This window comes from Actinomyces sp. oral taxon 448 str. F0400 (assembly GCF_000220835.1).
Classification (GTDB): Bacteria; Actinomycetota; Actinomycetes; order Actinomycetales; family Actinomycetaceae; genus Actinomyces.
In genome coordinates this window covers 662,296-713,834 of sequence record NZ_GL985606.1, presented here as the reverse complement: position 1 = coordinate 713,834, position 51,539 = coordinate 662,296, and the positions used below count along the sequence as shown (strand labels likewise).

51 protein-coding genes and 1 pseudogene (1 of these 52 running past the window's edge) are annotated in these 51,539 nt (G+C 69.8%); 18 read left to right on the top strand and 34 right to left on the bottom strand.

What is annotated here, in order from left to right; genetic code table 11:
* Positions 1 to 219 (top strand): phosphoglycerate mutase (locus HMPREF9062_RS03055; protein WP_009748563.1); only part of this gene is annotated, 219 nt, incomplete at its 5' end.
* A gap of 120 nt (positions 220 to 339) precedes the next feature.
* Here HMPREF9062_RS03055 and HMPREF9062_RS13875 read toward each other — a convergent pair.
* Positions 340 to 1,939, bottom strand: a pseudogene (locus tag HMPREF9062_RS13875) (IS1634 family transposase).
* A 273-nt stretch (positions 1,940 to 2,212) separates the two neighbouring features.
* Here HMPREF9062_RS13875 and HMPREF9062_RS03035 point away from each other — a divergent pair.
* Positions 2,213 to 3,592 carry a DUF4032 domain-containing protein gene (locus HMPREF9062_RS03035; RefSeq protein WP_034253618.1) on the top strand — a complete coding sequence of 460 codons (1,380 nt, stop codon included), beginning with the start codon at positions 2,213 to 2,215 and terminating at the stop codon, positions 3,590 to 3,592.
* A gap of 60 nt (positions 3,593 to 3,652) precedes the next feature.
* On the opposite strand, the gene HMPREF9062_RS03030 is transcribed toward HMPREF9062_RS03035, so the two are convergent.
* The 5 genes from HMPREF9062_RS03030 to ispF all read right to left on the bottom strand — a co-directional run bounded on the left by HMPREF9062_RS03030 (position 3,653) and on the right by ispF (position 8,865).
* Entirely contained in the window at positions 3,653 to 4,090 is a 438-nt protein-coding gene (locus HMPREF9062_RS03030; protein WP_009748558.1) for a MarR family winged helix-turn-helix transcriptional regulator, read from the bottom strand.
* Between the two features lie 201 nt (positions 4,091 to 4,291).
* Positions 4,292 to 5,533, bottom strand: a complete 1,242-nt coding sequence (locus tag HMPREF9062_RS03025) for a hypothetical protein (RefSeq protein WP_009748557.1) — start codon at positions 5,531 to 5,533, stop codon at positions 4,292 to 4,294.
* 173 nt (positions 5,534 to 5,706) lie between these two features.
* Positions 5,707 to 6,741 (bottom strand): 23S rRNA (guanosine(2251)-2'-O)-methyltransferase RlmB, encoded by a 1,035-nt coding sequence (rlmB, locus tag HMPREF9062_RS03020; protein ID WP_009748556.1) that lies wholly within the window; start codon positions 6,739 to 6,741, stop codon positions 5,707 to 5,709.
* Between the two features lie 30 nt (positions 6,742 to 6,771).
* Positions 6,772 to 8,289 carry a cysteine--tRNA ligase gene (cysS, locus tag HMPREF9062_RS03015; RefSeq protein WP_009748555.1) on the bottom strand — a complete coding sequence of 506 codons (1,518 nt, stop codon included), beginning with the start codon at positions 8,287 to 8,289 and terminating at the stop codon, positions 6,772 to 6,774.
* 42 nt (positions 8,290 to 8,331) lie between these two features.
* Positions 8,332 to 8,865 (bottom strand): 2-C-methyl-D-erythritol 2,4-cyclodiphosphate synthase, encoded by a 534-nt coding sequence (gene ispF / locus HMPREF9062_RS03010; protein WP_050795247.1) that lies wholly within the window; start codon positions 8,863 to 8,865, stop codon positions 8,332 to 8,334.
* Positions 8,866 to 9,031: 166 nt separating this feature from the next.
* On the opposite strand from ispF, the gene HMPREF9062_RS03005 reads away from it, so the two are divergent.
* Positions 9,032 to 10,294 (top strand): methyltransferase domain-containing protein, encoded by a 1,263-nt coding sequence (locus tag HMPREF9062_RS03005; protein ID WP_009748553.1) that lies wholly within the window; start codon positions 9,032 to 9,034, stop codon positions 10,292 to 10,294.
* A 128-nt stretch (positions 10,295 to 10,422) separates the two neighbouring features.
* Positions 10,423 to 11,133: a glutamine amidotransferase-related protein gene (locus HMPREF9062_RS03000; protein ID WP_009748552.1), complete on the top strand. Its 711-nt coding sequence runs from the start codon at positions 10,423 to 10,425 to the stop codon at positions 11,131 to 11,133.
* Between the two features lie 10 nt (positions 11,134 to 11,143).
* Here the strand turns inward: HMPREF9062_RS03000 and HMPREF9062_RS02995 are convergent, their stop codons facing one another.
* The 12 genes from HMPREF9062_RS02995 to HMPREF9062_RS02940 all read right to left on the bottom strand — a co-directional run bounded on the left by HMPREF9062_RS02995 (position 11,144) and on the right by HMPREF9062_RS02940 (position 24,012).
* Positions 11,144 to 11,821: an HAD family hydrolase gene (locus HMPREF9062_RS02995; protein ID WP_009748551.1), complete on the bottom strand. Its 678-nt coding sequence runs from the start codon at positions 11,819 to 11,821 to the stop codon at positions 11,144 to 11,146.
* On the bottom strand, positions 11,818 to 12,387 hold the full coding sequence (locus tag HMPREF9062_RS02990) for a hypothetical protein (RefSeq protein ID WP_009748550.1): 570 nt from the start codon (positions 12,385 to 12,387) through the stop codon (positions 11,818 to 11,820). Before HMPREF9062_RS02990 ends, HMPREF9062_RS02995 begins: the two co-directional genes overlap by 4 nt.
* Positions 12,384 to 13,223: an HAD-IIB family hydrolase gene (locus HMPREF9062_RS02985; RefSeq protein ID WP_009748549.1), complete on the bottom strand. Its 840-nt coding sequence runs from the start codon at positions 13,221 to 13,223 to the stop codon at positions 12,384 to 12,386. The genes HMPREF9062_RS02990 and HMPREF9062_RS02985 overlap by 4 nt, the downstream gene beginning before the upstream one ends.
* A gap of 165 nt (positions 13,224 to 13,388) precedes the next feature.
* Positions 13,389 to 14,255, bottom strand: a complete 867-nt coding sequence (locus tag HMPREF9062_RS02980; RefSeq protein WP_009748548.1) for a PTS system mannose/fructose/sorbose family transporter subunit IID — start codon at positions 14,253 to 14,255, stop codon at positions 13,389 to 13,391.
* 20 nt (positions 14,256 to 14,275) lie between these two features.
* On the bottom strand, positions 14,276 to 15,124 hold the full coding sequence (locus tag HMPREF9062_RS02975) for a PTS mannose/fructose/sorbose transporter subunit IIC (protein WP_009748547.1): 849 nt from the start codon (positions 15,122 to 15,124) through the stop codon (positions 14,276 to 14,278).
* Between the two features lie 150 nt (positions 15,125 to 15,274).
* Positions 15,275 to 15,769 (bottom strand): PTS system mannose/fructose/N-acetylgalactosamine-transporter subunit IIB, encoded by a 495-nt coding sequence (locus HMPREF9062_RS02970; RefSeq protein ID WP_009748546.1) that lies wholly within the window; start codon positions 15,767 to 15,769, stop codon positions 15,275 to 15,277.
* Complete coding sequence (locus tag HMPREF9062_RS02965; RefSeq protein WP_009748545.1) at positions 15,769 to 16,206, bottom strand: PTS sugar transporter subunit IIA; 438 nt, start codon at positions 16,204 to 16,206, stop codon at positions 15,769 to 15,771. Before HMPREF9062_RS02965 ends, HMPREF9062_RS02970 begins: the two co-directional genes overlap by 1 nt.
* A 166-nt stretch (positions 16,207 to 16,372) precedes the next feature.
* Entirely contained in the window at positions 16,373 to 16,822 is a 450-nt protein-coding gene (locus HMPREF9062_RS02960) for a GNAT family N-acetyltransferase (RefSeq protein WP_009748544.1), read from the bottom strand.
* A gap of 129 nt (positions 16,823 to 16,951) precedes the next feature.
* Complete coding sequence (locus HMPREF9062_RS02955; protein WP_009748543.1) at positions 16,952 to 17,758, bottom strand: HAD family hydrolase; 807 nt, start codon at positions 17,756 to 17,758, stop codon at positions 16,952 to 16,954.
* Positions 17,759 to 17,819: 61 nt separating this feature from the next.
* Positions 17,820 to 19,982, bottom strand: coding sequence for an NAD(+) synthase (locus HMPREF9062_RS02950; protein ID WP_009748542.1), 2,163 nt, complete (start codon positions 19,980 to 19,982; stop codon positions 17,820 to 17,822).
* A gap of 466 nt (positions 19,983 to 20,448) precedes the next feature.
* Entirely contained in the window at positions 20,449 to 21,165 is a 717-nt protein-coding gene (locus tag HMPREF9062_RS02945) for a TetR/AcrR family transcriptional regulator (RefSeq protein ID WP_156789947.1), read from the bottom strand.
* Between the two features lie 129 nt (positions 21,166 to 21,294).
* Positions 21,295 to 24,012 carry an ATP-dependent Clp protease ATP-binding subunit gene (locus HMPREF9062_RS02940; protein ID WP_009748540.1) on the bottom strand — a complete coding sequence of 906 codons (2,718 nt, stop codon included), beginning with the start codon at positions 24,010 to 24,012 and terminating at the stop codon, positions 21,295 to 21,297.
* 624 nt (positions 24,013 to 24,636) lie between these two features.
* Here HMPREF9062_RS02940 and HMPREF9062_RS02935 point away from each other — a divergent pair.
* The 3 genes from HMPREF9062_RS02935 to HMPREF9062_RS02925 all read left to right on the top strand — a co-directional run bounded on the left by HMPREF9062_RS02935 (position 24,637) and on the right by HMPREF9062_RS02925 (position 28,222).
* A complete protein-coding gene (locus HMPREF9062_RS02935) occupies positions 24,637 to 25,323 on the top strand; it encodes a hypothetical protein (protein ID WP_034253613.1) in 687 nt (228 codons plus the stop codon).
* Between the two features lie 48 nt (positions 25,324 to 25,371).
* Entirely contained in the window at positions 25,372 to 27,624 is a 2,253-nt protein-coding gene (locus HMPREF9062_RS02930) for a prolyl oligopeptidase family serine peptidase (RefSeq protein WP_253270642.1), read from the top strand.
* 163 nt (positions 27,625 to 27,787) lie between these two features.
* Positions 27,788 to 28,222 (top strand): DUF2992 family protein, encoded by a 435-nt coding sequence (locus HMPREF9062_RS02925; protein ID WP_009748537.1) that lies wholly within the window; start codon positions 27,788 to 27,790, stop codon positions 28,220 to 28,222.
* Between the two features lie 88 nt (positions 28,223 to 28,310).
* Here HMPREF9062_RS02925 and HMPREF9062_RS02920 read toward each other — a convergent pair whose 3' ends face one another.
* From HMPREF9062_RS02920 to HMPREF9062_RS02905, 4 genes are read right to left on the bottom strand one after another with little or no spacing between them, the layout of a single operon-like run.
* Entirely contained in the window at positions 28,311 to 29,513 is a 1,203-nt protein-coding gene (locus HMPREF9062_RS02920; RefSeq protein ID WP_009748536.1) for an ABC transporter permease, read from the bottom strand.
* Complete coding sequence (locus HMPREF9062_RS02915; protein WP_009748535.1) at positions 29,510 to 30,247, bottom strand: ABC transporter ATP-binding protein; 738 nt, start codon at positions 30,245 to 30,247, stop codon at positions 29,510 to 29,512. Before HMPREF9062_RS02915 ends, HMPREF9062_RS02920 begins: the two co-directional genes overlap by 4 nt.
* Entirely contained in the window at positions 30,244 to 31,449 is a 1,206-nt protein-coding gene (locus HMPREF9062_RS02910; protein ID WP_009748534.1) for an efflux RND transporter periplasmic adaptor subunit, read from the bottom strand. Before HMPREF9062_RS02910 ends, HMPREF9062_RS02915 begins: the two co-directional genes overlap by 4 nt.
* Complete coding sequence (locus tag HMPREF9062_RS02905) at positions 31,446 to 31,916, bottom strand: hypothetical protein (RefSeq protein ID WP_009748533.1); 471 nt, start codon at positions 31,914 to 31,916, stop codon at positions 31,446 to 31,448. Before HMPREF9062_RS02905 ends, HMPREF9062_RS02910 begins: the two co-directional genes overlap by 4 nt.
* A gap of 219 nt (positions 31,917 to 32,135) precedes the next feature.
* On the opposite strand from HMPREF9062_RS02905, the gene HMPREF9062_RS02900 reads away from it, so the two are divergent.
* Both HMPREF9062_RS02900 and HMPREF9062_RS02895 read left to right on the top strand, forming a co-directional pair.
* Positions 32,136 to 32,795, top strand: a complete 660-nt coding sequence (locus tag HMPREF9062_RS02900) for a response regulator transcription factor (RefSeq protein ID WP_009748532.1) — start codon at positions 32,136 to 32,138, stop codon at positions 32,793 to 32,795.
* Position 32,796: 1 nt separating this feature from the next.
* Entirely contained in the window at positions 32,797 to 33,987 is a 1,191-nt protein-coding gene (locus HMPREF9062_RS02895; protein ID WP_009748531.1) for a sensor histidine kinase, read from the top strand.
* Between the two features lie 21 nt (positions 33,988 to 34,008).
* On the opposite strand, the gene HMPREF9062_RS02890 is transcribed toward HMPREF9062_RS02895, so the two are convergent.
* The 6 genes from HMPREF9062_RS02890 to dnaK all read right to left on the bottom strand — a co-directional run bounded on the left by HMPREF9062_RS02890 (position 34,009) and on the right by dnaK (position 39,608).
* Complete coding sequence (locus HMPREF9062_RS02890) at positions 34,009 to 34,833, bottom strand: hypothetical protein (RefSeq protein ID WP_009748530.1); 825 nt, start codon at positions 34,831 to 34,833, stop codon at positions 34,009 to 34,011.
* Positions 34,834 to 34,841: 8 nt separating this feature from the next.
* A complete protein-coding gene (locus tag HMPREF9062_RS02885) occupies positions 34,842 to 35,318 on the bottom strand; it encodes a hypothetical protein (protein WP_009748529.1) in 477 nt (158 codons plus the stop codon).
* 91 nt (positions 35,319 to 35,409) lie between these two features.
* Positions 35,410 to 35,910 carry a heat shock protein transcriptional repressor HspR gene (locus tag HMPREF9062_RS02880; protein WP_009748528.1) on the bottom strand — a complete coding sequence of 167 codons (501 nt, stop codon included), beginning with the start codon at positions 35,908 to 35,910 and terminating at the stop codon, positions 35,410 to 35,412.
* Positions 35,907 to 36,968: a DnaJ C-terminal domain-containing protein gene (locus HMPREF9062_RS02875; RefSeq protein ID WP_009748527.1), complete on the bottom strand. Its 1,062-nt coding sequence runs from the start codon at positions 36,966 to 36,968 to the stop codon at positions 35,907 to 35,909. The genes HMPREF9062_RS02880 and HMPREF9062_RS02875 overlap by 4 nt, the downstream gene beginning before the upstream one ends.
* A gap of 94 nt (positions 36,969 to 37,062) precedes the next feature.
* Positions 37,063 to 37,755 (bottom strand): nucleotide exchange factor GrpE, encoded by a 693-nt coding sequence (grpE, locus tag HMPREF9062_RS02870; RefSeq protein ID WP_009748526.1) that lies wholly within the window; start codon positions 37,753 to 37,755, stop codon positions 37,063 to 37,065.
* Positions 37,752 to 39,608, bottom strand: a complete 1,857-nt coding sequence (gene dnaK / locus HMPREF9062_RS02865) for a molecular chaperone DnaK (RefSeq protein WP_009748525.1) — start codon at positions 39,606 to 39,608, stop codon at positions 37,752 to 37,754. The genes grpE and dnaK overlap by 4 nt, the downstream gene beginning before the upstream one ends.
* 318 nt (positions 39,609 to 39,926) lie before the next feature.
* Between dnaK and HMPREF9062_RS13080 the strand changes: the two genes are divergently transcribed.
* From HMPREF9062_RS13080 to HMPREF9062_RS02850, 3 genes are read left to right on the top strand one after another with little or no spacing between them, the layout of a single operon-like run.
* Entirely contained in the window at positions 39,927 to 40,283 is a 357-nt protein-coding gene (locus HMPREF9062_RS13080; protein ID WP_034253608.1) for a helix-turn-helix domain-containing protein, read from the top strand.
* On the top strand, positions 40,280 to 40,492 hold the full coding sequence (locus tag HMPREF9062_RS02855) for a hypothetical protein (RefSeq protein ID WP_009748523.1): 213 nt from the start codon (positions 40,280 to 40,282) through the stop codon (positions 40,490 to 40,492). Before HMPREF9062_RS13080 ends, HMPREF9062_RS02855 begins: the two co-directional genes overlap by 4 nt.
* Positions 40,479 to 40,847 carry a hypothetical protein gene (locus tag HMPREF9062_RS02850; RefSeq protein WP_009748522.1) on the top strand — a complete coding sequence of 123 codons (369 nt, stop codon included), beginning with the start codon at positions 40,479 to 40,481 and terminating at the stop codon, positions 40,845 to 40,847. Before HMPREF9062_RS02855 ends, HMPREF9062_RS02850 begins: the two co-directional genes overlap by 14 nt.
* Positions 40,848 to 40,966: 119 nt before the next feature.
* Here HMPREF9062_RS02850 and HMPREF9062_RS13765 read toward each other — a convergent pair whose 3' ends face one another.
* Positions 40,967 to 41,089 (bottom strand): hypothetical protein, encoded by a 123-nt coding sequence (locus HMPREF9062_RS13765; protein ID WP_291455763.1) that lies wholly within the window; start codon positions 41,087 to 41,089, stop codon positions 40,967 to 40,969.
* Positions 41,090 to 41,716: 627 nt separating this feature from the next.
* On the opposite strand from HMPREF9062_RS13765, the gene HMPREF9062_RS02845 reads away from it, so the two are divergent.
* Positions 41,717 to 42,169 carry a DUF523 domain-containing protein gene (locus tag HMPREF9062_RS02845; protein ID WP_009748520.1) on the top strand — a complete coding sequence of 151 codons (453 nt, stop codon included), beginning with the start codon at positions 41,717 to 41,719 and terminating at the stop codon, positions 42,167 to 42,169.
* 476 nt (positions 42,170 to 42,645) lie between these two features.
* On the opposite strand, the gene HMPREF9062_RS02840 is transcribed toward HMPREF9062_RS02845, so the two are convergent.
* The 3 genes from HMPREF9062_RS02840 to HMPREF9062_RS02830 form a co-directional block, all read right to left on the bottom strand.
* Positions 42,646 to 43,161: a helix-turn-helix domain-containing protein gene (locus HMPREF9062_RS02840; protein WP_009748519.1), complete on the bottom strand. Its 516-nt coding sequence runs from the start codon at positions 43,159 to 43,161 to the stop codon at positions 42,646 to 42,648.
* A gap of 5 nt (positions 43,162 to 43,166) precedes the next feature.
* On the bottom strand, positions 43,167 to 43,715 hold the full coding sequence (locus HMPREF9062_RS02835; RefSeq protein ID WP_034254604.1) for an isochorismatase family protein: 549 nt from the start codon (positions 43,713 to 43,715) through the stop codon (positions 43,167 to 43,169).
* A 377-nt stretch (positions 43,716 to 44,092) separates the two neighbouring features.
* Entirely contained in the window at positions 44,093 to 45,097 is a 1,005-nt protein-coding gene (locus tag HMPREF9062_RS02830) for a zinc-binding alcohol dehydrogenase family protein (RefSeq protein ID WP_009748516.1), read from the bottom strand.
* A gap of 71 nt (positions 45,098 to 45,168) precedes the next feature.
* On the opposite strand from HMPREF9062_RS02830, the gene HMPREF9062_RS02825 reads away from it, so the two are divergent.
* From HMPREF9062_RS02825 to HMPREF9062_RS02810, 4 genes are all read left to right on the top strand, one after another.
* The gene (locus HMPREF9062_RS02825; RefSeq protein ID WP_034253604.1) at positions 45,169 to 45,513 is read left to right on the top strand and encodes a winged helix-turn-helix transcriptional regulator; all 345 of its coding nucleotides are present in this window, start codon (positions 45,169 to 45,171) and stop codon (positions 45,511 to 45,513) included.
* Positions 45,514 to 45,516: 3 nt separating this feature from the next.
* A complete protein-coding gene (locus HMPREF9062_RS02820) occupies positions 45,517 to 45,789 on the top strand; it encodes a hypothetical protein (protein WP_009748514.1) in 273 nt (90 codons plus the stop codon).
* A 520-nt stretch (positions 45,790 to 46,309) separates the two neighbouring features.
* Positions 46,310 to 46,549, top strand: coding sequence for a hypothetical protein (locus HMPREF9062_RS02815; RefSeq protein ID WP_034253601.1), 240 nt, complete (start codon positions 46,310 to 46,312; stop codon positions 46,547 to 46,549).
* Positions 46,550 to 47,331: 782 nt separating this feature from the next.
* On the top strand, positions 47,332 to 48,480 hold the full coding sequence (locus HMPREF9062_RS02810) for a tetratricopeptide repeat protein (protein ID WP_034253599.1): 1,149 nt from the start codon (positions 47,332 to 47,334) through the stop codon (positions 48,478 to 48,480).
* A 31-nt stretch (positions 48,481 to 48,511) separates the two neighbouring features.
* On the opposite strand, the gene HMPREF9062_RS02805 is transcribed toward HMPREF9062_RS02810, so the two are convergent.
* Positions 48,512 to 49,912, bottom strand: coding sequence for a multidrug effflux MFS transporter (locus HMPREF9062_RS02805; protein WP_009748511.1), 1,401 nt, complete (start codon positions 49,910 to 49,912; stop codon positions 48,512 to 48,514).
* Positions 49,913 to 50,077: 165 nt separating this feature from the next.
* Here HMPREF9062_RS02805 and HMPREF9062_RS02800 point away from each other — a divergent pair, with 165 nt between their 5' ends.
* Positions 50,078 to 51,466 (top strand): ATP-binding protein, encoded by a 1,389-nt coding sequence (locus tag HMPREF9062_RS02800; RefSeq protein ID WP_009748510.1) that lies wholly within the window; start codon positions 50,078 to 50,080, stop codon positions 51,464 to 51,466.
* A gap of 60 nt (positions 51,467 to 51,526) precedes the next feature.
* On the opposite strand, the gene HMPREF9062_RS02795 is transcribed toward HMPREF9062_RS02800, so the two are convergent.
* On the bottom strand, positions 51,527 to 51,539 hold the end of the coding sequence (locus tag HMPREF9062_RS02795) for an ABC transporter ATP-binding protein (RefSeq protein ID WP_009748509.1). It continues 749 nt past the right edge of the window; the window shows 13 of its 762 coding nt (coding positions 750–762); its start codon lies off the right edge, out of view; it ends in the stop codon at positions 51,527 to 51,529.

The following is a 51,539-nucleotide window of genomic DNA, read 5'->3' as shown; positions in this document are numbered from 1 at the left end:
CTGGGTCCGGTGGGTGAGGGGCAGGTGTACGGGTTCACGCCGGCCTATTGCTTCACCGGGCGTATGGAGGCCCGTCTGCTGGGTGTGGAGGACGCTATCGCTCATCTGGTGTTCCTGGCCCAAGCCCAGGACCACCAGCTAGTCGAAGACTTCTCCGCGGCGACCGCTCAGATCGCCGCCCAAATCGCCACCGACGACGGCGAGAACGATGCCCAATGAGTCCACGCACCTGACCGGCTGAACCACACCCACCGGATGAAGCCGTGGCGCGGCGCGACACGCACGACATCCGGCACGGCTCCACTCCGACACGCCGACATCGCACCTGACTCATGACGCTTAGTGTGCCGGGGGTGGGGTGCTCAGGGCGGTGAGGATGTCGTTGGCGGTGTCGGTCAGACGCGGTGCGGCTGCGAGGTGGTGGCCGTTGAGGTTGATGGTAACTTCCTGCAGGCTGCGTAGCTCGCGCACGATCCTGGCGATGCTGATACCGGTGGCCTCCTGGAGGTGCCGGGCGACGGCCAGGGCGGCCATGACCACGGTCAGGTGAGCCTCGATCGCGTCTCGGGTGTGGTGGAAGACCGGCCGGGCTCTCAGGTCGTGCTTGCTCATCCGGAAGGACTGCTCGACGTGCCACAGCTCGTGGTAGGAGGAGACGACCTCACCGGCGCCCATCAGGCGTGCGGGGACGAAAGGTGACGTAGCCCTTGAGACCCACCAGGGACCGGGCTCTGGCGATGGAGGCCTCATCAAGGACCTGATCGCCTTGATGGACGGTGACAAAACGCGTGCCCTTAGGGCGCTTCTCGCCGGCGATGACAGCCCGGGCGCGGTTGGCCTGAGCTGTGAGAGTCTGGTTGTCCCGGGCCGCTCGCTTCTTGGAGTAGACCCATACCGCTCTCCATGAGCCTGGATGGGTGTGCGGGTCCCACACCGGCTCATGACGCCTGCTGACGTCGCGCTGGCTCCTGGAGCCTCTTCTGGGGGTGATGGTGTCGATGACCTGGCCGTCGGTGAAGGCGTCCCCGTGCCAGTGGAAGTGGGCCTCCAGGTCGCCTGGGGCCCGGGTGGTGCGGGCCCCGACAATGAAACGTAGGTGCGCCTCGTCCAGGGCCGTGAGGTTGGCGGCTGAGAGCATGCCTGCGTCAGCGACGATGACGAGCTCCTCGATGCCGTGGGCGGCCTGGAAGGCCTCCGCGATGGGGATGATCGTGGTGGTCTCAGCCTTGTTTCCCTCCCAGCAGCCGACCTGGAGAGGAAAACCATGACGGTCGACCAGCAGGCCCACGATGACCTGAGGGTCAACCCTCCTCTCCTTGGAGTAACCCACCCGCCGCAGGTCGTCCTCACGCTCGGCCTCGAAGTACAGGGTGGTCACGTCATACAGGCACAGGGCCAGACCCCCACTGGCGGTGACGTGCTCGAACAGAGCCCCAGACAGGCTCTCGCGGTAGCCCCGCTCCTGGGCCCGGGCCAGGCAGGCTTGCAGGGTGTTGCGGTGGGCCGGGGCTGGCCAGCCGATCTCGGACAGGACTCTGGGGGTGTCGGCCTTGGATGTCGGCTCGATCAGACGCGCCAGAACCATCTGCTCAAAGGCCCGATCACCCCCAGTGGCGTCCCTCAGCCCCAGACGGGTGTAGACCCCGTGCAGAACGTCCCACAGCAGGCCCGAGCGCTTGGACTCCACCACCGCATCAGTGCCGACCGGGGCTGAGGCCGTGAGGAGTCCCGAAACCGCCGGTGGCGTGGGAGTCAGGTCCAGGGCCAGCTAGTCCGGGGCAATGCGGTGCCGGCCGATCTCCATCAGAGCAGCCAGCTCGGCCTCAGTGTGGGCCGATCCCAGGTGCTCGATCACCTTGTCCCGGCGCCCTTCCTTGACCGCGATCTGCACCGCCGTCGCCCCAGAGGCTGTCTTGACCTTACGCAGAAACGGGCTCACCACCCCCACCCTACCGGCCCCTTAGTGTGCCAGCACACCCACAACCACCACGCGACATCAACGAAAAACCCACCTCAAAACCCAGACCCCACCAAACTGTCACGAGTCAGGCCGTGGCGCGGTGCGACACGCACGACATCCGGCACGGCTCCACTCCGACACGCCGACATCGCACCGGAGGAAACGCCCGGCAGCTCGGGGAATCACGATCCAGTCCAAGCGCCGGTGCGCTCTCGCGTCGCCGTCGGAGCAGTTTCCTGGGAGAATCGTCGCATGCCCCAGTCCATGCAGATCACCGCGGCCACCATCGACCCCGCGTTGCTCGACCTGCCCTGGGAGATCCCGCTGGAGGAATGGCCGTCGGAGGTTCTCGCGGCGCTGCCGCGCGGCCTGTCACGACACATCGTGCGCTTCGTCAACCTGTCCGACCGCGTCATCGCCGTCAAGGAGATCGGCGAGACGGTCGCCTACCGCGAGTACGAGATGCTTCGCAACCTCCTGCGCCTGGGGGCGCCGTGCGTGACCCCCACCGCCGTCATCACCGGACGCACGGACCTGTCGGGCCATGCCCTCAACTCGGTGCTCGTCACAGAGCACTTGGCCTACTCACTTCCCTACCGCGCCCTGTTCAGCCAGTACATGCGCCCCGAAACGGCCACGCGTCTGATCGACGCTCTGGCGGTTCTGCTCGTGCGCCTGCACCTGCTCGGCTTCTACTGGGGGGATGTGTCCCTGTCCAACACGCTGTTCCGACGCGACGCGGGGGCCTTCGCCGCCTACCTCGTCGACGCTGAGACCGGTGAGCTGTACACGGAGGGGCTCACTGAGGGCAAACGCCTGTACGACATCGACATCGCCCGCACCAACATCATCGGCGAGCTCATGGACCTCCAGGCCGGCGCGCTGCTGGAACCCAGCGTCGACACCGTCGAGGTCGGCGATTGCATCGTGACCCGCTACACCGACCTGTGGGAGGTGCTCACCGGTGCGGAGACCTTCGACATGGGCGAGCGGTGGCGCGTGGGCCAGCGCATTGAGCGGCTCAACAAGCTGGGATTCGACGTGGGCGAACTCATGATGAAGACACAGGCCGACGGCTCGGGCACACGCATGGTCATTCAGCCCAAGGTCGTCGACGCCGGCCACTACCACCGCCAGGTGATGCGTCTGACCGGTCTTGACGTGCAGGAACGTCAGGGGCAGCGCATGCTCAACGATCTCGAAGCCTTCCGAGCCTACACCGGCCGGCAGGACGACCCGATCGAACTGGTCGCTCACGCCTGGCTGGCCGAGGTCTTCGAACCGACCATCCGGGCGGTCCCACTGGAGCTGCGCCGTAAACTCGAGCCGGCGGAGATCTTCCACGAGGTTCTCGAGCACCGCTGGTACATGTCCGAAGCCCAGCAGCGGGACATCACCACCGAAGAGGCGACCCAGGACTACGTGCAGAAGGTTCTGCCCCAGTACCGGGACGAGCAGTCCTACCTCTCGCTCGGGGACACCCAGGAGATGGCTGCCATCTTCGACGGCGAGGAGGAGAACGACGACGTCGCCGACGACGAGGCGTTCGCCGCCCGCGACGAGGAAATGGCCATGGCCTACGAGCTCAACCCCATGGGATTCACCGCCGGTATGAGGTTCAAGGGCGAGTAGCCGGCGACGGGCGTCAGCGCCGTCGGAGAATGACGAGGCCGTCCGAGGCCGGCCGGGTCCTCAGTCGGCGGACAGGGCCTCGGCGCATCTGCTGAGGGCCTCGCCGAGCGCCTCGACCTGAGTGTCCGAGAGCCGCGAGATCATCCGTGACTCGACCTCACGCACGACGGCGGAGGCGCGGCGCAGAAGATCACCACCCTCGGCGGTGAGCCCGGTCGGCATCGCTCTTCCTGCGCAGGCGCGCTCGGACCGCTCGACCAGCCCCCGGGCCACGAGACCCTTGAGGAGCGTGCTCATCGTCTGACGCGTGACGAAGGCGGCCCGAGCGAGCTCGGCGCTCGATGCTCCCGGCCGGCGCTGAATAAGCTCGAGGCAGGCGTATTGCGGCGAGGTGAGCCCGAGAGGGCGCAGCCCCTCGTCCATCCGCGACCGCAGGGAGATCTGAGCCCGCTTGAGCCGATAGCCGATGAGGGCACTGGTATCCACCACGTCCTTCATGTCAATAGGGTGCCATACAGCGTTAATGTCAGCATATTGGCACCGGCAATGAACATTCTCTAACAATGATTGACCCCGACGTCATCGGCCCTCAGGTCCGGGACCGCGACCGCGCCGTCCGCCTCCCCGAGGAGCGGGTCGGTCTTCAGCGGGCATCGCACGCCGGAATGCGACGTGCGCATCTCAACCAATGGGTTCCGGTCAGGCCCCGAGCTCTTCGGCGACCAGCGCCATCTCCTCATCGGCCCGTCGACGCAGCTCGCGATGACGGGTCCAGGAGGCCAACGAGGTCTCGGCCACCGCGTCCACCAGCAGCACGATCCCCACGCCCACCAGCCCGCCGGGGGCGCGGCCGGTCCGACGGTAATGGCGCACTGCCGTACCCATCAGCGCACCGCCCAGGCCCGCCTCGGCAATGGCCGCACCACGCACGACCCAGGGCATCTCGGTGACCGTGCGGACGTAGGACTGCCAGAAGGCCGAGCCCGGAGTAGAGGGGTCCTGCAGTAGCAGGCCGACGCTGCGGCCCACGGCGTTGGACAATCCGCGGGGCTCATGGACGACGGCTCCGGGCGCCTCCGCCGGTGCCAGCCGCCCCGCCAGGACGGAGCCGACCCAGTCGGGCAGACCCAGGGCGCGGGCGAGCGCAACAATGCCCTCCAGCCCCGGGGTCGCGAAGGCCGCGGCGACCTCCTCGACGTCGGCGCCCGGCACGGTGGAGGCGATGAGGGACGCATCCGTCGAGTCGGTCAGATGCTCGGTCACGAGCGCACGCAACTCCGGCCCCGGATCGCCAACCCCGCCCCACACGTAGCGCGAGGTCATGCCCCAGGAGAAGACGGCGTCGTCCTCGCTCTCCCCGGTGGAGATCGCGCGCGCGGCGACATCTCGCTCATCGACGGTCAGGACGAGCGCCGGCAGGGATTCCTCATCCCAGCCGAAGGCGCCCAGGCCCGCACCATCACCGGAGTACATGACGATCCGGCGGTTTAGGCCGGACACGGAGGCGACAGCGAGCGGCCGCTCCAGCAACGTCGCCTGCAGGGGCACCATGTAGGCGCTCAGCGGGGAGACCACGAGCGTGCGGGTGGTCGGCCCGGGGTCGCCGGGAACCTCGGGCAGGACGACGTCGTCGGGCAGCGCATTGAAGGAGGCCGGGCCGATGGTCACGTCCGCCTCCAAATCGCGGGCCAGGGCCTCGGCCAACTCGCTGACGCCGGCGCCGGCCGTCACCCCATCGCCCTCGGGCGGGGCGACCGCGACGCGGCCGCGCGCATCCGTCATGAGCGTCACCGACAACAGGTGGGAGCTGGAGGGGAACCATTCGAGACGGGCGACGACCCGCTGAGCGGCAAGGCGATCGGCGACCGCATCCGGCCCGGTGCCCGGGGCGACGAGCACGCCCTCGGTGCGATTCCAGCGCTGCGCGGTGTCCTGAGCCATGGGGGCCTCCTAGCCGGCCGGGACTGGCCGCGGCGCGGTCGGTCCGAATGAGTACGGGGTACGGTTCTCACATCCATTGTGTCAGCAACGGGCACGCGGGTCAGCCCCTAGCGGGCCGCCCGGGTCCGTGCGGGCGGCGACCAGGCGCACCAGCCTGCGCGCCGGAGGCGGTCTCAGGCCCCACCCGCGTGTCCGGTGGCGCCCGCAGCATCGGCGTCTTCGGCACGGGCCGTCCGCCGCAGTCGATCGACCTCGTACAGGCCGATGCCGGTGGCCACCGCCGCGTTAAGCGACTCGACCGCGCCGGCGATCGGTATGGAGGCGATGACATCGCAGGTTTCGCGCACGAGGCGGGACAGACCCGCGCCCTCGGCGCCGGTGACGACGACGAGCGGGGCGTTGGCGAGAGCGAGATCCTCGACCATCGTCTCCCCCCCGCCGTCGAGCCCGACGACGAAGCAGCCCTCCCTCTTCAGGGCGGTCAGGGTGCGCACGAGATTCGTCTCACGGGCCACGCTCACCCGGGCGGCCGCCCCGGCCGACACTTTCCACACGGTGACGTTGACCCCGACGGAGCGCCGCTCGGGGATGATCACGCCGTCGGCTCCGAAAGCCCCGGCACTGCGCAGAATCGCCCCGAAGTTGTGGGGGTCGGTGACGCGGTCCAGAGCGATGAGCAATGGCGTACGGCCGGCGTCCCGGGCGCGCTCGAGCAGGTCGCGGGCGCGGACGTACTCGTAGGCGGGCACCTCGATGGCCACACCCTGATGAGCGGCGCCGCCGGTGAGCGCCTCCAGGTCGAGCCGAGTCGCCTCGACCATGGGCGCGCCCAGCAGAGTCGCACGTCGCACGACGGCGGCCAGGCGGTCGTCCGACTCCGCGGAGACGGCCATGAAGACGCGCACGATCGGGATGCCGGCGCGGGCGGCCTCGGCCACCGCATTGCGGCCGCAGACGACCTCGTGGTCCGCGGGCACGGCGAAGCCCTCCCTGGCCCTCTCCAAGCGCTTGGCGTGCGTGGGCCGGGCAGCGCGCGCCTCGGCCCGCGCCTTCGCCCGCGCCCTGGGGTGACCGACGCGGTCCTCCGCCCTGGGCGTGGGGCCGCGCCCCTCCAACCCTTTGCGACGCCTGCCGCCGGAGCCCTTCGTGGGCCCCTTCTTGGAGCCGGGCCGCCGTCTGGGGCCGGGGTAGCGCTCATTTCCGGGCATGGGTGTCCTCTCCGGTCTTCGCATTCCGTCTCAGGCCACATGCCAGCGGGCGCCGGCGGCCGAATCCTCGACGACCACGCCGGCCGCGGTCAGTTCGTCGCGCAGGGCGTCCGCACGGGCCCAGTCCCTGGCGGCGCGCGCCTCGGCGCGCTGATCGAGCAGAGCTGTGACGAGGTGGTCGAGAGCATCCGCAGCCGCACCGTCGGCACCAGCCGGCCCCGTGCCCAGCACGCGGGATCGCCAGGGCTCAGCGAGCGGATCCAGTCCCATGACGTCCAGCTGGGAGCGCAGGTCCAGCGCCGCGTCGACGACGGCGTCGCGCTCGGACACGCGGGCCGCAAGCACCGTGTTGAGCCGCTTGAGCGTGGCGTGAACGACGGCCATGGCCCCGGCGAGATTGAGATCCTCGTCCATGGCGGCCGTGTACTCCGCCGGGAGTGCGCGTGCGCGAACCGTCTCCACGGCGGCGTCCACCGGGCTCGTCCCCCCGCCTCCGGTCTCCTCGCGGGCGCGCAGCACGGCGCCGCTCAGCCGCTCCCACAGGCCGGCGGCGTCGGCGAGGGTCTCATCGGAGAACTCCACGGTGGAGCGGTGGTGGACGGTGCCCAGAGCCAGGCGCAGCACGGGCGCGTCGTAGGTCTTCAGCAGCTCGGCGACCACGAGCGAATTGCCCAGCGACTTGCTCATCTTCTCGCCCTTGACGGTGACCCAGGCGTTGTGGACCCAGTGGCGGGCGAAGCCCCAGCCGGCGCCGTGGGACTGGGCCTGCTCGTTCTCGTGGTGAGGGAAGCGCAGATCGATGCCCCCGCCATGGATGTCGAAGACCTCCCCCAGGTAGCGTCTGCTCATGGCCGAGCACTCCAGGTGCCAGCCGGGCCGGCCGCGCCCCCAGGGGGCGTCCCAGGCGGCGTCGGCGGGTTCGGCGGGCCTGGCGGCCTTCCACAGGGCGAAATCGCGCGGGTCGCGCTTGTCCGCCTCGACGTCGTCGTCGATCTGGGACTCGTCCTCGGTGGTGGCCAGATCCTCCACCCTCTGGTTGGTCAGCGACCCGTAGTCGCTCAGAGAGCGCACGTCGAAGTAGACGTTGCCGCGCTCGCCGACGTAGGCGTGCCCGGCGTCCAGCAGGCGCTGGACGAGGTCGATCATCTCAGGGACGTGCCCGGTGGCGCGCGGCTCGTAGGTGGGGGGAGCCACGCCCAGGGCCCGGTAGGCGGCGTCGAACTCGCGCTCGTAGCGCTGGGCCCAAGCCCACCACTCCACGGGCGGGTCGGCGGCGGTCGACTTGGCGAGGATCTTGTCGTCGATATCGGTGACGTTGCGGATGAGCACGACCCGCTGCCCGGAGCGCTCCAGCCAGCGGCGCAGCACGTCGAAGGCGATGGCCGAGCGCATATGGCCGATGTGGGGCGAGCCCTGGACGGTGGCGCCGCACAGGTAGATGGCGACCGTTCCGGGGGTGACGGTGGGAGTCAAGGGCACGACGGCGCGCGCGGCGGAGTCGTACAGGCGCAGGTTCGGTGCAGGGCGCTCGGTGCGGTCGTTGCTCACGAGGGCAAGCCTAGCCGGTGAGGCAAGGGCGTCCGATCGGCGTCAGTTCCGCGAATGGCCCGGGCGGTAGATCAGCGCGGTGGCGAGTGCAGCCAGCCCCTCCTCGCGCCCGAGGAAGCCGAGGCGGTCGGTGGTGGTGGCGCAGAAGGAGACATCGGCCCCGGCGGCGGCGCTCAGCGCGGCGCGGGCCTCGCCGGTGCGCTCGGCGACACGGGGACGGGCCCCGATCAGTTGGACGGAGACGTTGCCGATCTCGTAACCGGCCGCACGCACCCGGCGGGCGGCCTCGGCCAGGAGCGCACCGCCGGAGGCTCCCCTCCACTGCGGCTCCGCAGTGCCGATGTTGCTGCCCAGATCTCCCAGGCCGGCGGCGGAGAAGAGGGCGTCGCAGCAGGCGTGGGCGACGACGTCGCCGTCCGAGTGACCGGCCAGTCCCACCTCCCCGGGCCAGGTCAGGCAGGCCAGGTGCAGAGGCGCGGCGGGGTCGGCGGCGAAGGCGTGGACGTCTGCGCCGATGCCGGTGCGCGGGATGAGGGGCGTCGTGGCGTCCGGTTCGGCGGGGGTGTGCTCGCTCATGGGCACAGTGTGCCCGACGCGCGCCGGCGCGGTCGGGGCGGAGCCGGAGGCGGCGCAGCGGCGATGTCGCGTTGTGGGCGCGCGGGCCGGGTCGGGTCGCGAATCAGCGCAGCGGCGGGCCCCTGCGCCGGTCGCCGCCGCATCGGGGAGGGCTCAGAATGTCCCCATGCGCGTCGACACTCGCCACCGGCCGTCGTCGGCCGCCTTCTGCCCGCTGCATCGCAGCGGCGCCTGCCGCTCCTGCCCGCACCAGGGCATTCCGCTCGTCCTCCAGCTCGCCCGCAAGCAGCAGCGCGTCGCGAGGCTGCTGCCCCCGGTCGACGACGACACCTGGCAGTCCCCCGTGCCGAGCGCTCGCAGCGCCTTCCGCAACAAGGCGAAGATGGCGGTGTCGGGACGGGCGGGGGCGCCGGTGCTCGGCGTTCTGGACCGCGCCGGCCGTGGCACCGATCTGCGCTCGTGCCCCGTGCACGTGCCGGCGATCCGCCGGGCGCTGCCGGTGCTGGCCCGTCTGATCGGCGATCTCGGACTTATCCCCTACGACGTGTCCGCACGGCGCGGCGAACTCAAGCACCTGCTCGTGACGGCCTCCCCCGACGGCGACCTCATGATCCGCTTCGTCCTGCGCAGCCGACGTCATCTGGGGGCGCTGCGGCGGGCCCTGCCGCGGCTGCGTCGGGACCTGCCGACGATCGCGGTCGTCTCGGTCAACCTCCAGCCGGTGCACCAGGCGGTAATCGAAGGGGAGAAGGAGATCGTACTCACCGACGAGCCGGGCGGCGACCGTCTTCTCATGCGATTGGTCCTTCCCGGCGCGCAGCGCGCCGCCGACGGCGAGGGCGCCCTCACCGGACGTTCCGCGGGCGCCCGCGTCGTCGTCGAGCTGCCGCTGCTGCTGCCGACGCGCTCCTTCTTCCAGACGAACACGGGTGTGGCCGAGAGGCTCTACGCGACGGCTCGGGCCTGGGCCGACGACGTTCCCGCCGCTCTCCCCCGTCCCGCCGAAGTGTGGGATCTGTTCTGCGGCGTGGGCGGTTTCGCTCTGGCGCTCGCCCGTCCGGGGCGCCGGGTCCTCGGCGTCGAAATCTCGGCCCCGGCCATTGCGGGCGCCCGGGACGCGGCCGCACTCATGGGGCTGGAGCCCGCCGCCGCTCGCTTCGAGACCGGCGATGCCCGTGTGCTCGCCCCGGGGACCGGGGTGACGCCGGATCTGCTGGTCGTCAACCCGCCGCGGCGCGGGATCGGGGCGGACCTGGCCGGTCGGATCGAGGAATCGGGGGTGCCGCGAGTGCTGTACTCCTCGTGCAACCCGGCCTCCCTGGCGGCCGATCTGGCGTGCATGCCGTCGCTGCGTGCGCGCCGGGCGCGCCTGTTCGACATGTTTCCGCATACCGACCACGCCGAGGTGCTCGTCGAGCTGGTGCGCTGAACGCGCCCCGCCCGTGCGATCTCCCCTTCGACCGTCTAAGGCGCACCGGGGGTCGCGAGCACCGGTGTGACGGGCGTGTTCCGAACTCCGTCGTAGCGTGTCCGCAACCGCAGCAGGGAGGAACCGTCATGACCCGCGCACTCGTCATCCGCCACGTCGCCTTCGAGGACCTCGGCATCGCCGCACCGATTCTAGCCGGCCACGGGCTGGAGGTCGTCTACTGGGACGCCGGCGGCGATGCGCCCTCCGTCCTCGCGTCCGGCGGCCCGGCCGATGACGCCGACCTGCTCGTCGTCCTGGGAGGGCCAATCGGAGTGGGCGATCAGCGCGCCTACCCGGTGCTGACGGCCGAGCTCGACGCCGTGCGCCGGCGGCTGGCGATCGGCGGGCCGACCCTCGGCATCTGCCTGGGCGCTCAGCTCATCGCAACGGCTGCGGGCGGACGGGTAGTCCCCGCAGACCCGGAGATCGGGTGGGCGCCGGTCGCGCTCACCCCCGACGGCGTCGGAACGCTGCGGCCGATTGAGGGTCTCGCCGTGCTGCACTGGCACGGCGAGCGCATCGTCCTGCCCGCCGAGGCCGAGGGGGCGCGCATCCTGGCCTCCACCCCGACGACACCGGTCCAGGCCTTCGCCCTGCCCGCAGCCTTGGGTCTCCAGTTCCACCTGGAGGCGGATCCGGCGCGCATCGAGCGCTGGCTCATCGGGCACGCCCATGAGCTGGCCTCCAACGGCATCGACCCCGCGGCGGTGCGCGAAGGCGCCGTCGTGCACGGCGAGCGGCTGATCCCGGCCGGCCGCGCGATGCTGGACGCCTGGCTGGAGTCGGTCGGTCTGTAGACCCGGCATTCTACCGGCCGACGTCGTCCCACAGCAGGAGGTGCGGCGTGATCGAGGTCAGTCCGTCCACGACGATCAGGCCGGGGTCGCCAGGGAAGTGCTTGGTGCCGCCCACCTGGATAACCCGCAGGTCGTTCGAGCGCGCGGAGGCCGCGCCCGTGGCCGAGTCCTCAACGGCGACGCATTCGGCGGGCTCGAGGTCGAGCAGCTCGATGGCCGTCGCGTAGGGCGCGGGGGCGGGCTTGCCCGGCAGCCCGTCATCGCCGGTGACGAGCTCGACGAACACGTCGCCGAGCGCGTGGGCGACCGACTCGACGATGCGACGCGGGGACTGGGTGACGATGACCTGCGCCAGACCGATCTCGGCGAGCATCGAGGTGATCCTGGGGGCGCCGGGCACGATCGGCGGCTCGGTGCGCACGGCGTTGGCCACGTCGGCGGCGATGAGGGCGAACAGCTCCGTGGTGGCCGGGTCGTGGGGCGAGTCCGTGGCACCGGTAGCGGCGATGATCTCGCAGGTGCGGGCGATGGACGCGCCCGCGATCGAGACGACCTGCTCGTCAGTCACGCTCCCGCCGCGCTGCTCGCAGCGACGCCGGAAGGATTCGTCCCACAGCGGCTGGGAGTTCATGAGGGTGCCGTCCATGTCCCACAGGACGGCTCTGACGTAGTCCCCGGGGGGCGTCATCGCTTCTCCTCCTGCACGCCGTCCGGCGCGGCCTCGTCGGCGGCGTCGGCGGCGTCGGCGCGGATGCGGCCCCGACGACGCTCAGCGCGGGCCGCCTTCTTCGCCATTCGCTGTTCATTGCGCTTCTTCTGCTCGCGGGCCCACTCGATCTGCTCGGCCAGCCACGCCTTGGTGGGGGCGGTGAGCATTTTGTTGTCCTCGAGCAGACCGGAGGCGCGCAAGTCGGTGAACTCGAGGTATTCAGGATCCCTCGTGCGCTTGTACTGGCGCTGAGCCTCCTGGAGGTCGGAAATGACGCCGGCCACCTGTCGTTCGATCATGTGGCGTCCCAGCACCAGGAAGACCGCCAGGGCGAGCGCGACGACGCTGCCGTAGCCCTTCGTCAGCGGGTAGATCAGGCCGGCGAGCACCGACAGGCCGGTGGCCGGCCCCATCATGCCGTAGGTGAAGCCCTCCGGACGGTCCGCGTCCCCCTTGTAGCCGCGCATCCACTGGCGCAGCTTGGCGCGCCCGTCGGGGCTTCCGCCGTTGAACCAGTCGCTGACCCTCGTCCCCAGTCCCGTCATCGGTTCCTCTTCTCTCCGGCAGTAGTGGTGGCGGTGGTCCGGCCCCGTCGGGGCCCGAGGACGGACTCGACGAGTTCAGCCATGGAGCCCGCCGTGCTCTCGCACGCGGCCACAACCTCCTTGGGGGACCAGGGCAGGGCGACGGGGTGGTCGGCGACGGTGTGCATGGAGATGTCGTTCCACGAGTCGCCGAAGCTCCAGGTCTCGATGCTCTCGCCGGAGCGGGACCCGTCGGAACCGGTAAGCCGGGCGAGCAGGTCGGCGAGCCCGGCGCCCTTGGTCGCGCCGGCGGGGATGACGTCGAGGAACTCCTGATTGCGCACCACCTCGATCGCCTCGCCCCAGCGTTCGGTCAGGCGCTCGACAATGCGCCGGCGCACGTCGTCGTCGCGCACCCGCATGGGCACGCCGATGAAGCGGTGCTCGGTCATCTCCTCGGGCTCCATGGGGACGAACACCTGGAGGATCGGGGACACCTCGTGATAGGTGTCCTCGACGACGTAGTCGGTTTCCAGCGTGGTGGCGAAGACGGTGAGGCCGTCGATTCCGCGCAGGCTCATGACGATCTCATGGGCCAGGCCGTCGGGGAGGAAACGGGAGGCCAGAACGCGGTAGTCGCCGTCGGCGAGCACCGCGCCGGTGAAGGCGACGGCGTAATCGAAGGCGAGTCCGACCGGCTCCAGGGTGTCGCGGGTGGCGAAGACGGACTTGCCGGTATCGACCACGAGCAGATTGCCGGCCGCCCGCCACCGTCTCATGGCGTCGAGGTCGGCGGGCGCGACCTTGCGGTCGAACAGGATCGTGCCATCGAGGTCGGTGGCGATGAGCTGGGGCACGTGTGCACTCCTCGGAATTCGGGTGGCCGGGTGAACGGGCCGTGAGGCGGATGGACGGGGTCGCCGGGGACCCTGTCCCCGGCGACCCCTCGTCATCGGCCGCGAGTGGGCCCGCGGGCGGCGCGCACGCCTACGGCGTCTGCGCTGTGCGTCCTGGTTCGAGGCCTACAGCCCCAGCCAGCCGGTCCAGGCGCCCAGGATGCCGATGACGAACATGCCCAGGATGATCCACAGGGCGTTGATCTTCTTGTTGAGCAGATACATGCACAGGAAGGTCAGACCGAGCGCGGCCAACCCCGGCAGCAGGCTGTCCAGAATGTCCTGCACGGTCTTCGCGTCCGTGGAGTCGGTGGCCTCCGTGACGATGCCGGGGAACTTGATATTCGTCCACTTGGAGACCAGAGCCCCCATAACGAACAGACCGGTGACGGCCGCGATCTGGGTAATGCGCTTGAGCTGGTTGCCGCCGACCTCGGTGACCATGGCGGTGCCGCGATCGTAGCCCATCGTCAGACCGTACCAGCGCACGACGATGCGGATGATGTTGATGCCGAAGAAGTAGACGAGCGGGCCGAGCCAGGAGCCGTTCAGCGCCAGGGTGGCGCCGAGCGCCCCCAGGACCGGACGCGCGGTGCCCCAGAAGATGGGGTCCCCGACTCCGGCCAGCGGCCCCATGAGGCCAACTTTGACGTTGGTGATCGTGTCGTCCCCGATATCCCCGCCCTTAGAGCGCTGCTCCTCCATGGCCGCGGTGATGCCGAAGACGACCGAGGAGATCCACGGGTGGGTGTTGTAGAACTCCAGGTGGCGCTTGAGCGCCGCCGCCTGCTGGGTCTTGTCGTTGGGGTAGAACTTCCTGATCGCCGGCATGAGGGTCAGGCAGAACCCCATGGCCTGCATGCGCTCGAAGTTGAAGGAGCCGAGCAGGAAGGTGGAGCGCCAGTACATGCTCCACATGTCGGAGGTGGTGAGCATCCGCTCGGGAGCAGCGGTGGTGCCGCTATCGGTGGTCGCAGTGGTGTCAGTGGTCATGATCGTGGTTCCTTCCGCGCTCAGTCGAGCTCGTCGTCCAGGTCGTCGTCCAGGCTGTCGTCGGAGCCTCCGCCCGCTGTGGCGGGGGCCGGCTGCGGCAACCGGACGGCCTCGTGGAACTCGGGGTTGAGCTGGACGTAGATGAAGGCCAGGCAGACGCCGAGGATGCCCAGGGCGAGAAGCGTGATGCCCGTGTCCAGAGTCGTCATGAGGGTGGCAATGATGAAGCCGATGAAGAAGAACGGCATGAGTTTGCGCGCCCTCATCATGTTGATGACCATGGCGTATCCGACGACGACGATGAACCCGCCGGCGATCTGCAGGCCATGGGTGATGACGTCCGGAATGGTGTTGAGCGCCCTCTGAACGCTGTCGCCGGAGGCGAGCACCGCGACGATGGCGGTCGGCACTGCGACGCGCAGGCCCTGGAGGGCCAGCGCGATGAAGTGCATGATCGTGATCGCGCGCATGTTCGCGTTCTCGGCGAATCGGTCCGCCTGGTGGGCGAAGAAGACGTTGATGGTGCGCACGAAGATGGTCAGAGCCTGGCCGGCGATGGCCAGGGGGACGGCGACGGCGATAGCCTCGTCCTGACTCTGGCCTCCGACGATGACGATGACGGTGGAGACGGTGGAGGCGAGGGCGGCGTCGGGCGCCATGGCGGCGCCGACGTTCATCCAGCCCACACTCAGCAGCTCGAGGGCGCCGCCGACGATAATACCGGTGGTGGGGTCGCCCAGAGCGAGACCGGTGAGGGTGCAGGCGACGATCGGACGGTAGAACATGCGCTCATCCAGGACGGAGTCGCAGCCGGCTAGAAAGGCTACGAGCGTCACCAGGATGATCTGAATCATATTGACGTCATGCATGGGACTGCTTTCTGACTGGGGGCGGGGGTGGGGAAGAGGGCACCCGGACACGGCCCGGGTGCCGGAGTCGTCGATGCCCCTCCTCGGGCGGGACGACACTCACTCGGGTCGCGGCCCGCTTCGCAGCGACGTTCGCGACCGAGCGGGCGATCAGGAGATGAATCCCTTGGACTTCAAGGCGCTCATGAGATCCGTGCGACCCGTGGAGGGAACCTGCTGGATGTATTGAGTCACCCCCCGGCGGTCGATCTCCTGGAAGGCCTTGACGTCCTCGTCCGAGATGTAGACGGCCTGGGACAGGGCCTTGGTGCCCTGCTTGAAGGTCATGCCGCCGACGTTGACCTCGTCGGCCTCGACGCCCAGGTCGAGCAGGCGGACGATGTCAGCCGGGGTCTCGACGACGATGACGGCCTTCATGGAGTCGTACTTCGGGTTCTTGTAGACGCGTCCCGCCTTCTCCACGCCCAGGACGTGAACCTTGACCTTGCCGCCGCCGGTCTGGAGCATGAGGGTCTTGCGCAACTCGTCGTTGGCGGCGCCGTCGGAGACAGCGAGGATGGCCTCGGCTCCGAGAGATCCGGCCCAGTTGTTGGCCACCTGGCCGTGGACCAGGCGTGAGTCGATGCGCAGGAGCTTGATATCCATCAGAGCTCGTCTCCTTCGTCGTCGGATTCGTTGGTGGTGGGGGTGAAGATCTCGGAGAGGACCTTGACTCCGCCAGCGCCGGCGGTTCGCGCCGTGTCAACCAGCTCGGGGAGGCTCCCGCCGGTCAGGCGGCGACCGAGGACCTCGACGAGCATAGGCAGGTTGACACCGGTGACGACGTCGGCGTCCTCGCGCTCCGCGGCGAAGCGCGCCGCGGCATTGTACGGGCTCCCTCCAAGAAGGTCCACGAGGATCAGATAGCGGTCGCTCGGGGACTTCTCGACGGCGGCGGTGTACTTGGCGAGAAGATCATCCGGGCCCTCCGAGGGGTCGAAGGTGACAGCGACCAGGTCCTCCTGCGGACCGGCGATCATGGCGGACGAGGCTATCAGCCCCTCCGCCAGGCGCCCATGGGCGGCGACGATCACGGCAACCATGCTCACTCCTTTTGGTGACGTGCATGCGCTCCCCACCCGGACGGGCAGGGGCGTAAGAGCAGCCTAGACGTTGTTTGCACCACATCGATAACGTCGGAGTTACGCACCGCGATCCGGTCGCTCTCGTCCGCATGGTGGGCGGCCGCGCGCGGCCGAGGCGCCGTTCTCACCGGCCGGTGAAGCGGTAGACGTTGGTCTCGCGCAGGTGGAAGCCGGCACGCTGGTACAGGCGGTTCGCGGCCTCGCGGGAGGGCCGGGAGGTGAGGTCGACCGTGCGGGCGCCGAGCGTGGCAGCATGGGCGACGGCCGCTTCGACGAGCGCGCGGCCGGCGCCTTGGCCGCGCGCGGCGGAATCGACGACGACGTCCTCGACCCAGGCGCGCAGCCCCGTGGGGATGGTGAATGTCGCTAGCGTGAGCATGCCCAGGATGGGGCGGACGCCGCCGTCCGGGGATTCATCGGAGCGGAAGATGAAGAGGTAGACGCCGTTCTGCGCGACGAGCGCCTCGCACTCGGCGGCGGTCAGCGCCGGTGCGGAGCGGGAGAGCTGCGGGATGAGGCGTCCCATCGCCTCAACGAGCTCGGGGGTGGATCCGGTGACGATCTCGACGGTCATGAACTCTCCTCAGGTCGCGGCCGACGTCCCCGACTCCGGCCTTCAGGGAGCTTACCGGTCAGGCGTCTCGCAGGAGGGCCGTCGACGAAGTCGGATGGAATCCGAGAGGAACCGAAGGGGAATCGGCCATCACCGGGATCGCCCGCTGTCGGCGGCGAGGACGCGGTCGATGAGTCGGGCGACGGAGACGGTGGTGGCCTCGCAGGCGTCGGTCACCTCCGCGGGGGAGTCGCTCATGGCGACGGCGTGGGCGGCGGCCCGATGCATGGGGATATCGTTCCACGAATCGCCGACGCTCCAGATCTCGATGCTCTCGCCCGAGTAGGGGCCGTCGACGGCGGTGAGGAGGTCGACCAGCGCCCTCAGGCCCGCGCCCTTGGAGGAGCCGAGGGGAACGATGTCGAGGAAGTTCTGGTTGCGGAAGACCGTGACGGTCCCGCCCCAGCGGTGCTCGATCTCGGCCTGAGTGCGCGCCAGGAGCGCCGCATCGGCTATGCGCAGGGGGACGCCGACGAGGGTGCGTCCGAGCAGGTCGGTGCAGGAGGCCCGTGAGAACAGGGTGAGCAGACGCGTGTCGGAGCCGAGCGAGTCGTAGAGCTGAAGGTCGCCGTCGAGCGTCGTGGCGAAGACGGTGACGCCGTCCTCGCCCTGGAGCAGGTCGAGGATCTCCTCGGCCAGGCCGTCGGGCAGGGTGGAGGCCCTCAGAACGCTGTAGTCGGAGCTGACAAGAACGGCCCCGGTGTAGAGCACGGAGTAGTCGAAGGTCAGATGAGAGCCGTCCAACGCAGTGCGCAGGGCGGACACCGACCGTCCGGTATTGGGGACGAGGAGGTTGCCGGCGGCGCGCCATCGGGCCATGGCGTCCAGATCCTCCCGGGAAATAGCCGCGTTGAAGACAATCGTTCCATCGAGGTCCGTGGACAGCAGCTTGCGCACCGTCTCAGCCTATGCGATCGCACCGGTGCGAACCGGCGGGGCCGGCGGGCGGCCGGTGGATTCAGACCTGGGGGACATTGCGCTCGAGTTCGGCGATCCAAGCGGCGCCGCCGGCGTCCGAGGGCATGCGCCAGTCCCCACGCGGGGACAGCGAGCCGCCCGCCACGACTTTCGGTCCGTTGGGCAGAGTGGAGCGCTTGAACTGGTTGGAGAAGAATCGACGGAAGAACAGCAGCTCCCATCTCCTGATGGTGGCCAGGTCGTAAGCGGTCCTGTCCTCGTCGGGCAGGCCGGCCGGCCATCGCCCGGCGTCCGCGTCCGCCCAAGCCTTCTCGGCCAGGAAGGCGATGCGGCTGGGTCGCGATCCGCGGCGCAGCACATGCCACAGGGTGAAATCCTGCAGAGCGTAGGGGCCGATCTTCGCCTGAGTGGATTGGATGGGTTCGCCGTCGGCGGCGGGGACGAGCTCGGGGCTGATCTCGGTGGCGAGGATGGCGAGCAGGATCCGCCCGACCTCCGCCGAGAAGATCCGTTCGCCGGCGACCCAGCGGATGAGGTGCTGGATGAGGGTCTTGGGTATGCCGGCGTTAACGCCGTAGTGGGCCATCTGATCGCCCACCCCGAAGGTGCACCAGCCCAGCGCCAGCTCGGAGAGGTCCCCGGTCCCCAGGACGATGCCCCCGCGCCGGCCCGCGACGCGGAACAGGATGTCGGTGCGCAGGCCCGCCTGAACGTTCTCGAAAGTCACGTCGTACACCTCGCGTCCGCGTTCGCCGTGCCCGTAGGGGTGATCGATGGCGGCGAGCATCTGCTCGGCGGCGGGGCGGATGTCGAGCTCCTCGACATGGCAGCCCAGCGCCTTAGCCAGGGCGAGCGCGTTGGACCTGGTCTCGGCACTCGTGGCGAAACCGGGCATGGTGATGGCGTGGATGCGCTCACGCGGCAGGCCGAGACGGTCGACGGCGCGGGCGGCGACGATGAGCGCGTGGGTGGAGTCCAGGCCGCCGCTGACCCCGATGATGATCCTGGGAAGCCCGATGGCCCGCAGCCGCTGGACCAGACCGGCCACCTGGATGTTGTAGGACTCGTAGCAGTCCCGGGCCAGGCGGGCCGAGTCGTCGGGGACGAAGGGGAAGCGGTCGACGATGCGGCGCAGGCCGATATCGGTGCGCGGGGCGGCCAGAGAGCGGCGTCCGATACGGACGATGCGGAACCGACCGGGATCGATGAAGGTCGCGGCGCCCTCATCGAGAGGACCGGCCGGACCGCCGCCGGTGAACGTCACACGGTTGTCATCGAAGGAGCCCTGGCGCAGCCGCTCGGCGATCAGCCCTTCGATATCGACGTCGACGACCGTGGCCCGCGGTCCGTCGGGGAAGCGCTCGGTCTGGCCGAGCAGGGATCCGTTCTCGTAGACGAAGGTCTGCCCGTCCCAGGCCAGATCCGTCGACGACTCCCCTTGACCGGCCGCGGCGAAGACGTAGGCGGCCAGGTTGCGCGAGGATGAGGCGCGGGCGAGCAGCTTACGGTCCTCCGCCCTGCCGACGGTGATGGGTGAGCCGGAGAGATTGACGAGCACGGTAGCGCCGGCGAGCGCCGCCAGAGACGACGGCGGGACCGGCACCCACATGTCTTCGCAGATCTCGACGTGGAAGATCAGGCCCGGCACGTCCTCGACGTCGAAGAGCAGGTGGGGGCCGAAGGGGACGCGGGCGGCATCCCCGACGCCGGACAGGGTCAGGTGGCAGGACTCGACGCCGTCCCCGGCCGCGAAGTGCCGCTTCTCGTAGAACTCGCGGTAGTCGGGCAGATAGGACTTGGGCACGACGCCGCGCACCGTCCCACCCTGGATGACGAGGGCGCAGTTGTACAGGCGACCCGCCACGCGCACGGGCGCACCGACGACGATCGCCGGCAGGAGACCGGCGCTGGCGGCGCGGATGGTCTCGATGGCGGCGAGGGTCTCGTTCAGGAGCACGTCACTCAGCACGAGGTCGTCGATGGAGTAGCCGGTCAGGCTCAGCTCGGGGAAGGCGACGAGGCACACGCCGTCGTCGGACAGAGCGCGAGTCCGTTCGATGATGGCGGCGGCGTTGGCGTCCGGGTCCGCCAGCACGACGGGCAAGGTGACGGCAGCAACACGCGCGAAACCCTGATCGTAGGCGGAGCGGAACTCGATGGTCGGCTGCGGGGCGGGGGCCCGCGAGGCTGCGTCCTGGTGCATGCGTCGAATCCTCCCATGGGCGAGTGCCTCGGAGGAGCGCCGGGGCCGGCGGGGCGGCGGGCAGGGCCGGCGGCCCCTGTGCGGGACCTTCGAAGGCTCGTCGTTACCGTTCCGCGACCTCCTGAAGCGGATCGAGATCAATTCGTTATCTTGCCTCGACGGAATCTCGCGGAATCCCCGTGGGCGTCGAGTTGGATTTCTGCGTCCGAACCCCATATGATCTATCCCGTCGGAACGCAAGCGGCACGAGGGGATCAGGGACCCCGTTGACTGGCGCAGCGTTCGGGGATGTCGCGATTCAGGGACCGCGCCCCCGAGCCCGGCGAGAGGCCCCGCGCCGCGCGGCGCGGGGCCTCCCCCCTGCTCTCCGGTGGGGCTGTGTCCGCGGGCGCACCTCATCGGAGAGCTCGTGGGGGCGACTCGCGGGTCCGATGGTTGGAAGGCCCACTCAGCGAGTCGACAGCGATCAGTCGGTTCTGCGCGCGCCGGGATCGATGCGCCAGCGCGCCTTCAGCCCGTCGATGAGGAGACGAATCTCCGAGACCATCGTGGTCGATAGACATTCGCCCGCCGCACTGCCCGACGTCGTCGAGCACAACCGCTGGATCTGCAGCCCATCGCTGAGCGCCACGACCGACCGAGCGATGACCCGCGACGGGGCCTGCGGACGAACGGTTCCCGCCTTCTTGCCCCGCTCTAGCGCCGCCTCGATCATCGTCACTGAATCCGTCAGGTGCCCGGCGAACCATCGGTGCGCCGGATGCTCGGCGTCCAGCACGGAGATCGCCGTCGCCGTGTAGATCGCGACCAGGTCGCGATTCTCCGCATTGTGCTCGACCAGGACGGTGAAGGCGTCCAGCAACTCCCACGGGTCCTCGATCCGCCCGTCCCCCAGGAGGCCGGCCCGATCCCTGCGGTCGCGCCGTTCCAGTACCTGAGCGAAGAGCTCCTCCTTGGAGGAGAAGTGGTGCAGCAGCCCCGCCTTCGAGATGTCGGAGGCCGCCGCGATGTCGGCCAGGGACGTGCCGGCGTATCCGTGCGACCCGAACAGCGCGATGGCCTCGTTGAGGATCCGCTCGCGCTTGTTCTCGCTGCCCACCCGGGGACGGCCCGGCCCGCGCCTTCTGCCTGCCGCGGATGCGGACGGGTGACTGCGGCGGCCGGCGCTGTGGAAATTGCTCATGCGGGCAATTGTGGCATCGGCCCCGGTCCCGACGGCGCACCGGGTCGAACGGTGACCGCCACGCGCCGAGGTCGCCCGTCGCACGGACGCGACGGGCGACCTCATCCGATTCCCCGCGGCCGCACCGCCTCAGACGGCGCTGGTGGCGCTGGTGGACCGGGCCTCGCCGCGCGCGGTCAGAGTGAGCCCGGCGAGCACACCGTCGGGGCTGACGTCCACAACAACCTCCTGACCGTCGAGGACCTCACCGGCCAGGATCATCCGAGCCAGCTCATCGCCGATCTCACGCTGGACCAGACGGCGCAGTGGACGAGCGCCGTAAGAAGGATCGTAGCCCTCGTCGGCGAGCCAGGCGCGGGCCTCGTCGGTGACCGTGAGGGTGAGCCGATGGCTCGCCAGACGCTCCTGCATCTTGGCCAGCTGGATGCCGACGATCCGGCCGAGCTCCTCCTTGGACAGCGGGTCGAAGACGAGGATGTCGTCAAGACGGTTGAGGAACTCCGGTTTGAAGGAGGCGTGGACCTGCGCCATGACCTCCTTGCGCTTCTCCTGCGGGGAGAGGACCGGGTCGATGAGGAACTGACTGCCCAGGTTGGAGGTGAGCACGAGGATGACGTTGCGGAAGTCGACCGTGCGCCCCTGGCCGTCGGTCAGCCGGCCGTCGTCGAGCACCTGCAGGAGGATGTCGAAGACCTCGGGGTTGGCCTTCTCGACCTCGTCGAGCAGCACCACCGAGTAGGGGCGCCGCCGCACGGCCTCGGTGAGCTGGCCGCCCTCCTCGTAGCCGACGTACCCCGGAGGGGCGCCCACGAGCCGGGCCACCGAGTGCTTCTCGGAGTACTCGGACATGTCGATGCGCACGATGGCGCGCTCGTCGTCGAAGAGGAAGTCCGCCAGAGCCTTGGCCAGCTCGGTCTTGCCCACGCCCGTAGGGCCGAGGAAGAGGAAGGAGCCGGTGGGCCGATCGGGGTCGGACACACCGGCGCGCGAACGGCGCACGGCGTCGGCCACGGCCGCCACGGCGGCCTTCTGGCCGATGAGGCGCTCACCGATGACGTCCTCCATCTCCAGCAGCTTCTTCTGCTCGCCGGCCATGAGCTTGCCCACGGGGATGCCGGTCCAGGCGGAAATGACCTCGGCGATCTCGGTCGGACCAACCTTCTCGGCGATCATCGGAGGCAGAGCCTCGGGGCCCTCCGGACGCTCGACGCCGTCGGGGCCCACGACCGTCTTCTTGCCGACGGCGTCGGCCGCCTCGGCGTCGCGGATCTGCTTCTCCAGGGCGGGCATCTCGCCGTAGCGCAGACGCCCGGCCTCCTCGAAGTCCCCCTCGCGCTCGGCCAGGTCGGCCCTGGTGCGCAGCTCGTCGAGAGCGGCGCGCAGTTCGCCGATCTTGTTGTGGCCGGCCTTCTCAGCCTCCCACCGGGCGCCCAGAGCGGTCAGCTCCTCCGAGGCGTCGGCCAGCTCGGCGCGCAGGCGCGCCAGACGGTCGACGGTGGCCGGGTCGGCGTCATCCCCCTCCTCCTCCACGGAGTCGGCCAGGTAGGACTCCTCCATGCGCATGCGGTCGACACGGCGCTGAAGCTCGTCGATCTCGACGGGCGAGGAGTCGAGCTCCATGCGCAGGCGGGAGGCGGCCTCGTCGATCAGGTCGATGGCCTTGTCGGGCAGCTGACGGCCGGTGATGTAGCGGTCGGACAGGGAGGAGGCGGCCACGAGGGCGCCGTCGGAGACGGTGACCTGGTGGTGGGCCTCGTACTTGGGGGCAATGCCGCGCAAGATGGCGACCGTGTCCGCCACGGAGGGCTCACCGACGAAGACCTGCTGGAAGCGACGCTCCAGGGCGGGGTCCTTCTCGATGTTCTCGCGGTACTCGTCCAGCGTGGTCGCGCCCACCAGCCGCAGCTCGCCGCGGGCCAGCATGGGCTTAAGCATATTGCCGGCGTCCATAGCGCCCTCGCTCCCGCCGCCGGCGCCGACGACGGTGTGGAGCTCATCGATGAAGGTGATGACCTCCCCGTCGGAGTCCTTGATCTCCTTGAGGACCGCCTTGAGGCGCTCCTCGAACTCGCCACGGTACTTGGCGCCGGCGACCATGCCCGCCATGTCGAGGGCGATCAGACGCTTGTCGCGCAGCGACTCGGGCACGTCTCCTGCGACGATGCGCTGAGCCAGGCCCTCGACGACGGCGGTCTTGCCGACGCCGGGCTCGCCGATGAGGACGGGGTTGTTCTTGGTACGCCGGGACAGGACTTGGATGACGCGGCGGATCTCGGCGTCACGGCCGATGACCGGGTCCAGCTTGCCGGAGCGGGCGGCCTCGGTCAGATCGGTGCCGTACTTCTCCAAGGACTTGTAGGTGCCCTCGGGGTTGGGGGAGGTGACGCGGGCGTTGCCGCGCACCTTGGGCAGGGCGTCGCGCAGCGCGGTGGCAGTGATCCCGTTCTCGGACAGGATGCGCGCAGCGGTATCCGAGGAGGTGTTGCCCGCAGCGATGCCGATGAGCAGATGCTCGGTGGAGATGTACTCGTCACCGAGGTTCTTGGCCTCGGTGGAGGCGGCCTCGAGGCCCGCGAGCAGGCCGCGAGAGGGCTGAGGTTGACTCACCGAACTGCCGGAGGACGCCGGAAGCCGGGTCAGAGCGCGGCGAGTGGCCGCACCGATGGTCTGGCGGATGCCGGCATCGGGGTTGACGGCGGCGAGCAGACCGAGGGCGACGCCGTCCTCCTGGCCGAGGAGCTCGGCGAGCAGGTGAAGCGTGTCGACCTGGGGGTTGCCAGCCGCGGCGGCGGCCTGCATCGCTGCGGAAATGGCCTCCTGGGAGCGGGTGGTGTAATTCGTGTCCATGTAGGGACCTCCTGAAAAGTGTGCTGACGGTGCGGACCTCGACGAACGGGACATCGGGGTCCGCTCCTCCGAGCCGACATGCGCGGCCGTCGATGGCGGTGAGGCCCGATTCCGCGGATCCGCGGGGTCCTGGTGTCTCCGACCAATGCAACCCGACGAAGATTGAGTCTATTCCGCTCAATCTTGTCGACGGCACTATGAGCTGTTCCATGAACGCATGCGACCAAGAGCGGCGGGAAGCGCACCGCGACCATCGCCAGCCGGCACGGACGGCCCGTCGCAGCTCGCCCTCCCCCGCCCGCCCCCACCGCATCCGCGCCGCGGCCTTCGGCGACCACGCGTCACGCACCACGTCGACCGGATCTCGAAGGCCCGCGACATGACGCCGGCGAGCCCGCGGAGCGGGGGGGGGGGGGACGATCGCCATCGATCTCTCCGCGCTCGCGAACGGCCGGGCCGGAGCTATACGCTTCATCACCCGGTGGCCCCGAGCCGAGCACGGAATGCGAGGTCGGCGATCCGCTCGAAGCGACGTCCGAGGGACATCCGCCTGGGGACTTCTCCCCCGTGACTCACTCATGGCAGGATGTGAAAATCGCCGCGTCTCAAGACAAGGAGATGATTATGAAGACTCTTCACCGCACAACCGCCGCCGTCGCAGCCGTACTCCTGTCGACCTCCCTGGCGGCGTGCTCCCAGTCCAAGAACAACACCGGTCCGGAAGCATCCAGCGCCACGGGGCAGACCACGCAAGCGGCCGAGCAGACCAGCACTCAGGCCGCCTCCACCCAGGCCGCGTCGACTCCCGCCCAGACGCCCGCCGGATACCAGAGCATCTCGGCGCCCACCACGTCGATCTCCTTCGCCGTCCCCGAGGACTGGGTGACGCTCACCCAAGACGATCTTCAAGACGATTACGTCATCAACATTTTCGCCAATGCACTCAACACCGACCCCGACAGCGTGCGAGAGAGATTCTCGTCGGTGGACCTGATGTCGATATCCCCGGACGGCACGAACGGATTCGCCGAGAACGTGACCGTCTCGCCCACGACGGGGGCCACGTCCCTGCCGACCGAGGAGATGATGTCCCAGAACATCGAGCAGCAGGGGGGCGCAGCGGGTACGTACTCCACCCGTCAGACCTCGCTCGGGGACGCCGCCACCTTGACCTACACCTTGTCCGCAGTGCAGGGCATCGAGATCGCAGTCGAGAGCAGCAACGGCGAGTGGGGGCTCATCTCGGTGTCGACGACGGATGCCTCTCGCACCCAGGAGCTGGCCGACACCATCCTGCAAACGGTTCACTGACAGGTGTCCGGGTACGACGACGCGCCCGCCCGGCCCAGCCTCCCGCCCGTGCCCTCCTGGCTCGACGAGGTCGAGGGAGAACGGGCTCTGGCCTGGGTCGCCGAGCACAATGCCGCCACCCGCGCCGCAGTCGAGGGAACCGAGCGGTTCGAAACCATTCGAACCGAGATCGAAGCGATCCTCGACTCCTCCGATCGCATTCCCCACGTCGCGCAGGCGGCCGGTCGGCTCTACAACTTCTGGACCGACGCCGACCACCCGCACGGCCTGTGGCGCCGTACCACCTGGGAGTCCTACCGCGCCAGCGGTCCCCTCCGAGCGGGCGGGACCGCGTCGGCCGCCACCACGCAGTGGGAAACGCTGATCGACCTGGACGACCTCGGCCGATCCGAGGGCACCACCTGGGTGTGGCACGGCGCCCAGGTTCTGCGCACCGGCCCCCTGGCCGGACGGCGGGCCCTCGTCGACCTGTCCGACGGGGGATCCGATACCGACGTCACTCGCGAAGTGGACCTGGACACCGGGCGCTTCATTCCGCCTGCCGAGGGCGGCTTCCACCGGGAGGCCTCCAAGGGAGCGCTGGCCTGGGCCGACGACGCGGGCGACCGTGTGCTCGCCGTCGTCGACGCCGGTGAGGGCTCCCTGTCCCCCGCCGGCTACCCGCGCCAGGTCAGGCGCCTGCGCCGCGGACAGTCGCCGGCCGAGGGCGAGGTCCTGCTCACCGCCGCGGCCGACGACGACGGCGCCTGGGCCCACCGCGACCGCTGGGGCCGCACCTGGCTGCTCACCCGCCCCGACTTCTACACCGAAGAGTTGTGGCTACTTCCCGACGGGGCGCGCACGCTCCCGCCGTCGGCGGGACCGATCGCCCTGGCGGAGGACGGCACGACGGTGGCGCCGGGAGCCGTGCACATTGACGTGCCCTCCTCCGCCCGGGCCACCGCGGTCTGGGACTGGCTCCTGATCAGCCTGCGCGAGGACTGGGAAGTCGGAGGCGTCACCTACCCGGCGGGCTCACTGGTGGCCGCTCCTCTGACCGCGTTCCTGGCCGGGCAGGGCCGCCTGCAGGCGCTGTTCACTCCGACATCATCGGCCTTCCTGACCGGTTTCACAGCGACCGCCCACCACCTGGTCCTCACCCTGCTCGACGACTGCGTGGACGCTCTGGAGGTGCTCACGCCTCCGCGGGAGGGACCGGTCGAGGGCCGGGACGGGTGGGCGCGCCGCTCCCTCGATCCCGGAGCACTCATCGGCGGGCAGTCGGACGAGTGGGGATCCGCCGGCGAACCGCGGCCCGACCCCGCCGCGCTGCGCCCGGGCCGCCCTCTCATCGACGTGAGTGCCTCCGCCGTCGACGGGCGCGAGAACGATCGGCTGTGGTTGACGGTCTCCTCCTTGACCCGGCCGTCGACCCTCATGGTCGGCGAGCTCGGCGCCGACGGGACGCTGAGCGGCGTTGACGTGCTGCGCGCCGCACCGGAGCGCTTCGACGCGCGCGGCATCGAGGTCGGCCAGTACGCGGCGGTCAGTGCCGACGGGACGCGCGTGCCCTACATTCAGGTCGGTCGGCCGGCCACCGACGTCGAGGGGCGCGCCGCTCCCCGGCCCACGATCCTGTACGGCTACGGCGGCTTCGAGGTGCCGCTGGGGATCGGCTACCTGCCGGTGGTCGGCAAGGCCTGGCTGGAGCGCGGCGGCACCTACGTCATCGCGAACATCCGCGGGGGCGGCGAATACGGCCCCCAGTGGCACCGGGCCGGCCTGAGGGAGCACCGGCACCGCGTCTACGAGGACTTCGCGGCGGTCGCCCGAACGCTGAGTGAACGGGGCGTGACGACGCCGGATCGGCTGGCCGTGCACGGGGGCTCCAACGGCGGCCTGCTCGTCGGCAACATGCTCACCCGCCATCCCGAGCTGGTCGGCGCGGTCCTGTGCGAGGTTCCGCTGCTGGACATGAGCCGCTACACCCACCTGCTGGCGGGAGCCTCCTGGCGGGCCGAATACGGGGATCCGGACGACCCGGCCCAGTGGGAGTACATCCGCACCTTCTCCCCCTTCCACCTGCTGCGCGCCGGACACCGCTACCCGCCGGTGCTACTGGTGACTTCGACCCGCGACGACCGGGTCCACCCGGCGCACGCGCGCACCATGGCGCACCGGCTGGAGGATCTGGGGCAGGCGGTGACCTACTTCGAGAACTCCGAGGGCGGCCACGGCCGGGCATCGACCAACGCGCAGCGCGCCTTCATAAGCGCCCTGGAGTACGACTTCGCCTGGCGCGCCTTGAAGGGGCGAACCTGACGGCGAGAACGCCACCGGTGCTGTAGGCTCGGCGCATCAGCTCCTGGTGCGCGAACCGCACTGCCCGGTGGGAAGTCCGGGCGGCACCCACAGTGCCCGTCGCCTCGCCCCTGGCGGGGAATCCGGCGTCATCAGGTCCGCTTTCGGCGTACCTGGAGACACGATGACGACGACTTCCACCATTTTCACCATCTTCTTCGACGGCCATCTGTGGGTGGGCGTCCTCGAGCAGCATGACGGCGGCCGCATCCGAGCGGCCCGGGTCGTCTTCGGCCACGAACCGAGCGACGTCGAGGTCGCGAACTGGTTGCGTCACCACGGCGACGACCTCATCGACCGCGCGAGCGCGGCCCGGCCCGTCGCCGATGACGCCCGCCCGAGGACACGGGCCCGCAGCCCGAAACGCGCTCAGCGAGAGGCCGCGCGGGCAGCGCGCCGCCCGCGCTTCAGCACTGCGGCCCAGGAGGCGCTCGCCGCTGACCGGCAGGCACGGGCCGTCGACCGCGCCCAGGACCGTTCCGCCCGGCGAGGTCGCGAGCGCGCCCAGATCCGAGCGAAGCGGCGCGCGCGGGCCAAGGCGCGCCACCGGGGCCGGTGACGTCCGGCCGCCCGCGGTGCAGTCCGGTGGGGTCGCCCGACCGCACGGGCGACCCCACCGGCTCGCATCGTCGTCGCCGACGGCGCCGCTACTGGGAGTTGAGCGCCACTGTCGGAGGCGTGCGCGCCGCTCGCACCGCCGGATACAACCCGGCCAGCGCTCCGATGAGGACCGTGACTGCGAGCCCGGCCAGGACGATGAGCGGCGGCAGGGCGAAGGGCCAGCCTCTGAGGGCGGCGATCCCGGCCGTCACCCCGACCCCGATGACGCAGCCCAACGCCCCGCCCGCTCCCGCCAGAAGCAGAGCCTCAGCCAGGAACTGCACGAGAATATGGCTGCACATGGCGCCCAGGGCGCGTCTCAGACCGATCTCACGGCGCCGCTCCAGCACGGAGATGATCATGGTGTTAGCCACTCCGATACCGCCCACGAGCAGGGCGATCGAACCGACCCCCGCCAGCAGGCTGGTGAAGGCCTGGTCGGCGGCGTCCTTGGCGGCCAGAGCGTCCGAAGGCCGTGAGATCTTGACGGCGCTCGGCTGCTGGGGGGAGATCGTGGGGGCGATCAGGGCCCTCACCCGTTCGACGGCGGAGTCCCGGCTGCGCTCGTAAACGGTTGTGGGACTGCCCTCGTGGTTGAACAGCCGCTCGGCCGCGGGCCCTCCGATGAGCGCCGCGCTGTCGAGTTCGGGAGCCAGCACTGAGGGTTTGAGGATCCCGACCACGGTGAAGGATGTCCCGCCGAGCCACACCTGGGTCCCCGGCTCCACCACGCCCAGTCGCTTGGCGGCGCTGGCCCCGAGCACGGTCGCCGGGTAGGCGGAGGTGGCCTCGTTGAGCCACGTCCCCTTGTCGACCTCGCCCGCGACGACGTCGAGCAGCCCCTGCTCGGCCGCAAGGGTTGAAATGCCACCGGTGGCGCTCGTGTCGCTCAGCGAACTGCGGTAGACGGACGCCTCGACCAGCGAAGTCGAGCTCGCCTGCTGGATGCCCTCGATCTGCCTCATCCGTCCGACGGCGTCGACGGGGAGCTTGACATCCGTGCCGCCGAGATCGGTCCCCGGGGTGACCGTGAGCATATTAGTGCCCAGGGACTCCAGCTGGTGGGTGAGCTGAGCCCGGCTGCAGGTGGATACGCCGACGACCGCGATCATGGCCGCGATGCCGATGGCGATGCCCAGGGCGGACAGGAAGGCGCGCATCGGCCTGGCGCGCAGGCCCGTCCCGGCCAGACGCAGGATATCAGCCGGGCGCAGGCGCGAACTCTCCGGACGCGTCGTGGTCGACATCATGAGACCCCCCTCGTTCCGTCACTCGATGCGGCAAGACTCGATGCGGCGACCGCCTCCGGATGAGCGGAATCAGCGACGATCCGCCCGTCACGAATGGCGACGCGCCGCGGCAGACCGGCCGCCAAATCGTTGTCGTGGGTGATGACGAGGATCGTCGTGCCCTGCTCGTGCAGCTCGTGGAGGAGCTCGACGATCGAGGCGCCCGAGACCGAGTCGAGGTTTCCGGTCGGCTCGTCGGCCAGGAGCAGGGGAGGATCCCCGACAATGGCACGGGCGATGGCCACGCGCTGCCGCTCACCGCCGGACATCTGATGGGGGCGGTGGTGCAGGCGGTGACCGAGTCCCACGCGGTGCAGGGCGGTCTCGGCGCGCTCGCGCCGCTGCGAGCGCGACACCCCCTGGTAGAGCAGTCCGTCGGCGACGTTGTCGACCGCCGTCACGCCGTCGGCCAGGTGGAACTGCTGGAAGACGAATCCGATGCGGCGAGCGCGCACGGCCGACAGCTCCTGATCCGACATGCCGGCGATGTCGAGGCCGTCGATCTCGATGGTTCCCGAGCCAGGTCGGTCGAGGGTGCCGATGAGATTGAGAAGGGTCGATTTTCCCGAGCCGGAGGGACCGACGACGGCGACGAACTCGCCGCGGTCGACCTCTAGATCGACCCCGGCGCAAGCGGCGACGGGCGGCCGTCCGTAGGTGCGATGCACGTCGCGCAGGGACAGGATGCGGCTCATCGCTGCGGCACCACCACATGCTGCCCCTCGGCCAGATCATCACCCGAGACCTCGACCCGGCCGGCGGCGAACAGGCCGGTGGTCACCGGGACCCGCTTCGTCGTGTCGTCATCCTGGACCACCTCGATGCCGAACTGCTCCGGACTCAGGGCGATGAGCGCCGCCACGGGCACGGACAGCACGTTCTCGCGCTTCTCACTGGGCAGACCCACAGTAATGGAGACCTCCTGGAAGTCGGAGGTGACCGCGGCGTCGTCGGGGACGACGGTCACCGGGATGACGCGCTCCTTGGTATCGCCCGACCCGCTCTTCTCCGTGGGAGTGCCCACCGACGTGATGGTGCCGGTGGTGTCCACGGCTCCGGGCAGGTGCAGAGTGGCCTTGTTGCCGACGACGCCGAGCCGCTGGTCGGCGAGCTTGATATTGACCTCGACCACCTGCGCGGTGGAGGTGACGTCGTAGAGCTCGCCGTCGGATGCCGCCCGGTCCCCCACGCGGGACTTGATGGTTCCCACGCGCAGGTCGTCCGGAGCGAAGACGACGCGCCCCAGGGGGATCGTGCCGTCCTGGGCCAGGCCCGCATCCTTCTGCCAGGCCCTGATGGCCCTCGCGGTCCACCAGCCGAAGGCTCCGTCCGGCTCGGGGGTGAAGTACCCCATGGACCGCAGAGCGGCCTGGAGCTGCTGGACGTCGCTGCCCTTGCCCATGCCCGCCTCGAAGGCGCGCCAGGCCGGGATGGAGCCGTGCATGAGGTAGGCGGACTCGTCGCCGACCTCGTAAAGCTCGTCACCGGCTCGGATCACGGTGCCGGCGGCGGGCAGCCGGGTGACGACCCCCTCGAAGCCGGAGCGCAACGCGTGGGAGTCGGAGAAGCGCAGGGTGCCGACGGCGCTGGTCTCTCCCTGGAGGTCGCCGCGGGTGATCTCATCGGTCGCCCCGGTGAAGGCCGCGGGCTCCTCGGCGCTCCCGTCCCGGCCCGGGAGCGCCCCGGCCGCCGCCGCGATTCCCGCCCCCGCCCCGGCCAGGAGGACGGCGGCGCCGATGAGGAGCCGGCGGCGGCTCGGCCGCGTGGGGGAGTCCGCCCGCGAGTCCCCCTTCCGCCTCTCGCCCGCGCCGGCGGGCCCGGGTCCACTCCCGGGAGCGGTCCCGGAGTCGGCTCGGGAAGCGGCGTCAGCGCCGTCGAGGCGATCCCGCCACGTCACTTGTCGCCCTCGGTCGTGGAGGCGGCGCATTTCTGGAGCGCCGAGTCGGGAATGACGCCCAGGTCGAGGGCCAGGCCCTTGCCGGGCTCGGGGTCCTTGACGTCGTAGCCGTCGGCCCGCAGGCACTCGGCCAGTTCGACCCCTGCGGCGAGGGTGTCGGGGTCATCGAGGTCGTCGGATCCGGCCCCGGGCGGCGCGCCGAGCTTGTCCTCGCACGCCTGGGTGGCCTCATTGAAGGCGGCCGGATCCCCGCCCACATCCTCGGAGCGGACATCCTTATCGGCGGAGGGGTCGGATACGTTGAAACCCGCGTCGCGCAGGCACTGGGCGAACCTGAGGCCGTAGTCCTCGGCGGATCCGGTCGCGCTAGTGGCGGACGGCGCGGCGTCGGTCGCGCTCCTGCTGCCGCAAGCGGCCACCATCCCGAGCGCGCACACCATGCTCGCGGCCGTTGCGAGCATCTTCATGCTGCCATTCCTCATCAAGGTTCTCCTTATGTGTTCATCCGTCCGGTATCCGGCCGGCGCCGGGCCCCGGCACCTCCGGAGCCGTGGCCCATTCCAGCGAAGAGGATGTTGCGAGAGCCTTCAGAAAAATCCTTACGCGGGTTTTATCCCCTTCTCCCTTATCGTTGTGGCGGAGCGGGCGCCCTTCGGCCGCTCTGTGGAAAGCAGGAGGTCGATGACGTGCGTGTGCTGGTGGTCGAGGACGAGTCCTACCTCGCCGATGCGATAGCACTGGGGCTGCGTCGCGAGACGATGGCGGTCGACGTCGCGGGGGACGGCGCTGAGGCGCTGGCGCAGGTGGAGATCGCCGACTACGACGTCGTCGTCCTGGACCGGGATCTGCCCGGCATCCACGGCGATGAGGTCTGCGCCCGCCTGGCCCGAGAGCACCCGGATGTGAAAGTCATCATGCTCACTGCGGCCCGTTCCCTGCGCGAGCGCGTCGAGGGCTTCGAACTCGGAGCCGACGACTACCTCGTCAAGCCCTTCGAGTTCCCCGAACTGGTGGCGCGGTTGCGCGCGTTGGAGCGACGCAACCAGCCCGCGCGCGAGCCCGTCCTGGAATCCCGGGGGGTGCGGCTGGACCCCTTCCGCAGAGAGGTCTCGCGCGACGGCCATTTCGTGCGGCTGAGCCCCAAGGAGTTCGCGGTCCTCCAGCTGCTCATGGAGGCCGACGGCGGGGTGCTCAGCGCCGAGACGATCCTGGAGAAGGCCTGGGACGCGAACGCCGACCCCTTCTCGAACACGACGCGGGTGACGATCTCCCACCTGCGCAAGCGCCTCGGGCAGCCCTGGGTCATCCAGACGGTTCCGGGCGCCGGCTACCGCTTCGGGGACTGACATGCCGCACCGTCCTTCGACCGCAGCCGAAGAAGCCCCGCCGCCGGCGGCGAGCGCAGCCGGCCCTCGATCCCGCAGGCTAACCATCCGGGCCCGGCTCACCCTCACCTACGCGGGCCTGGTGACCGGCTCGGGCGCCGTCCTCATCACCCTCGTCTACCTCTACATGAGACGCTTCCAAGTGGCCGTCCCAGGGGAGTCGGCGGGCATGGACGGGGGCGAGGAGTCGATCTATCTCCGGGTCACCCTCATGTCCGAGTTCCTCAACCGGATGCTCGCCATCTCCCTGGGAGCGCTCGTCCTCCTCGCTCTGCTCTCCGGCGCAGTCGGCTGGGCGGTCGCCGGCCGCATGCTCGCCCCGCTGTCGACGATGAACGAGGCCGCCAAGCAGGCCGCCTCCGGCGATCTCAGCCGGCGCCTGGCGCTGGAGGGCCCCCGCGACGAGATCCGCGACCTGGCCGACACCTATGACCGCATGCTCGACTCCCTGGAGTCCTCCCTGAGCACCTACCGCCGCTTCGCGGCCAACGCCTCTCACGAGTTGCGCACGCCGCTAGCGACGGCCCAGACGATGATCGACGTGACACTGGCCGATCCCGCCGCCTCGGTGCAGCAGCTGCGGTCGCTCGCGCAACGGCTGCGGGAGACCAACCGGGCGAACGTCGAGACCGTCGACGCCCTGCTCGACCTCGCCGAGGCGCAGTCGGGAGACATCTACCGGGAGGATGTGGACTTGGGGGAGGTGGTGTCCGCGGTGCTCGCCCGGCTCGCCCCGGAGGCGGACGCACGGGGCGTGACCCCGCCCGATCCGCCGGACGTTCTCGTCGTCGTGGAGGGGGATCCCGTACTGCTGCGCCAGGCGGTGTCGAACCTGCTGCGCAACGCGGTGCGGCACAACGTCCCTGGCGGCGGCATCGAGCTCGCTCTCACTCGCACGGGCGGAAGGGCCCGACTGCGGGTGTCCAACGACGGCTCGCATGTGCCCGCCGAGCGGCTGGAGTCGCTGCGCGAGCCCTTCGTGCGCGGCGCGGGCCGGGGCCGCACCCGTGGCGCGGGTCATGGCCTCGGGTTGGCCATCGTCTCGGCTGTCGCCGCCGCCCACCACGGCGTCCTGGAATTATCCGCCAACCCCGGCGGTGGTCTGACCGCCGTTCTCGACCTGCCCGTGCACGCGGGCGAGGCGGAGCGCTAGCCCCGACCCGGCGGCCCCGCGTCAGCGCCGGGGCGAGGGAGGGACGGCGGAGCCGCGGACGGGGCGGCGCAGTAGCCGGACGGCGCCGATCGTCGTCATCACCAGGCCCGCCGCCCCGATGAGGCCGGCTGCCAGGAGCAGCGCCACACTCAGCGGTAGGCGCGAGACGCTGACGGGCGGACCGATGATGACGTCGGCGGTCCCGCCCGGGCAGGACACCGTGAAGACCCCCGTCCCGGGGGCCTCGAAGGAGGCGTAGGGCATATCCTCGGACAGGGGTGTCAGTGTCACGGCCGAGCCGTCGGGGCCGGTGACGGTGCACTCGCTCGTCGTGGCGGCGGCCGAGGAGTACAGGACGGAGGTGGTTCCCCGCTCCAGATACACCGTGCCGGCCTCGCCCAGCGCCGCACCCGGCCCACGAAAGCCCTCGAATGCGATGAGGACGGCGCCGACGACGAGGACCATCGGCACCACGAGCATGAGGACCAGGCCGATCGTCGGCAGGCGCCATGGACGGCGCGCTCCGGCCGAGTCGGCGGAGCCGTCGGGCACGACCGAGCGAGAGGACGAGGGCGACGCGGCGGTCGCAACCGGTGACGGGCGCCCCGCCGCCGAGCGGTCAGCACGCCGGGGGCTGTACGCGCAGGAGGCGGGGACCGCGGGCGGGACGGCGTCCTCCTGCGGGGTGCGGAGATAAGGATCGGGGCCGTCGCCCTCGCCCGGCGCCGCCCGACCCCGCTCCTCAGGCGGCTCACCGTCCTGCTCGCGCAGGTAATCGGCCAGCTCCTCAGGGCTCAGACGCCGCCCGTAACGGGGTTCGTCGTCTTCGGTCTCGGGACGGGCCATGCGGTCGCTCAGTGCTGCTGGGCCCTGGGCCCGCCGAGCCGGGCGGCGATCTCGACCGCCAGGCGCAGTATGAAGATCTTGATGCACGCCTCGGGAGCGTTCATAATCAGATTGATGAGGAACTTGTCGAAGGCGAAGCCCACACCGGCGCCGGAGAAGCGGTCTCCCATGGCGTAGGCCCCGTAGAGCCAGGTCAGGGTGTAGCCGACGGCGCCGACGATCATGATGATCTTGCCGTACTTGATGGCGAAGGAGCGTGTGGCGTCGAACAAGTTCGTGAGCAGGGAGTCCGCGGTCGGACCGGCGTGCGGGGCTCCGGCCACGGGGGCGCCGCCCTGGCTGTACTGGGCGGTCGGCGGATTGAATCCCTGCTGCGGCTGCGATCCTGCCTGAGCGTACTGCTGCTGCGGACTGTAGGAGCCGGGCGCCGACTGCGCGGAGGACGGCGGGATGTAGGGCTGTCCGGGATTGGGGGGCTGCGTCATGTCAGATTTCCTTTTCTGTTGGGACCATCCGCAGACTACAGCGCGTGAACGATGCGCGGCACTGCCTCGTACCGCGGATCACGTCACGGTCTCAGGCGCGGCGCAGGATGACGGCCGTGCCCGAGCGGGGTCGGAAAGCTGACGCACTGCCGGGGGCGCCGGAGGCCTCGGCGCCTGCGGCGGCGCGCCCCGCCCGACCGGTGCGGGCGGGTACGACCCGGACCTCGCCGTCGGCGGCGGCGGCGAAGACCCGCTCAACGGCCGCCTGGCGCTGGTGCAGGGCGCGGTTCTCGCGCTCCGCGCTCTCCAGGCGGCGCTCGAGCTCGAGGATGCGCCGGATGCCCTCGAGGTTGACGCCGTCCTGACTGAGGGCCTGAACGCGTCGCAGCCGCTCGACATCGCGGTGGGAATAGCGCCGGCCCCGCCCGGGGGAGCGGGCGGGGCTGACCAGACCGAGGCGGTCGTACTGACGCAGCGTCTGCGGGTGCATGCCCGCCAGCTCGGCCGCCACCGAGATGACGTAGACGGCCCGGTCGGCGGCGTCGTCGGCGAGGAAGTCGACGCCCTGGCCCGTGCGACGCCGCGGACTCACTGCGATGCCTCCCGAGCCAGGTCGGCGCGCGGGTCGGCCTCCATGGCGACATCGAAGGCCTCCAGGGCGGCCTTGGCATCCTCGGAGAGCCTCCTGGGCACGGCGACCTGGACGGTCACCAGCAGGTCGCCCGTCTTCTTGGAGGTGGCGATCCCCTTGCCGCGCACCCGCAGGACAGTGCCCGAGGACGTGCCCGGCTTGATCTTGATACGGGTGGTGGACCCGTCCAGGAGCGGTACCTCGACGGTCGCGCCGAGCGCCGCCTCTTTGAGGGTGACGGGGAGGTCCATGCGCAGGTTGGCGCCGTCGATGGAGTAGACGGGGTGCTTGGCGACGGTGATCGTCACAACCATGTCGCCGTTCTCGCCGCCGGCCTGACCGGGGCGGCCCTTGCCGCGCAGGCGGATCTTCTGCCCGTTGCGGACACCGGCGGGAATGCGCACGTTCATGGTCCTCCCGTCGGCTGTCAGCTCGACAGTGGTGCCGGCGACGGCGTCGCGCAGCGACAGAGTCGCACTGGTGAGCACATCGGGGCCCTTGACGGGCTCGGGCTGGGAGCCGAAGCCTCCGAAGCCGAAGGTGTTGCGCGAACGTCGCCCGCCGAAGCCGCTCGTGCCGCCGAAGCTACTCGTGCCGCCGAAGCGACCGCCTCCGGCGGCGCCGAACTGGCGCAGAAGCTCGTCGATGTCGGGCTCGGCGCCGCCGGAGGTGGAGGTGGAGAAGCGGACGTTGCCGCCTCCGCCGCCGAACATCGACGAGAAGATGTCCTCGAATCCGGAACCGTCGGCTCCGTCCGTGCCCGAGGTGAAGCGGGCGCCGCCGCCGGCCATCGAACGGATGGCGTCGTACTGCTGACGCTCCTTGGCGTCGGAGAGAACCGCGTAGGCCTCTCCGATCTCCTTGAACTTCTTCGCCGCCGCGGCGTCGTCGGGGTTGCGGTCCGGGTGGTACTTCTTGGCGAGAGTCCGGTAGGCCTTCTTGATCGTCGCGGAGTCGGCGTCCTTGGCGACGCCGAGGACCGCGTAGAAGTCCTTGGTCATCCAGTCCTGGCTGGCCATGGGTCACCGCCTCCTTGTCTGAGTGGTGGTCGTGGGTCTTGTTCTTTCTTCTGATGCGGCTGTGCTGCGGGCACCCCCATTACCGGCCCGGGCATCAGGTCGGGTTGACGACCTGGACACGGGCTGCTCGTACGACGCGCTCACCGAGGCGGTAGCCGGGTTGGAGCACGAGGGCGATGGACGGTTCGGACACCTCGTCCGATTCGGTGGCCATGAGGGCCTCGTGAATGGTCGGGTCGAAGGGCTCGCCCTCCTGACCGAAGCGCTCCAGACCGAACTTGTCAGCCAGGACCGCCTCGAGCTTGTCCGCAGTGGTCTCGAACGTGCCGGTCAGGTCACCGTGCTGACGGGCCAGAGCGATCTCGTCGAGCACCGGGATGAGGGCCTCGACGACGGCCGCCTGCCCGGCCTCTCGGTGCCCGGCGGCGCCTTCGCGGGAACGCCGCACGAAGCCCTGGTACTCCTGCTGAAGGTTGTACAGGTCGGCGCGAGCGCGGGCCAGGTCGTCGGCCGCCCGGGCGGCCTCGGCCCGGGCCCGGTCGAGTTCGCTCTCCCCGGCCTGCCCGGAGTCCGCAGTGTCCCCGGCGTTCCCGGAGTCCTGGACCGCACGGGCCCCGTCGTCGGCTGCGCCGGGCCCGGCCTCCCCGGTCGCCTCCGCGGAGGCGACCGGGTTGCCCGACTCGTTCAGGACGACGCCGTTGAAGGCGGACTCGATGTCGTCGGCCAGGGCCGAGTCGACCCGCTCCTCGCCGTCCGCGTCCTCGTGTCCGGTGCCTTCGGTGCTCACTTGGCGTCCTCGTCGTCGATGATCTCGGCGTCGACGATGCCGTCGTCCTCGGCCGGAGCCTCGGAGGAGGATGAGGAGGCGGAGGCCTGCGCCTGCGCGGACTGCTCGTGCTGGTAGAGGGCCTCACCGATCTTCTGAGCGACGTCGTTCAGCTTGTCCTGAGCGGCTCTGACCGGCTCGATGTCGGAACCCTCGAGCGCCTTCTTGAGCCCGTCGACGGCGGTCTGGACCTCGGAGTGGACATCCTCGGGCAGCTTGTCCTTGTTGTCCTTCAGGAGCTTCTCGATGGAGTAGGCCTGCTGCTCGGCGGTGTTGCGGGTCTCGGCGTCCTCGCGGCGCTTCTTGTCCTCCTCGGCGTGGGCCTCGGCCTCCTTGACCATGCGGTCGATGTCCTCCTTGGGCAGGGCGGAGCCGCCGGAGATGGTCATCGACTGCTCCTTGCCGGTGCCGCGGTCCTTGGCGGAGACGTGAACGATGCCGTTGGCGTCGATGTCGAAGGAGACCTCGATCTGCGGAATGCCGCGGGGAGCCGGAGCGATACCGGTCAGTTCGAAGGTCCCCAGCGGTTTGTTGTCGCGAGCGAACTCGCGTTCGCCCTGGTAGACCTGGATGAGCACGGAGGGCTGATTGTCCTCAGCGGTGGAGAAGACCTCGCTGCGTTGAGTCGGAATGGCCGTGTTGCGCTCGATGAGCTTGGTCATGACGCCGCCCTTGGTCTCGATGCCGAGGGACAGGGGCGTGACGTCGATGAGCAGAACGTCGTTGCGGTCGCCTTGGATGACGCCGGCCTGCAGGGCGGCGCCGATGGCGACGACCTCATCGGGGTTGACGCCCTTGTTGGGCTCCTTGCCGGTCAGCTCGCGCACCACCTCGGTGACGGCGGGCATGCGGGTGGAGCCGCCCACGAGGACCACGTGGTCGATGTCGGAGACCTTGACCCCGGCGTCCTTGATGACGTTGTGGAACGGGATCTTGGTGCGCTCGAGCAGGTCCGCGGTCATCTCCTGGAAGTTGGAGCGGGTGAGCTTCTCATCGAGGTGGATGGGGCCGGACTCGCTCATGGACAGGTACTGCAGGTTGATGTTCGTGGAGGTCGCGGAGGACAGCTCCTTCTTGGCCTGCTCAGCGGCGTCGCGCAGACGCTGCATGGCGATCTTGTCCTTGGACAGGTCGATGCCGTCCTTGTTCTTGACCTGCTTGACGAGCCAGTCGACGATGCGGGCGTCCCAGTCGTCGCCGCCCAGGCGGTTGTCGCCGTTGGTGGCGCGCACCTGGATGGTGGAGAAGCCGTCGTCGTCCTTGCCGACCTCGAGCAGGGAGACGTCGAAGGTACCGCCGCCCAGGTCGAAGACGAGGATGAGCTCGTCCTCCTTGCCCTTGTCCAGGCCGTAGGCCAGGGCCGCGGCGGTGGGCTCGTTGACGATGCGGTCCACGGTCAGACCCGCGATGGTGCCGGCCTCCTTGGTGGCCTGGCGCTCGGCGTCGTTGAAGTAGGCCGGGACGGTGATGACCGCATTGGTGACGGGCTCGCCCAGGTAGGCCTCGGCGTCGGTCTTCAGCTTGGCCAGGATGCGAGCGCTGATCTCCTGGGCGGTGTACTTCTTGCCGTCGATCTCGACGGACCAGTCGGTGCCCATGTGGCGCTTGACCGAGGAGATGGTGCGGTCGACGTTGGTGACCGCCTGACGCTTGGCGATCTCGCCGACGAGGATCTCGCCGGACTTGGAGAAGGCGACGACGGAGGGGGTCGTACGGCCGCCCTCGGCGTTGGGGATAATGGTGGGCTCGCCGCCCTCGAGGACGGCGATGGCGGAGTTGGTGGTACCGAGATCGATACCGACGGCGCGTGCCATATGCGGAACTCCTTGCTGCCCCTGACGGAGCGATGGTCGATGGTGAGTAGTACGCACTCAGGGTTGTGCTTGAGCTGAACTGTGTCAACTTCACACGTCGAACCCTTGAGTCTGATGAGCTCAACCTTAACGAGAGACGCGTTATTCCACAGGAGCTCGACAGCGATTATGGGCTGCGTCACGTCTAAATTCCCATCCTTCTTGGCCAAATGGCTGCGATCACCGTGTTGGTGTGGGCCGGTGAGCTGTGGGAGACTAGGGACGGGTTCCTCGGGCCAGGTCAAGCTCGCCAGTCTTGAGACGTCGCAGCGTGAGCAGGTGGAACGGGAGGCCGAGATCTACCAGCGGCTGGTGATCGGGGCCCAGGGCACGGCTCTTGAGCGTCGCTACGAGCAGGCGGCTGCCGAGCTGGGGGTGTCGCCACGCACCGTCAGGCGTCAGGTCGACCTGTGGGAGTCCCAGGGGCCGGCGGGGCTGGTGGACGACCGCCGTGTCGCGGCCCGGCCGGCGGGCCAGTTCGCCGTATGGGACGAGGCGTGCGTCGAGGTGCTCGAGTCGATGACGTACCGGTCCAATCCTCCGACGCGGCAGGTGATCCGGCTGGCCGGGGAGGAGTGCGCGCGGCGTGATCCGGACGCTCGGATCCCGTCGGCATCGACCGCTACCGCCGGGTGAAGCTGCTGTCCAAGGGATTGGACACCTTCGGGTCGGCGAAGCAGCTCCGGTCGCGGGCGGAGGCTCCTCACGGGGTCCTGGGGCGCTTGCGTGCGGACCGGCCGGGGCAGTTCGTCGAGCTGGACACGACCAGGCTGGACGTCTTCGCGCTGGATGAGGCCACGGGTCAGTGGATGAACACGGAGCTGACCCTACGTGGCGACATCTGAGTTCCTGGCGGCGTGGGACAACTGCCGCTGGGACAGGATCGCCTCGATGGTCGCGCCATCCGCCGGCGGGCCAGCGATGTCCCCCAAGCGGATCAAGGGTGACTACGCGACCGAGGAGCTCACGAGCTACCAGATCGACACCTTGGCCGAGCAGAGCGCCGCGGTTTGCCTCGTCCACGTCACGCTCACGATCAATGACGAGGTCTTCCATCCCGCACTGCGCTGGGTCTACCAGAACGAGGGCGGACAGGTACAGGTACCTGGGCTCGACGAAGGCAGCTGGAGGCTGATGTGTTGGGGGGCGCCCTGGATGAAACGCGACGTCGCCGCCGACGACGCCGAGCCCAGCGCCTGAGTTACAGGGGCGCCCTGCAGCGGGCCCCCTTCACAGGTAGGGGCGGTGTGCAGTCGAAGGCGCCAGGGCAGGCGACCTACGAGCGGAGATCGGCTCGTGTGGCCGACGCGGGTTGGCGATTAGTGCGCCTGGGTGTTCATGAGCTGGTCCCAGCCGGGCGGGTTCTCGCCAGCCATGAGGACGAACTCGGGCTCGCGCCCGCCCAGGAAGATGCCGCCGCAGACCTCGGGCTGTCCGGGCACGGGGCACACCTGCACCTTGGAGGCGCCGTACCGGACCAGCGCCTGCTCCAGGGTCTCGCCCAGGTCGATGCGCCCTTCACGGGTCCACAGAGGTGGATGATCTTGACGTCGAGGTCGGGGACCTGCGCAACGACCTCGACCCTCAGGCCCGAGGAGCCGAAGGTCTCCTCAAGATAGGAGGCGACCTGCCTGGTGCGGTAGCCGACAGGGTCTCGTATTGAACAGGGACTGTGGTCGTGTATCGCACGGCGCGTAGTGGGGTGCCCAAAAACGGTCGATATCGGACGCTGGCTTGGATTCGTGGGATTCTCACGAGGTTCCCGGGCGTGGAGGGCGGAGAAGTATGGGTCCTCGGACGTCACACCACGGATCTGCCAATGGGCGAGCGTTGCCTCAAGACGTCCGGTGCCCACTAGCACCCTCAACGGTGGATTGGAGGAGATCGACCACGTAGGAAACGGCCGCGCTCCTGCGGTTGATCAACGCCCCCGATCAAGTACACCTAGAGCCAGCTCATCAACACACGTGCCTGCTCTCTTGGAAGAACCGGGACGCGGTGCGCCCCGTGGCGTCGCGACAGTTCCCGCCGCACCCTCGGCGTCGCCCGCGCCGTGGGACACTCGCTGGGTGAGCACCCCCGCGCCCGTGATCGTTTCCGCCTGCCTGGCCGGCATCCCTTGCCGCTACGACGGCGCCGCGAAGCCTCATCCCGAGGTCGTCGCCGCCGTCGCCCAGGGACGCGCCGTCCCCCTGTGCGCCGAGGTCCTCGGTGGGCTCCCCACGCCCCGGCCGCCGGCGGAGATCGAGCCGGGAGCGGACGGCGCTGACGTCCTGGCCGGCCGAGCACGAGTGCTCACCGACACCGGTGAGGACGTGACCGCGGCCTTCGTTAACGGCGCCGCAGCCGTCGCCCGGCGGGCGGTCGAACTCGGGGCGAGGCGCGCTGTCCTCAAGGACCTCAGTCCCTCCTGCGGCGCGGGCCGTGTCTACGACGGCACCTTCTCCGGGACCGTACGGGAGGGTGACGGCGTCGTCGCGGCCGCGCTGAGCGAAGCGGGACTCGACGTCGGGGCCCGCTGAGCCCCAGTCACCGGTCACGCACTCAAAGGGACGCCTTCTCCCCGACTGCGGGGAAGATCACGTCGTCGACACCCTTACATCGGGGCGACCCCAGCACGGCCCGTGCCACGGCGAGACCGTCGTCGTTGACGAGCCCGTCATGGACGGCGATGACACGGCGCGGCCGGACGCGTTGGACGTAGGCGATGTGGTCCGTCGCCCGGATCCAGGGAGCGTCGATCGGGATGACGAGGGTGTCGATGGGTGCAGAGATGTCCGGGTGCTCGTCACCGGTGATGAGGACGGACCCGTTGACCAGATAGGCCCGGTTCTCCGGGCCGACGAGCTGGTCTCAACGGTTGCGCAGCGCATGCACGATGCCCTGACCACGTCCGAGCGATACGTCTTGCGTGAACCTGCTGACGTGCTCCCGGCACGCCGCTTCGCGTCTGGAGTGCCCCCCGGGCGCGTCGCCGCGGCGGCCGTCACGGGGCTGGTCAGTCACGGTGCCTTAGGGAGCGAGCGTCGGCGTAGCCCACGGCTCGGGCGGCGGCCTGCCAGGTCCAGCCGCGGTCGTGGAGGGCGGTGGCGTGTTCGCGGCGGGCGGCAGTGACGTAGGCCTGTGAGGTCAGGCCGGTGGCCGCCTTGAAGTGGCGGGCGAGGGTGCGGCCGGCCATACCGAGTCGACGGCCGAGCTCGTCGAGGGTGAGTGGTGGGTTGGTGGGGTCGTCGAGGATCCCGGCCCGGGCCAGCAGCAGCGCACCGGCGCAGATGCTCGCGACGTGCCCGCCGCAGGCCCAGTGCGCCGCGACATGGCCGAGCATCTGGTCGTTGAGGGGGTCGGGGACGACCTGGTTCCAGCCGGGCACCACGACCAGGTCATGCGGTTCAAGAGCGGGCCAGGTGGTGTTAGCGACCAGGGGCAGGCCCTGGTGGGTGGGGGTCAGGGGCTGGTCGGCGACGTAGTCGACCCGGTAGCCGCCATCGGTGAGTTCGGCGGCGCAGGTGATCACGGGTCTCAGCCTTGCACGACCTGGTCGATGGTGGTGATCGTCGCGAACCGTCCGGCCAGTGCGGCCAGGGTGCGCTGCGTGACCTGGTCGGCGGATAGCACGCCGGTGCCGTCCGCGAAGGGCAGGGGATGGGTGGCGCAGGCGTCGGCGACGAGCTCCACGTCATAGCCCGTATCGCTGGCCAGACGGGTGGTGGTCTCGACGCACTGCTCGGTGCGGATCCCGCAGATCCGGAGCCGGGTGATGCCGCGACGGCGCAGTTGCTGGTCGAGGTTGGTGGTGGTGAACGCGTTGTGGCTGGTCTTGGTCACCTGGATGTCACCCTCGGATGCTTCGAGGCCGGGCTGCAGGACGCACAGCCCGCCGTCGGGGTCGAACGGCGATCCGGTGCCGGGCGAGTGGTGGAGCACCCAGGCCACCAGTTCGCCGCGGGCGCGGGCCGCCTCGATCAGGTGCTGGGTGCGGGTGACGATGTCGGGCAGGGAGATGTCGGCCCACGAGGGCTGTAGGCGGAACGAGTCCTGGACGTCGATCACGACGAGTGCGGTGTTCATGCCGTCAAGGCTCTCGTGCGTCCAGGGCTCATAGCGAGGGATTCCCAGGCCACCCATCGGAACGATCAGGACACCGCCCTGTTTCCTCCCCTCGACGGGGCATGCCCCGCGGCGCCGATCGGTCCACGAGGCACGACCCGCACGAGATTCCCGTCCGGGTGGGCTACGACGAAACTACGACCGGAGACACCGTCGTTGGGGCTTCGACCACGCACGCGTTCTGAAGGGCGGTCCCGTGCAGCAAGCCTCGATCAATGTGCCCGGTCAGTACATGCAAGCTTCGAACCACGCAGTATCAACTGCTCCATGATGAACTCCGTCGAGTTGCCTACATGTGAGGCACCGATCGTGCTAGTCAGGGCGAGTCCCGCGCCGGCTCACCACCCGTGCAGGACGACCTTGCCTGCGAGGTGCCCAGTCTCGACGGCCTCGTGGGCGCGCACGAGGTTGGCGACGTTGATCGGGGTGAGCTCGGCTTCGATGACGGGGTGCAGACGACCAGCGTCGACAAGCTCAGCGACAGCGTCGAGGAGTTCGTGCTGGGCCACCATGTCGCAGGCGTGGTGCAGGGAGCGCGCGAACATGAACTCCCAGTGCCAGGAGATCGCCCGGCTCTTCAGCGGCGCCACGTCGCGGGAGCCGTCGTCGATGGCGACGACGCGGCCGAAGGGGGCGACGATCTGGCCGTACAGCGCCACCTGCCCCTCGGAGTAGGCGGTGAAGAGCCAGTCGACGCCGTCGGGCGCGATCGCACGAACCTGCCTCTCAAGGTCCCCGTGGTGGTTGACGACGTGGGCGGCGCCGAGGCTCCTGATGAGCTCGGCACGCTCTGGACCAGAGGCGGTGGCGATAACCTCGACGCCGGGCACGAGAGCCGCGGCGAGCTGCGTCATGGCGATGCCGACGCCGCCGGTGGCGCCGACGATGAGGAGTCGTCCCGAGGAGTCGGAAGTGAGTCCCAGGTGGTCGAAGAGAGCCTCCCAGGCGGTGATCACCGTCAGGGGCAGGGCGGCGGCCTGGGCCATGGTGAGGGTCGTCGGCTTGCGGCCGACGAGCCGCTCGTCGACGGCCTGAAGTCGCTGGTTGGTTCCGGGGCGGTTGATGGCGCCAGCGTAGTAGACCTCATCGCCGACCGCGAAGAGGGTGACGGCCTCGCCCACGGCACGGACGGTGCCCGCGGCGTCGAAGCCGAGGACGCGCAGCCCATCCGGCACGGCCCCAGCGCGGAGCTTGACGTCAACGGGGTTGACGGAGACGGCCTCGACCTCGACGAGGAGGTCGTGGGGCCGCAGCTCGGGGACGGGGACGTCCTCGGTGAGGAGGCAGTCGGGGTCGGTGACGGGTAGAGCGCGGCGGTAGCCGATGGCGGTCGTGGTGCTCATGGGCCCACGGTCCCCTACGGAGCGTGGTTTCCTGCAAGGACCCTTACTTCCCGTTGGGTACCATCGGTACTGTGACTGCGACTGCCTCCTCGTGTGACCGCAATGACGTCTACGCGGCGATGTGCCCATGCCGAGACATGCTCGACCTGCTCGCCCAACGCTGGACGGCCCTGGTGATCGGCACGCTCGAAGAGGGGCCGCAGCGCTTCGGGAGGATCCGGGACCGGCTCGAGGGCGTCAGCCCCAAGGTCCTCACCCAGACTCTGCGTCGCCTGGAGGACAAGGGGCTGCTCACGCGAACCGTCTATGCGGAGGTGCCCGCGCGCGTCGAGTACGAGCTCACCAACCTGGGCCGCAGCGCAGCGGTACCCCTGCGGTCGCTGCGCACCTGGGCCGAGGAGAACACGCCCGCCTGATCCGTGCGCTCAGACGCCGAGGTCCTCGCCGAGGTGGCCGACCCCGCGGGCCACTCGCACGGCGCGGGTGTCGCCGACCCTCACGAGGGAGCCGGTCTGGAGGAGGCCGGTTGTGATCGCGGCACCGAGCTCGCCGCCGAGGTGGAACCTGCGCTCGGTGGAGTCCAGGCACGGGCGCCCGTGGAGGCCCTGGAGGTCTGGTCGAAGAAGAGCCAGTCCTTGCGATTAGGCGTGCGCGGGGCGACCCCCTCACCGGGGTGGATCAGTGTCTCCTGACCGTTTCGGCGCACCCGTACCTTGATGGCGGAGGTGCCTGGCATCATGTCTGCGATCATCTCGGCGGACGAGGCGTCCGACGACTTCCGCTGCCACGACTCGGCTTCTTGCCAGATTCTGTCGTAACTGTGCTCCGCGGTCGGAAGGACACGAGCTTGACCGCCACTCGGCGGGGCGAAGGTCGGCAGGAGGACTGCTGAGGTGTGCTGCATGCGGTCAGTATTCCGCCAGCCCGCGACCCGAATTCTTTGGTACTCGATTCTTTGGTACTCGAGATTCGTGTCGGTAGGCCAGCGTAGAACGGTGCCATGGGCGCACGAGGAGTCAGGACGAAGCCTGTTCGGGTCCGAGGGCTGTTGCTGGAGCCGCCGGACGGGGGTGGGCCGCGGGAGGTCTACGTCAACGATGACGACGACTGGGAGGTGTTCTACCGGCACCCCAAGGTCAAGGTCGCCTGCCTTGAACCGGATTGCCCCAGCCTGCTGACCGCAGGGCCGGCGCGCGCGACACGATCTGGCTCGTGCCCGGAGAGCTCGACCAGAAGCGGGCCTTCCAGTCCGCGATCAGCCACGGCGCCATGTACCTCAACGTCGTCGACAGGGAGAACTCATTTGCTCGTTTGACGCCGTGGGAGCACCACGAGCAGAACAAGGATGCTGTGCTCCACGTCAGCGGGTCGATCGTCGCGTACGACAACGAGCTCAGGCGTCTCACGCAAGGCCCCACCGGCGGCTGCGAGCACCGACGCGCCCGCACCTGAAGCCTCTGCCCCTTCGCCGGAGGCCCCGGTCGCGATGGAGCAGCCCCCGACCACAGGGCTCGCTCACCCTGAACCCCAGGATCACGACAGCCCGCGGCTCGAGCCCACAACGAGTGACGTGAAGGTCAATCCGTCTGGGATCGCGTTGTCGCCTGGCTCCGGGGACTGTGACCGCATGGCCCACCTCCGCCCCAGGCCCCGTCCAGCCCCCTCGGGGGATCGTTGACTGCGACCTGCGCAGGCGGTGTCATGTCTAGCAGCCCGCTCCGAGGAAAGGCGCGACCAAGCACCGTTTGCACACACCGTGCACACAAACCGCGGGTTTCTTGCCAATTTGAGCGAGAAACGAACCGTGGGCAGGAAGGAGAACATGCAGGTCAGAGCCGTGGACGTCTGGCAGGTTGGGCGAGAACCTACAACGATCCGCCGCCCCGGCGCGACGCGCACCGCGCGTCTCCCACCCAGAGGGCGCGGGCGGGCGCGAAGCCCCGCACGAGGACCAGCGGTTCCGCAGCCAGGCGCGGCCGACGGCGCCTGACCGCTCGGCGAGTGCCTGCGCATCGCCGGCCCGCCCCTCCTCCCGAAACGCCCGCCGCACTCACCCCCTCCTCCACCGGCTGTCCCGGCCCTTCGCGAAGCACCGCGGCTGGCACCCGTGCCCGCGCCGTGATCTACTGCGGCTGACCTCGCGTCGCGCCGCCGTCGGGGCGGACTACGCCCCCGCGAGCCCCGCCGCGGGGCCCGCCGTACGAATGAACCAGCATGAGGAAGGCGCGACCGCAGTGAGCACTAACGCCTACGGCGACCCGGGGGACCAGGCCTACGAACGCACCTACGGGCGGGCCTGCGCCCTGATCGAGGCGAACCGTCCCGATCAGGCGATCGGCCTATTCTCCGGGCTCCTGGCCCACTACCCGGACCAGGCGGGCCCCGTCCGCCTCGGGCTCGCTCGAGCCCATGCCTGCGCCGCGCGCCCCTCCGAGGCCCTCGCCGAGGCGCGCGCCGCCGTCGCCGCCATGCCCCAGAACGCGGATGCTCAATTCCTGCTCGGCAGCCTGCTCAATCAGGCGGAGGACCAAGCGGGTGCCGAGCGCTCTCTGCGCGCCGCCCTGGCTCTCGACCCCGAGCACGTCCTCAGCTCCTGCGCACTCGTCGACCTGCTCGTCAAGCAGGACCGCTGCGCCCAGGCCTTTCCACTGGCGCAGCTGGCGATCCGCCTGGCACCGCAGGAGCCGGACAGCCATATCGCCATGGGACGCGTTTACGAGGAGATCGATCCCCGAATCGCGCGACGCGCCTACAAGAAAGCGGTTCAACTCGACCCGGAGAGCCCGACGGCGTCCATGGAACTCGCCACTTTCGATTTCAACCACGGCAGCAAGTCCGGCATCGTGCGGGCGGTGGCCCGCGCTGTCGCCTGGAGGCCGCAGAATCAGGTGGCTCGACCGCTCGTCGACCTCACACTCATCGTCCTCACACTCTCCCTGGGCAAGATCCACGGCTCGTGCCTCGCCCTGACGATCCTGGTCCAGCTCGTCTTGTGGTGGTTCGGCGCCCCCGCCCGGCTCTGCCTCGCCCCGGCGGTCCCGGCCCTGATCTCGGCTCTGCTGCTGTCATGGGTGATCTGCCGCCCGGTGAGGACGAATCTTCCCGACGGCGGGCGCCCGGCCATGCGGTCCTTCCTCCGACGTCACCGCCGCTTGGCCTCCGCTGCGGCACTCGTCGCACTGACGTGGCTCGCAGCCCTCATCCTGCCACTGATGGTTCCGACGACGGCCGCTGTGATGACGGCGGTCCTCGCCGGGGTCGTGGCCTGCACGGTCCTCGTCGCCATCGCCCGGACCATCGAGGCCACGGCGGACGACATCGAACGGGCGGAGCAGGCGGCCAGAGGGATGCAGTCCGAGCAGGAGGCGCCGCGCCCCATGTGAGGTCGGCTCTGAGGACATCCCCCGACGCCGATCATCGCCCCAGGCGGCGCCTCCGGCGTTCGGCTTCCTCAGGCAAACGCTCCTCCCCCTTGTCCCCCTTGCCGCGCAGGCCGAAGGCGGCCAGAACGTTGGCGATCACGCCGAGCCCCACGATGACGACGCCGAAAGCCGCACCATTCGCCTCACCGGTCAATCCGACCAGCGGGCTGACCAGCCCGCCGACGACGAACTGAATGAAGCCTAGCAGCGCGCTGCCCGTCCCGGCCCAGCGGCCGGTGCGGTCCAGAGCGAGCGCGGGCACGTTGCCCATCAGCGGACCGAGGCAGGCCACGTGCACGAGGAAGAGGGCGATCACGCCGACGAGCAGCGGCGCTCGCCCGGCGCCGTCGACGGGACCGCGCAGCCGGATCAGGCAGACGGCGGCGAAGACCACGTCGACGGCGAGCACCGCGAGCAGCCCGGCACGCACCTGCCGAACCTGTGGGAAACGGCGGGCGAGGGAGGCGGACACTGAGACCATGACCGTCACCGTCGCCCCGCACAGGCCGAAAACGCCCGTGTAGGCCGCCGTCCCCATTCCCAGCACATTGCGCAGCACGAAGGGCGCGGCCGACAAGTAGGACATGAGAAGGCCGAAGGCGAGAGCGTTAATGACCAGCAATCGCACGAGGACGCGGTCGCGCACCAGCTCGCGCGTGCCATCGATGAGGAGCCTCAGACCGCCGTCACGGCGATGCGCAGCAGGCAGGGACTCGGGCACCCAGAAGGCGACCATGAGGACCAGCACCCCGGTGAAGGCGGCGACGACCCCGAGGATCCCGCGCCAGCCGATCGGCTCGACGAGGAGACCGCCGAGAATGGGGGCGGCCACCGGTGCGATGCCCTGGATCGCCATGACGAGGCTGAGGGCCTGGGTGGCGGTGATGCCGCGGGAGCGGTCGGCGATGACGGCGCGACCGAGCACCATGCCGGCGGCCCCGCCGAGCCCCTGGAAGAAACGGGCGATGAGCAGGAGCGGAAGGGCCGGCGCCACGGCGGAGCAGATGCTCGCCACGAAGGCGAGCACGCTGCCCCACAGCAGGAGCGGGCGCCGGCCGGCGCGATCCGACAGAACGCCGATGCTCAGCTGGCCGAGCGCCACCCCCGCGAGGAAGGTCGTCATCGTCAGTTGGACGCTGGAGGCGGACACGCGCAGGTCCTCCGCCATCTGGGCGAAGGCCGGCAGGTAGGTGTCGGTCGCCAGGGGCGCGACGGCCGCGAGCGCCGCCAGGGAGATGAGGAGCGTCGTGGAGAAGGTCCGTCGCAGACCGGCGTCGGGAGCGGATCCGACGGGCTTCGCAGCGGGATCGGCGGAAGGGTCGGCGTCGGAGCTCCGACTGGTCGCTCCCTCCCCGCAGTCGGGGACGGCTCCGGCAGAAGAAGGTGTGGCCATGCCTTGAGGTTATGGACGGCGGCGTCGTGAGCGCATACGCCGAACGGCGTGAGATCCTGCACGATCGGACGCCGCCGGGGCCGTACCGGTCGCCTCCCCGTTCACTGCCCCGACCGCCGTCTCGCACCCCCGACCGTTCCCTTCTCTTCTCTATAGACTGGCGCGGTGAGCGATCCTCTTATCGACTCCCTGTCCCGGGCCGTGGAGGCGGCCCCCGACGATGTCCGCCTGCGCACGCACCTGGCCGGGCTGCTCGTGTCCGCCGGTCGCGGCCCGGAGGCGGTGACGCACTGCGCGATCGCCCTCCAGCATGACCCCGCCGACGAGGACGCTCGCGCTCTCATGTCCCGGGCTCTGATGAAGCCGGATCCGGCCCCCGAGCGGGGGTGCCCGGAGGATGGCGCGGCCGATGGCGCACCCGCGCCGTCGGAGCCCGAGACGCCCGCAGCATCCGGGCGGGCGCAGAATGCGGACGCCTCGCCGGGAGAACCCGATGACGCGCCGTCGCAGTCGCCGGCCGCCTCCGAGCGGACGCCGCCGGTCGACTTCGACTGGCATCAGGCCGAGAAGGACCTGGACATCGGCCCGGCCGCCCCCTTCGAGCCGGGCGGAGAGATCGGCGCCCGACCTGTTCCCGTGCCGGTCAACCCCGATAAGAGCGGCGACCCGACGGACTGGGACGTGGAGACGGCCGATGTCACGCTGGCCGATGTCGGCGGCATGAGCAACGTCAAGGATCGTCTGCTCGCCTCCTTCCTGGCCCCGATGCGCAACCCCGAGTTGCGCCGCCTGTACGGCAAGAGCCTGCGCGGCGGGCTTCTTCTGTATGGGCCGCCCGGCACGGGAAAGACCTTCATCGCCCGTGCCGTCGCCGGGGAGATGGGCGCCGGGTTCCTCAGCGTCTCCATCACCGACATTCTCGACCCCTACATCGGCAAGTCGGAGATCAACCTCCACAACATCTTCCAGCAGGCCCGCGATCACAGCCCTTGCGTGCTCTTCCTCGACGAGCTCGACGCCATCGGCCTCAAGCGCTCGATGATGACCTACAGCGCCGGTCTGCGCGGTGTGGTCAACCAGCTCCTGGAGGAGCTCGACGGCATCGGCGCGGACAATGAGGGCGTCTATCTCCTGGCGGCCACGAACGCCCCCTGGGACATCGACCCCGCGCTGCGCAGGCCCGGGCGACTCGACCGGGCTATTCTTGTCCTCCCGCCCGACGAGCCGGCGCGTACCGCCATCCTGCACACGCACCTGCGCGATCGTCCCGTGGAGGGGATCGACCTGCGGGGCCTGGCCCGCGCCACCGAGGGGCTGACCGGGGCGGACCTGTCGCATCTGTGCGACAGCGCGGCGGAGAAGGCGCTCATGGACTCGGTGCGCACCGGCGCGCCGCGCATGATCACCATGGTGGACATGCGCGCAGCGCTGCGGGAGATCCGCCCTTCGACGGGCCCGTGGTTCGACACGGCGCGCAATGTCGTCGAGTACGCGGACACCTCCGGTGAGTACGCCGAACTGCGCGCGTGGATGAAGGAGCACAAGCTCTTGTGACGCGTCCTCGCCCGCCCCTCGCCGGGATCGGCATTCTCATCGTCACCCTCGCCCGCGTTGTCACTGTCGGCGC

Coding starts and splice junctions, on each gene's coding strand:
- HMPREF9062_RS03035 (WP_034253618.1), top strand. CDS start 2,213: ATGCCCCAGTCCATGCAGATCACCGCGGCCACCATCGACCCCGCGTTG.
- HMPREF9062_RS03030 (WP_009748558.1), bottom strand. CDS start 4,090: ATGAAGGACGTGGTGGATACCAGTGCCCTCATCGGCTATCGGCTCAAG.
- HMPREF9062_RS03025 (WP_009748557.1), bottom strand. CDS start 5,533: ATGGCTCAGGACACCGCGCAGCGCTGGAATCGCACCGAGGGCGTGCTC.
- rlmB (WP_009748556.1), bottom strand. CDS start 6,741: ATGCCCGGAAATGAGCGCTACCCCGGCCCCAGACGGCGGCCCGGCTCC.
- ispF (WP_050795247.1), bottom strand. CDS start 8,865: ATGAGCGAGCACACCCCCGCCGAACCGGACGCCACGACGCCCCTCATC.
- HMPREF9062_RS03005 (WP_009748553.1), top strand. CDS start 9,032: ATGCGCGTCGACACTCGCCACCGGCCGTCGTCGGCCGCCTTCTGCCCG.
- HMPREF9062_RS03000 (WP_009748552.1), top strand. CDS start 10,423: ATGACCCGCGCACTCGTCATCCGCCACGTCGCCTTCGAGGACCTCGGC.
- HMPREF9062_RS02995 (WP_009748551.1), bottom strand. CDS start 11,821: ATGACGCCCCCCGGGGACTACGTCAGAGCCGTCCTGTGGGACATGGAC.
- HMPREF9062_RS02990 (WP_009748550.1), bottom strand. CDS start 12,387: ATGACGGGACTGGGGACGAGGGTCAGCGACTGGTTCAACGGCGGAAGC.
- HMPREF9062_RS02980 (WP_009748548.1), bottom strand. CDS start 14,255: ATGACCACTGACACCACTGCGACCACCGATAGCGGCACCACCGCTGCT.
- HMPREF9062_RS02975 (WP_009748547.1), bottom strand. CDS start 15,124: ATGCATGACGTCAATATGATTCAGATCATCCTGGTGACGCTCGTAGCC.
- HMPREF9062_RS02970 (WP_009748546.1), bottom strand. CDS start 15,769: ATGGATATCAAGCTCCTGCGCATCGACTCACGCCTGGTCCACGGCCAG.
- HMPREF9062_RS02965 (WP_009748545.1), bottom strand. CDS start 16,206: ATGGTTGCCGTGATCGTCGCCGCCCATGGGCGCCTGGCGGAGGGGCTG.
- HMPREF9062_RS02960 (WP_009748544.1), bottom strand. CDS start 16,822: ATGACCGTCGAGATCGTCACCGGATCCACCCCCGAGCTCGTTGAGGCG.
- HMPREF9062_RS02950 (WP_009748542.1), bottom strand. CDS start 19,982: ATGCACCAGGACGCAGCCTCGCGGGCCCCCGCCCCGCAGCCGACCATC.
- HMPREF9062_RS02945 (WP_156789947.1), bottom strand. CDS start 21,165: ATGAGCAATTTCCACAGCGCCGGCCGCCGCAGTCACCCGTCCGCATCC.
- HMPREF9062_RS02940 (WP_009748540.1), bottom strand. CDS start 24,012: ATGGACACGAATTACACCACCCGCTCCCAGGAGGCCATTTCCGCAGCG.
- HMPREF9062_RS02935 (WP_034253613.1), top strand. CDS start 24,637: ATGAAGACTCTTCACCGCACAACCGCCGCCGTCGCAGCCGTACTCCTG.
- HMPREF9062_RS02925 (WP_009748537.1), top strand. CDS start 27,788: ATGACGACGACTTCCACCATTTTCACCATCTTCTTCGACGGCCATCTG.
- HMPREF9062_RS02920 (WP_009748536.1), bottom strand. CDS start 29,513: ATGATGTCGACCACGACGCGTCCGGAGAGTTCGCGCCTGCGCCCGGCT.
- HMPREF9062_RS02915 (WP_009748535.1), bottom strand. CDS start 30,247: ATGAGCCGCATCCTGTCCCTGCGCGACGTGCATCGCACCTACGGACGG.
- HMPREF9062_RS02905 (WP_009748533.1), bottom strand. CDS start 31,916: ATGAAGATGCTCGCAACGGCCGCGAGCATGGTGTGCGCGCTCGGGATG.
- HMPREF9062_RS02895 (WP_009748531.1), top strand. CDS start 32,797: ATGCCGCACCGTCCTTCGACCGCAGCCGAAGAAGCCCCGCCGCCGGCG.
- HMPREF9062_RS02890 (WP_009748530.1), bottom strand. CDS start 34,833: ATGGCCCGTCCCGAGACCGAAGACGACGAACCCCGTTACGGGCGGCGT.
- HMPREF9062_RS02885 (WP_009748529.1), bottom strand. CDS start 35,318: ATGACGCAGCCCCCCAATCCCGGACAGCCCTACATCCCGCCGTCCTCC.
- HMPREF9062_RS02875 (WP_009748527.1), bottom strand. CDS start 36,968: ATGGCCAGCCAGGACTGGATGACCAAGGACTTCTACGCGGTCCTCGGC.
- dnaK (WP_009748525.1), bottom strand. CDS start 39,608: ATGGCACGCGCCGTCGGTATCGATCTCGGTACCACCAACTCCGCCATC.
- HMPREF9062_RS02835 (WP_034254604.1), bottom strand. CDS start 43,715: ATGAACACCGCACTCGTCGTGATCGACGTCCAGGACTCGTTCCGCCTA.
- HMPREF9062_RS02830 (WP_009748516.1), bottom strand. CDS start 45,097: ATGAGCACCACGACCGCCATCGGCTACCGCCGCGCTCTACCCGTCACC.
- HMPREF9062_RS02805 (WP_009748511.1), bottom strand. CDS start 49,912: ATGGCCACACCTTCTTCTGCCGGAGCCGTCCCCGACTGCGGGGAGGGA.